At 41.5% G+C, this 57,671-nt stretch carries 56 protein-coding genes and 5 tRNA genes (1 of these 61 running past the window's edge); 47 read left to right on the top strand and 14 right to left on the bottom strand.

Annotated elements, in window-relative coordinates; all coding sequences use genetic code 11:
• From N475_RS14965 to N475_RS14935, 7 genes are all read left to right on the top strand, one after another.
• Positions 1-134, top strand: partial view of a DUF3450 domain-containing protein gene (locus tag N475_RS14965; RefSeq protein WP_063357095.1) — the 3' portion only. It extends 637 nt beyond the left edge of the window; 134 of the gene's 771 nt are visible here — the last part of the coding sequence; its start codon lies beyond the left edge, outside the window; the stop codon is at positions 132-134.
• Between the two features lie 6 nt (positions 135-140).
• Positions 141-1,505, top strand: a complete 1,365-nt coding sequence (locus N475_RS14960) for a MotA/TolQ/ExbB proton channel family protein (protein WP_063357094.1) — start codon at positions 141-143, stop codon at positions 1,503-1,505.
• Positions 1,505-2,029, top strand: a complete 525-nt coding sequence (locus N475_RS14955) for a MotA/TolQ/ExbB proton channel family protein (RefSeq protein WP_023402251.1) — start codon at positions 1,505-1,507, stop codon at positions 2,027-2,029. Before N475_RS14960 ends, N475_RS14955 begins: the two co-directional genes overlap by 1 nt.
• 14 nt (positions 2,030-2,043) lie before the next feature.
• Positions 2,044-2,448, top strand: a complete 405-nt coding sequence (locus N475_RS14950) for an ExbD/TolR family protein (protein ID WP_023402250.1) — start codon at positions 2,044-2,046, stop codon at positions 2,446-2,448.
• Positions 2,448-3,062 carry an energy transducer TonB gene (locus tag N475_RS14945; protein WP_063357093.1) on the top strand — a complete coding sequence of 205 codons (615 nt, stop codon included), beginning with the start codon at positions 2,448-2,450 and terminating at the stop codon, positions 3,060-3,062. The genes N475_RS14950 and N475_RS14945 overlap by 1 nt, the downstream gene beginning before the upstream one ends.
• Before the next feature lie 10 nt (positions 3,063-3,072).
• Positions 3,073-4,335: a tetratricopeptide repeat protein gene (locus N475_RS14940; RefSeq protein WP_063357092.1), complete on the top strand. Its 1,263-nt coding sequence runs from the start codon at positions 3,073-3,075 to the stop codon at positions 4,333-4,335.
• 175 nt (positions 4,336-4,510) lie between these two features.
• Positions 4,511-5,545, top strand: coding sequence for a hypothetical protein (locus tag N475_RS14935; protein ID WP_081215918.1), 1,035 nt, complete (start codon positions 4,511-4,513; stop codon positions 5,543-5,545).
• Here the strand turns inward: N475_RS14935 and N475_RS14930 are convergent.
• Both N475_RS14930 and N475_RS14925 read right to left on the bottom strand, forming a co-directional pair.
• Positions 5,523-5,885 carry a TraR/DksA family transcriptional regulator gene (locus tag N475_RS14930; protein ID WP_063357091.1) on the bottom strand — a complete coding sequence of 121 codons (363 nt, stop codon included), beginning with the start codon at positions 5,883-5,885 and terminating at the stop codon, positions 5,523-5,525. The genes N475_RS14935 and N475_RS14930 overlap by 23 nt on opposite strands.
• A 42-nt stretch (positions 5,886-5,927) precedes the next feature.
• Positions 5,928-6,908 (bottom strand): tRNA-dihydrouridine synthase, encoded by a 981-nt coding sequence (locus tag N475_RS14925; RefSeq protein WP_063365511.1) that lies wholly within the window; start codon positions 6,906-6,908, stop codon positions 5,928-5,930.
• A 196-nt stretch (positions 6,909-7,104) separates the two neighbouring features.
• Here N475_RS14925 and N475_RS14920 point away from each other — a divergent pair, with 196 nt between their 5' ends.
• The 13 genes from N475_RS14920 to N475_RS14865 all read left to right on the top strand — a co-directional run bounded on the left by N475_RS14920 (position 7,105) and on the right by N475_RS14865 (position 19,009).
• Positions 7,105-7,575: an HvfA family oxazolone/thioamide-modified RiPP metallophore gene (locus N475_RS14920; protein ID WP_063357089.1), complete on the top strand. Its 471-nt coding sequence runs from the start codon at positions 7,105-7,107 to the stop codon at positions 7,573-7,575.
• Between the two features lie 54 nt (positions 7,576-7,629).
• Positions 7,630-8,469 carry an HvfB family MNIO-type RiPP peptide maturase gene (locus N475_RS14915; RefSeq protein ID WP_063357088.1) on the top strand — a complete coding sequence of 280 codons (840 nt, stop codon included), beginning with the start codon at positions 7,630-7,632 and terminating at the stop codon, positions 8,467-8,469.
• Entirely contained in the window at positions 8,469-9,218 is a 750-nt protein-coding gene (locus tag N475_RS14910) for an HvfC family RiPP maturation protein (RefSeq protein ID WP_063365510.1), read from the top strand. Before N475_RS14915 ends, N475_RS14910 begins: the two co-directional genes overlap by 1 nt.
• Positions 9,219-9,620: 402 nt before the next feature.
• Positions 9,621-10,166, top strand: a complete 546-nt coding sequence (gene apt, locus N475_RS14905) for an adenine phosphoribosyltransferase (RefSeq protein ID WP_063357086.1) — start codon at positions 9,621-9,623, stop codon at positions 10,164-10,166.
• Positions 10,167-10,171: 5 nt separating this feature from the next.
• The gene (dnaX, locus tag N475_RS14900; protein ID WP_063365509.1) at positions 10,172-12,679 is read left to right on the top strand and encodes a DNA polymerase III subunit gamma/tau; all 2,508 of its coding nucleotides are present in this window, start codon (positions 10,172-10,174) and stop codon (positions 12,677-12,679) included.
• 58 nt (positions 12,680-12,737) lie between these two features.
• Complete coding sequence (locus tag N475_RS14895) at positions 12,738-13,064, top strand: YbaB/EbfC family nucleoid-associated protein (protein ID WP_039607771.1); 327 nt, start codon at positions 12,738-12,740, stop codon at positions 13,062-13,064.
• Between the two features lie 547 nt (positions 13,065-13,611).
• Positions 13,612-15,471 carry a M48 family metallopeptidase gene (locus N475_RS14890; protein ID WP_063365508.1) on the top strand — a complete coding sequence of 620 codons (1,860 nt, stop codon included), beginning with the start codon at positions 13,612-13,614 and terminating at the stop codon, positions 15,469-15,471.
• Positions 15,472-15,949: 478 nt separating this feature from the next.
• The gene (locus N475_RS14885; RefSeq protein ID WP_231102544.1) at positions 15,950-16,447 is read left to right on the top strand and encodes a rhomboid family intramembrane serine protease; all 498 of its coding nucleotides are present in this window, start codon (positions 15,950-15,952) and stop codon (positions 16,445-16,447) included.
• A gap of 139 nt (positions 16,448-16,586) precedes the next feature.
• Positions 16,587-17,186 (top strand): recombination mediator RecR, encoded by a 600-nt coding sequence (gene recR, locus N475_RS14880; RefSeq protein WP_063359236.1) that lies wholly within the window; start codon positions 16,587-16,589, stop codon positions 17,184-17,186.
• A gap of 312 nt (positions 17,187-17,498) precedes the next feature.
• Complete coding sequence (locus N475_RS14875) at positions 17,499-17,870, top strand: hypothetical protein (RefSeq protein WP_142049516.1); 372 nt, start codon at positions 17,499-17,501, stop codon at positions 17,868-17,870.
• A gap of 90 nt (positions 17,871-17,960) precedes the next feature.
• Positions 17,961-18,089, top strand: coding sequence for a hypothetical protein (locus N475_RS26210; RefSeq protein WP_264373378.1), 129 nt, complete (start codon positions 17,961-17,963; stop codon positions 18,087-18,089).
• A 22-nt stretch (positions 18,090-18,111) separates the two neighbouring features.
• Positions 18,112-18,663, top strand: a complete 552-nt coding sequence (locus N475_RS14870) for a hypothetical protein (protein WP_063359238.1) — start codon at positions 18,112-18,114, stop codon at positions 18,661-18,663.
• A gap of 1 nt (position 18,664) precedes the next feature.
• Positions 18,665-19,009, top strand: a complete 345-nt coding sequence (locus tag N475_RS14865; protein WP_063359239.1) for a hypothetical protein — start codon at positions 18,665-18,667, stop codon at positions 19,007-19,009.
• Between the two features lie 340 nt (positions 19,010-19,349).
• On the opposite strand, the gene N475_RS14860 is transcribed toward N475_RS14865, so the two are convergent.
• On the bottom strand, positions 19,350-19,802 hold the full coding sequence (locus N475_RS14860) for a helix-turn-helix domain-containing protein (protein WP_063359240.1): 453 nt from the start codon (positions 19,800-19,802) through the stop codon (positions 19,350-19,352).
• 187 nt (positions 19,803-19,989) lie between these two features.
• On the opposite strand from N475_RS14860, the gene N475_RS14855 reads away from it, so the two are divergent.
• Both N475_RS14855 and htpG read left to right on the top strand, forming a co-directional pair.
• A complete protein-coding gene (locus N475_RS14855) occupies positions 19,990-20,292 on the top strand; it encodes a helix-turn-helix transcriptional regulator (protein ID WP_081216105.1) in 303 nt (100 codons plus the stop codon).
• 232 nt (positions 20,293-20,524) lie between these two features.
• Positions 20,525-22,441 carry a molecular chaperone HtpG gene (gene htpG, locus N475_RS14850; protein ID WP_063365506.1) on the top strand — a complete coding sequence of 639 codons (1,917 nt, stop codon included), beginning with the start codon at positions 20,525-20,527 and terminating at the stop codon, positions 22,439-22,441.
• Positions 22,442-22,489: 48 nt separating this feature from the next.
• On the opposite strand, the gene tpx is transcribed toward htpG, so the two are convergent.
• Complete coding sequence (gene tpx / locus N475_RS14845; protein WP_063359242.1) at positions 22,490-23,077, bottom strand: thiol peroxidase; 588 nt, start codon at positions 23,075-23,077, stop codon at positions 22,490-22,492.
• A gap of 191 nt (positions 23,078-23,268) precedes the next feature.
• Between tpx and N475_RS14840 the strand changes: the two genes are divergently transcribed.
• A complete protein-coding gene (locus N475_RS14840; protein WP_063359243.1) occupies positions 23,269-24,273 on the top strand; it encodes a response regulator in 1,005 nt (334 codons plus the stop codon).
• Positions 24,274-24,277: 4 nt separating this feature from the next.
• Complete coding sequence (locus N475_RS14835) at positions 24,278-25,249, top strand: sensor domain-containing diguanylate cyclase (protein WP_063359244.1); 972 nt, start codon at positions 24,278-24,280, stop codon at positions 25,247-25,249.
• Between the two features lie 378 nt (positions 25,250-25,627).
• On the opposite strand, the gene N475_RS14830 is transcribed toward N475_RS14835, so the two are convergent.
• The 4 genes from N475_RS14830 to N475_RS14815 form a co-directional block, all read right to left on the bottom strand.
• Positions 25,628-27,136, bottom strand: a complete 1,509-nt coding sequence (locus N475_RS14830; protein ID WP_063359245.1) for a SpoVR family protein — start codon at positions 27,134-27,136, stop codon at positions 25,628-25,630.
• Positions 27,137-27,153: 17 nt separating this feature from the next.
• A complete protein-coding gene (locus tag N475_RS14825; RefSeq protein ID WP_063359246.1) occupies positions 27,154-28,440 on the bottom strand; it encodes a YeaH/YhbH family protein in 1,287 nt (428 codons plus the stop codon).
• A 23-nt stretch (positions 28,441-28,463) separates the two neighbouring features.
• Positions 28,464-30,386 (bottom strand): PrkA family serine protein kinase, encoded by a 1,923-nt coding sequence (locus N475_RS14820; protein ID WP_063359247.1) that lies wholly within the window; start codon positions 30,384-30,386, stop codon positions 28,464-28,466.
• Positions 30,387-30,578: 192 nt separating this feature from the next.
• Entirely contained in the window at positions 30,579-31,160 is a 582-nt protein-coding gene (locus N475_RS14815) for a Fe-Mn family superoxide dismutase (RefSeq protein WP_063359248.1), read from the bottom strand.
• Positions 31,161-31,396: 236 nt separating this feature from the next.
• On the opposite strand from N475_RS14815, the gene N475_RS14810 reads away from it, so the two are divergent.
• The 4 genes from N475_RS14810 (at position 31,397) to N475_RS14795 (ending at position 38,931) form a co-directional block, all read left to right on the top strand.
• A complete protein-coding gene (locus N475_RS14810; RefSeq protein WP_063359249.1) occupies positions 31,397-31,732 on the top strand; it encodes a Grx4 family monothiol glutaredoxin in 336 nt (111 codons plus the stop codon).
• 491 nt (positions 31,733-32,223) lie between these two features.
• Positions 32,224-36,684: a glutamate synthase large subunit gene (gene gltB / locus N475_RS14805; protein ID WP_063359250.1), complete on the top strand. Its 4,461-nt coding sequence runs from the start codon at positions 32,224-32,226 to the stop codon at positions 36,682-36,684.
• Positions 36,685-36,694: 10 nt separating this feature from the next.
• The gene (locus N475_RS14800) at positions 36,695-38,110 is read left to right on the top strand and encodes an FAD-dependent oxidoreductase (protein ID WP_063365505.1); all 1,416 of its coding nucleotides are present in this window, start codon (positions 36,695-36,697) and stop codon (positions 38,108-38,110) included.
• Between the two features lie 242 nt (positions 38,111-38,352).
• A complete protein-coding gene (locus N475_RS14795) occupies positions 38,353-38,931 on the top strand; it encodes a cytochrome b (protein ID WP_063359252.1) in 579 nt (192 codons plus the stop codon).
• 53 nt (positions 38,932-38,984) lie between these two features.
• Here N475_RS14795 and recN read toward each other — a convergent pair whose 3' ends face one another.
• The 3 genes from recN to nadK all read right to left on the bottom strand — a co-directional run bounded on the left by recN (position 38,985) and on the right by nadK (position 42,266).
• Entirely contained in the window at positions 38,985-40,664 is a 1,680-nt protein-coding gene (gene recN / locus N475_RS14790; protein WP_063359253.1) for a DNA repair protein RecN, read from the bottom strand.
• Positions 40,665-40,725: 61 nt separating this feature from the next.
• Entirely contained in the window at positions 40,726-41,319 is a 594-nt protein-coding gene (locus N475_RS14785; RefSeq protein WP_063359254.1) for a hypothetical protein, read from the bottom strand.
• Between the two features lie 62 nt (positions 41,320-41,381).
• Positions 41,382-42,266 carry an NAD(+) kinase gene (nadK, locus tag N475_RS14780; protein WP_063359255.1) on the bottom strand — a complete coding sequence of 295 codons (885 nt, stop codon included), beginning with the start codon at positions 42,264-42,266 and terminating at the stop codon, positions 41,382-41,384.
• A gap of 93 nt (positions 42,267-42,359) precedes the next feature.
• Here nadK and N475_RS14775 point away from each other — a divergent pair, with 93 nt between their 5' ends.
• The 3 genes from N475_RS14775 (at position 42,360) to N475_RS14765 (ending at position 44,899) form a co-directional block, all read left to right on the top strand.
• Entirely contained in the window at positions 42,360-43,304 is a 945-nt protein-coding gene (locus N475_RS14775; protein ID WP_063359256.1) for an HrcA family transcriptional regulator, read from the top strand.
• A 58-nt stretch (positions 43,305-43,362) separates the two neighbouring features.
• On the top strand, positions 43,363-43,971 hold the full coding sequence (gene grpE, locus N475_RS14770) for a nucleotide exchange factor GrpE (protein ID WP_063359257.1): 609 nt from the start codon (positions 43,363-43,365) through the stop codon (positions 43,969-43,971).
• A 133-nt stretch (positions 43,972-44,104) separates the two neighbouring features.
• Positions 44,105-44,899 (top strand): M48 family metallopeptidase, encoded by a 795-nt coding sequence (locus N475_RS14765; protein ID WP_063359258.1) that lies wholly within the window; start codon positions 44,105-44,107, stop codon positions 44,897-44,899.
• Between the two features lie 79 nt (positions 44,900-44,978).
• On the opposite strand, the gene N475_RS14760 is transcribed toward N475_RS14765, so the two are convergent.
• A complete protein-coding gene (locus N475_RS14760) occupies positions 44,979-45,485 on the bottom strand; it encodes a M48 metallopeptidase family protein (RefSeq protein ID WP_063359259.1) in 507 nt (168 codons plus the stop codon).
• A 69-nt stretch (positions 45,486-45,554) separates the two neighbouring features.
• On the opposite strand from N475_RS14760, the gene N475_RS14755 reads away from it, so the two are divergent.
• A complete protein-coding gene (locus tag N475_RS14755; RefSeq protein ID WP_063359260.1) occupies positions 45,555-45,989 on the top strand; it encodes a GFA family protein in 435 nt (144 codons plus the stop codon).
• A 38-nt stretch (positions 45,990-46,027) separates the two neighbouring features.
• On the opposite strand, the gene N475_RS14750 is transcribed toward N475_RS14755, so the two are convergent.
• Together N475_RS14750 and N475_RS14745 are read right to left on the bottom strand one after the other, a co-directional pair.
• Complete coding sequence (locus N475_RS14750; protein WP_063359261.1) at positions 46,028-46,234, bottom strand: hypothetical protein; 207 nt, start codon at positions 46,232-46,234, stop codon at positions 46,028-46,030.
• 68 nt (positions 46,235-46,302) lie between these two features.
• On the bottom strand, positions 46,303-47,151 hold the full coding sequence (locus tag N475_RS14745; RefSeq protein ID WP_063359273.1) for a DUF72 domain-containing protein: 849 nt from the start codon (positions 47,149-47,151) through the stop codon (positions 46,303-46,305).
• A 198-nt stretch (positions 47,152-47,349) separates the two neighbouring features.
• Here N475_RS14745 and aspS point away from each other — a divergent pair, with 198 nt between their 5' ends.
• The 15 genes from aspS (at position 47,350) to N475_RS14670 (ending at position 57,630) form a co-directional block, all read left to right on the top strand.
• Positions 47,350-49,125, top strand: a complete 1,776-nt coding sequence (gene aspS, locus N475_RS14740; protein ID WP_063359262.1) for an aspartate--tRNA ligase — start codon at positions 47,350-47,352, stop codon at positions 49,123-49,125.
• Positions 49,126-49,235: 110 nt separating this feature from the next.
• Entirely contained in the window at positions 49,236-49,757 is a 522-nt protein-coding gene (ruvC, locus tag N475_RS14735) for a crossover junction endodeoxyribonuclease RuvC (protein ID WP_063359263.1), read from the top strand.
• A gap of 2 nt (positions 49,758-49,759) precedes the next feature.
• Positions 49,760-50,377 (top strand): Holliday junction branch migration protein RuvA, encoded by a 618-nt coding sequence (ruvA, locus tag N475_RS14730; RefSeq protein WP_063359264.1) that lies wholly within the window; start codon positions 49,760-49,762, stop codon positions 50,375-50,377.
• A gap of 2 nt (positions 50,378-50,379) precedes the next feature.
• Positions 50,380-51,381, top strand: coding sequence for a Holliday junction branch migration DNA helicase RuvB (gene ruvB / locus N475_RS14725; protein WP_063359265.1), 1,002 nt, complete (start codon positions 50,380-50,382; stop codon positions 51,379-51,381).
• A gap of 843 nt (positions 51,382-52,224) precedes the next feature.
• Positions 52,225-52,929, top strand: a complete 705-nt coding sequence (gene tolQ / locus N475_RS14720; protein WP_063359266.1) for a protein TolQ — start codon at positions 52,225-52,227, stop codon at positions 52,927-52,929.
• The gene (gene tolR / locus N475_RS14715) at positions 52,916-53,344 is read left to right on the top strand and encodes a protein TolR (RefSeq protein ID WP_063359267.1); all 429 of its coding nucleotides are present in this window, start codon (positions 52,916-52,918) and stop codon (positions 53,342-53,344) included. The genes tolQ and tolR overlap by 14 nt, the downstream gene beginning before the upstream one ends.
• Positions 53,344-54,285, top strand: a complete 942-nt coding sequence (tolA, locus tag N475_RS14710) for a cell envelope integrity protein TolA (protein ID WP_063359268.1) — start codon at positions 53,344-53,346, stop codon at positions 54,283-54,285. The genes tolR and tolA overlap by 1 nt, the downstream gene beginning before the upstream one ends.
• A 9-nt stretch (positions 54,286-54,294) precedes the next feature.
• Complete coding sequence (tolB, locus tag N475_RS14705) at positions 54,295-55,653, top strand: Tol-Pal system beta propeller repeat protein TolB (RefSeq protein ID WP_063359269.1); 1,359 nt, start codon at positions 54,295-54,297, stop codon at positions 55,651-55,653.
• Positions 55,654-55,694: 41 nt separating this feature from the next.
• Complete coding sequence (gene pal / locus N475_RS14700; protein ID WP_063359270.1) at positions 55,695-56,231, top strand: peptidoglycan-associated lipoprotein Pal; 537 nt, start codon at positions 55,695-55,697, stop codon at positions 56,229-56,231.
• A 17-nt stretch (positions 56,232-56,248) separates the two neighbouring features.
• Entirely contained in the window at positions 56,249-57,004 is a 756-nt protein-coding gene (gene ybgF, locus N475_RS14695; RefSeq protein ID WP_063359271.1) for a tol-pal system protein YbgF, read from the top strand.
• A gap of 151 nt (positions 57,005-57,155) precedes the next feature.
• Positions 57,156-57,231 (top strand) — tRNA-Lys (locus N475_RS14690).
• A 24-nt stretch (positions 57,232-57,255) separates the two neighbouring features.
• Positions 57,256-57,331 (top strand) — tRNA-Lys (locus N475_RS14685).
• Positions 57,332-57,352: 21 nt separating this feature from the next.
• Positions 57,353-57,428, top strand: a tRNA-Lys gene (locus N475_RS14680).
• Between the two features lie 26 nt (positions 57,429-57,454).
• Positions 57,455-57,530, top strand: a tRNA-Lys gene (locus tag N475_RS14675).
• Positions 57,531-57,554: 24 nt separating this feature from the next.
• A tRNA-Lys gene (locus N475_RS14670) sits at positions 57,555-57,630 on the top strand.
• Positions 57,631-57,671: the final 41 nt, after the last annotated feature.

The following is a 57,671-nucleotide window of genomic DNA, read 5'->3' as shown; positions in this document are numbered from 1 at the left end:
TTTGGGACAACAATGCGAAGCAGTGGCAATCACTAGGTGAAGAATACCTTAAGCCTATCAAAGACATGATCCGTATAGCACGTGGTCAGGCTGCCCCAGAACTAGTTAAACTTCCTATTTTCGGCGCGGAGTAATAAAACATGAAGAAACTATTTAAAGGTTTTGCAGTTGCTGCAGCATTAACAGTTTCTGCTGGTGCCGCGTTGAATGCACATGCAAACACGGAAGCACTTGACAAGATCCTAGAGCAAGTTAAACAGAATCGTATTTCTGAAGGTAAAATTAACAAAGCTCGTGAGCAAGAGTTCTTGTCTGAGCGTGCTGACAAGCAAGCACTACTTAACAAAGCTAAACGTGACCTAGCTGCTGAAAAAGCACGTGGTGAGCGTCTTAACAAGCAATTCAAGCAAAACGAAATCACTCTTGCTGACAAAGAAACTGAGCTAGTAAATGCTCAAGGTACTCTTGGTGAGATGTTCGGTGTTGTACGTCGTTCATCAGCTGATGCTATCGGTTCAATCGAAGCATCGATCGTAAGTGCTGAAAAGCCAGGACGTGCTGAAGTTCTTCGTTCACTAGCTGCTGCTAAAGAGCTGCCAACTACTCGTGAACTTGAAGAGCTTTGGATTGCATTCCAAACTGAAATGACTGAATCTGCAAAGACTTCTACTTTCGAAGCTGAAGTAGCAGAGCTAAGCGGTGACATCAATGTTAAGCAAGTTACTCGTATTGGTAACTTCAACCTTGTTACTAAAGATGGTTACGTTGTATATGACGCAGAGAACAAGTCAATTGTTCCTCTAGGTAAGCAGCCTGCTTCAAACGTTGTTGCAACAGTTTCAGACCTTCTTAACACGTCTGCAAGCAGCTACGTTCCTTTCGTAGTGGATCCAACTCGTGGCGCTATCCTTCGTCTTAACACTCAAAAAGCAAGTGTTGAAGAGCGTTGGCACCAAGGTGACACTGTTGGTTACATCATCACTGCATTGTTAGCGCTAGGTGCACTAATCGCATTAGTACGTTTCCTAGACCTAATGGTAGTTGGTGCTAAGATCAAGTCACAAATCAAGAACGCTAACAACCCAAGTGATAACAACCCACTTGGCCGTATCTTGAAAGTGTACCATGACAACAAGAACCAAGACGTTGAGAACCTTGAGCTTAAACTTGACGAAGCAATTCTACGTGAAACGCCTCGCATTGAAGCTGGTATCAACATCATCAAGATCCTTGCAGCTATCGCTCCGTTACTAGGTCTACTAGGTACGGTTGTTGGTATGATCTTGACGTTCGAATCAATCACTCTATTCGGTACTGGTGATCCGAAGATCATGGCAGGTAACATCTCTCTAGCACTTGTTACAACAGCTCTTGGTCTAATTGCTGCGCTACCACTAATCCTACTTCACGCTATTGTTGCTGGTCGTAGTAAATCAATCCTACACATTCTTGACGAGCAAAGCGCGGGTATCGTTGCTGCGCACGCGGAGAAGGAGAAAGCATAATGCTAGTCCTGGTGGAGACGTGGGAATCTATCAGGGATTTTGTTGCTACAGGCGGCGACGTACTATTCGTTGTCGCAATGGCACTCTTTCTTATGTGGGTATTAATGATTGAGCGCTATTGGTTCCTATTAGTGGAGTTCCCTAGAATGCATAAGGGGATTGTAGCTAAATGGGATGCCCGCCAAGATACTACATCTTGGTACGCACACAGAATCCGTGAAGCATGGGTTTCTGAAGCGTCTGAAAAATTAGATGAGCGTATGTTGATTATCAAAACATTGGTTGCAATGTGTCCATTAATCGGTCTACTAGGTACAGTGACAGGTATGATTTCGGTATTCGAAACTATGGCTACTCAAGGTACTGGTAACCCGCGTTTGATGGCGTCAGGCATTTCAATGGCGACGATACCAACAATGGCTGGAATGGTTGCGGCACTATCAGGTGTATTCTTTAGCACTCGTCTTGAGGCGAGAGCAAAAATGGCTAAAGAAAAGCTAATCGATAGCTTGCCACATCACTAGAGAGAGATATAAATATGGCACGTAAACAGCGTTTTCGTGAAGAAGAAGAAGCAGCAGTAGATATGACACCGATGCTTGACATCGTATTCATCATGTTGATCTTCTTCATCGTAACTACCTCTTTTGTTAAAGAGGCAGGCATTGAAGTTAAAAAGCCAAAAGCTGCACAGGCTCAAACTAAGAAAAATGCGAACATCTTTATCGCTATCCGTGAAAACGGTGAGATTTGGATGGATAAGCGTCAGGTAGATGTTGAGCGTGTAAGCGCTAACCTTGAAAACCTATTGGCTGAACAACAAACTGAGACAGTAATTATCCAAGCGGATAAAGGTGCTAAGCACGGTGTTGTTGTGAAGGTAATGGACCAAATCAAGGCAACTGATGACGGTCTGAAGATTTCAATAGCTGGAGCTAAGTAATGATTCGATTTCTGTTTTCACTTCTTGCAGGTGGGGCAGTAACTTTCGGCTTGTTCTTCTTTATGTCTTACCTAATCTCCGGTGGAGCTGATAGGGCAGACAACCAAAAGGAAGAGATCATAGTCGAGATTATGTCGAATCCACCTGAATCAGACGTGCAGGAGAGGAAGCGTGTACCGCCTCCACCTCCTCCACCGCCAAAGCAGCCGCCTAAGCCGCAGCCGCCACAGCCAGAGACGTCAAATCCTGCTGCTGGAGCTATCGGCTTCAACATGCCTAGCATCAATATTGGTGGTACGGCAGGTGGTCTGAGTGGCCCGGGTGATTTCGGTCGTGATGGTGAAGCAACACCTATCGTTCGTATTGAACCTAAATACCCGCCGCAAGCTGCGCGTGATGGTAAAGAAGGCTGGGTACAGCTTGAATTTACAATCAACGAGCTTGGTGGTGTAGAAGATATTAAAGTAATCGCAGCTGAACCTAAGCGTATTTTCAACCGTGAAGCGCAAAGAGCACTTCGTAAGTGGAAATACAGACCAAAGATTGTTGACGGCAAGCCGCAAAAGCAATTTGGTATTCAAGTTCAACTTGATTTCAAACTTAACCAAGACTAAGGAGTAAGATATGAAGCAAATGTCAAAAGCAACAGCTCTTGCTCTGATGATGTCTCTAGCTGGCGGTGCTTTGAGCACCGCAGCAGTTGCTGCTCCAGATCCTGCAAAGATTGAAGAGCGCAAAAAAGCTAAGACTAAAGTCATGGGTGAGCGAGTTGGTAAAAAGGTTATCAAAGCATTTGACCTTTACAACGAAGATAAAGTAGATGAAGCAATCGCTTTGCTGCTTGAAATCGACGCTTCAGATGAGTTTGATCAGGCAACGGTTAACCGTTACTTAGGTAACCTATATGCTCAGAAAGAAGAGTATAAGACGGCTATCAAGTACATTCGTCAAGCGATTGCTCCAGACGTACTTAACTTCAAAGATCAAGCTGATCTAATGAAGTTGCTAGGTGACCTATTAGTAGGTACCGAGCAGTACGAAGGCGCAAAAAAGGCTTATTATGACTGGATGGACTTTACGGGTGAAGAAGACTCGAAAGTTTACGGTCGTATTGCACAAGCAAACTACGAACTTAAAAAGTTTGCTGATGTAATTAAGCCGGCTGACCAAGCTATTGCTTTAAATAAAGAAGAGCCTAACAAATCATTCTATATGCTTAAGATTGGTTCATATTTTGAACTTAAGCAATTCCAGAATGCTGTTAGCGTTGCTGAGGAACTTGTTAAAATCTTCCCTGAAGACAAGCAAGTTTGGACTCAACTTGGTTCTTTCTACATGCAAACAGAGCAGTACCGTAAAGGTCAAACTGTGATGGAGATTGCATACAAGAAAGGCTATTTTGAGAAAGAGAACCACTACAAGATTCTTGGTAGTTACTACTCTTTGAATGAAATTCCTTACAAAGCGGCTATTACGTTTGAAAAGGCAATCAAAGATAAAAACATTGAGCGCAATAAGCAAAATGTTACTGCTACAGCAAGTTACTTCCACCAAGCGAAGAACATTGCTAAAGCAGCTCAGTACTATGAAGAAGCAGCTAAATTTGAAGATGATGCTGAGTTGTATAGAAAGGCTGGTAGCTTGTTGCTACAAGACCTTCAATATGCAGCGGCAGTTGTTCGTTTAAATAAAGCACTTGAACTTGGTTCTAAGAAAAAGGGTACAATTTACTCTGACTTAGCAGAAGCTTATCTTTATCAAGAAAAGTACAAGCAAGCATATCGCGCGATTGTTAAGGCTCAAGAAGATCCTAAAACACGCAAATTTGCTCGCAGTTGGGCCTCTTTTATCAAAGAGAAAGCACAGCGTAAAGGTATCAGCCTTTAATTGAAAAAGCCCCGTAAGGGGCTTTTTTGTTTCCTCATAAAAGCTTGATTTAGCGCACGACTTTTTGCCGTATTTTGCTTAAACTACCTAGTGATTTTATTCGTTACCCAGTGTCCATTGGCCTGCTTTACAGACTAAATTTCGATTGATTCGATAGTTTCGTGATGGGGATATCATGCTCAAAAGCTTTGTCGTACTTTTTGCTTCGTTCATTCTTCTTTTACTCAATGCATGCTCCGAACAAAAGCAGCAGCTCTCATTTGAGGAGTTTACAGAATCTTCAAAAGCACTTAACTGGTTAACGCAAAACCAGCAAGAGAGACAGCGCCAAGCAAGCAGTGTAATGCCATTTGATGACGCCTATCTAAAAACACGACATGAACTTCTTTACTCCATCGACACTGCAAATTTAACCAGTGAGCAGGAAGATGCATTGGATTATTTGAAAATCCAAGAGCGCTACCCTGAAAGGTTTTTGGTTTGGCCTGCCTATTTTAATGTACTTGAACGTGCGCAAGGTATTGTCACTGATAAGGCATTAGACGAGTGGTTACAGCTGGTGATTGAACGCCTCAATAAGGGCAGAGAGAGTAATATTGTACTAAATCGCTTGGAGCGCAATCAGTTACTAGATTTTCTCGAAACATCACATTATGGCAGTGAGCAAAAAAATGTACTCACACGCTTTTTAAGGGCTTATAAAGTACGTTCTAATATCGGTTTACACCAATTACCTAATGGTAAGGAGTGGTATCAAAGCAAGATGAACTTTTATTTGGGACAGGCTGTTGACCCCAATGAGTTACTGACTGCCTTGAGTAAACAAGCCGAAAGAGTTCCGGGGAAGATTGAAGTAGCGCTTACTTCACATATTAATATATCTAAGCCTGTCGTATTGGAAATGGTTGAACGCTACTGTGATGCTAAAGAAGGGTATAATTGGCGTGATGGATACATTGATATTAAACAGACATTGCTACTGTGTAAGCAGGATATTCCTGAGTCGGTTTATCAATGGATGGTAACAGTTGTTCAAGTTGACGTTGGTATACACTTGTATGCTTGGTCACAACAGCAAGCAATGCATAGGCTTCAATCCCGGTTAGCCCTGAATGACGTTCAAGCCTATGCAATTCTTAAAAATATTGTATTTCATCCTGCCACAAGTATGGCCATCTTACCTAATATTAAAGCTTTTGAAGCGCTTTAGATTGGCAGCTCTTACATCTTTGTGTTGTGGGGTCCTGATTTAACAGCTCCACCTCGATTTCTTTTTCACAATCACAGCAAAACCCAAATTGACCAATATCAATTTGGCACATCGCAGCTTCAATTTGAACTAGTCTTGTGTAGTTTGGAAACTGACTAGGGCAAATTTTGTCATCAATGCTGTCAATCCAATCTGCAGGAGATGTTTGTTCAAGCATTTCAGCAAGCTGCGAGGTCACAGGGTTGCTATTTGTTTTTAAATCTTCAATGAAGCTTACTCTAATATGGGCAAGTTCATCGGCTAACTTTAACTGACATTGGTTTAGTAGATTTTCATTCATGGGCCGGTTCTCCTCTGAATGCCCATTATCTATTGCGGTCAGTTAGATGTTATGATTTGAATCAAGAGACGGAGACTTTGCGTATTTCTCTAATACCGCAACCACATCTGATTTGGACTTTAATCGTTTTATTTCCTCGAAGAGACTGTGCGCTTCCGCGTATTGTAGCTTTAGGTATCCAAGCCACTGCTTGGTTCTAGATGAAAAATATTTTTCGCTAACGTTCTCATCTTGGTGCATAGAGGAGTGTACTATATGATATACCACTTCTTGCCAAGTTAATGGTGTATATTCAACACCCTGCATGTGAGCTTTGATTTTGGTAGCGAGATCGGGGGTAGCTAATGCGCCTCTACCAAGCATTAAATCCTGACATTGGCTCTGTTGTTGACAACGGACGGCATCTTCGACTTGCCAGATCTCTCCATTTGCCACTACTGGAATTGACAGCCGGGCGAGTAACGGCGGAATTTTTTCCCAGTAAGCCGGCGGCCTATAACCGTCACGCTTTGTTCTCGCATGAATTGCTAAGCTCGACGCACCAGCACTTTGCACTGCATCTACGATTTCAGTACTGTTAGTATCATCGTCGAACCCCAATCTAATTTTAGCGCTCACAATGTGTTCCTCAGGAACCGCTTCCCTAACTGCTTTGATGATTTGATATATTTGCTCAGGCTCTTTAAGTAATACCGCGCCACCTTTGCTCTTATTTACCGTTTTTGCGGGACATCCAAAGTTGAGATCAACGCCGTGAGAACCCAGTTTCACAGCTTTTCGCGCATTGGCTGCCAATACATGCGGCACTTGCCCGAGCAGTTGAATTCTTACAGGGGTTCCTGCACGTGTATACCCGCCATTTAACAGCTCAGGGCAATACCGCATGAATACACGTCTCGGCAGGGTTAAATCTACTACTCGAATAAACTCTGTGACACAGAGGTCAAAGCCGCCCAAGTCAGACAGCAATTCTCGCATTTTAAAATCGACTACGCCCTCCATAGGGGCCAATATAAGCTTCATGAGCACTGCACCAAATCAAAATTCGCGCTATTCTATATGAGAAGGAGATAATTATTAATATAAATCTTGCTTGTACTTCTAAAGAAATAGCCCAAGTAGGCACACTCGAAACTCAAAAATTAAAAAACTTTGAAATAAGTTTTAAGGAAATAGGGTCTATTAAACGAACCCGAATTAAAGATTGAGAGATAACACTATGAACACAGTAAAGAAAAACTCACTAGCTTTGACCTTAAGCGCAGCGGTAGTAAGCACGGCGGCACTGGCATCAACAGAAGCTTCTGCAAACCCATTTTCTTATGAAGTGATGACTGCTGGTTACCAACTTGATGCGAGTGAAGGTAAGTGTGGTGAAGGCAAATGCGGTGGAGATGCTAAAAATAAAGAAGGTAAGTGCGGCGAAGGTAAATGTGGCGGCGCAAAAAGCAAGTCTGAAGGAAAGTGCGGTGAAGGCAAGTGTGGCGGCGATGCCAAAGGTAAAGAAGGCAAGTGCGGCGAAGGTAAATGCGGCGGCGCAAAAAGCAAGTCTGAAGGTAAATGTGGTGAAGGCAAATGTGGCGGTGCTAAAAGCAAATCAGAAGGCAAGTGCGGTGAAGGCAAATGCGGCGGTGCAAAAAGCAAGTCTGAAGGCAAGTGCGGTGAAGGCAAATGTGGTGGTAGCCACTAATTAGCTATTTAGCTTTACCGTTTTTAGTTAGGTGTTTTAGCTGTGGGAGTATTGATGAACAAAGCTATTGGTAGTGTTGGTTTAGGCTTACGAAGAGAAATGTTGAGTGAAGTGTTATCTTCACCATCTGGGCAAGTTGATTTCTATGAAGTTGCACCAGAAAACTGGATAAATCTAGGGGGTAAGTTTGGCAATCAATTCTCTAGACTAACAGAGCAACACAACTTTGTATGCCATGGCCTATCACTATCACTTGGCGCGACATCACCTCTTGATATTGAATTTCTCAATGCGCTCAAAGGTTTCTTTGAGCGCCATCAAATTCAATGCTATAGCGAGCACCTGAGCTATTGTTCTGGTAGTGGTCATATGTATGACCTAATGCCAATTCCTTTTACCGAAGAGGCGGTTAAACATACGGCAAAACGTATTCGTGAAGTACAAGAGCGGTTGGAAAGAAGAATTGCCGTCGAAAATGTGTCTTATTATGCGGCGCCTGGTCAGGAAATGTCTGAGTTAGAATTCACACTCGCTGTATTACAAGAAGCAGATTGTGACCTATTACTTGATGTTAATAATATCTATGTCAATTCAATCAATCATGGATATGACGCAGAAACTTTTTTGAAAGCAATGCCGACATCACGAATAGCATATGGGCACGTTGCTGGACACTATGTGGAAGAGCAAGATCTACTTATTGATACACATGGATCTGATGTCTGTGACCCTGTATGGGAGTTGCTCGCAAAAGCCTATGATTATCACGGTATCTTTCCCACTTTATTGGAACGTGACTTTAACCTTCCTCCAATGGACGTTTTACTTGAAGAGGTTACCCAAATACATACTATTCAAAACGCACATAGCAATATGCAAGTGGGGATTGCATAATGTCGTTCGCGCAAGTTCAAGCCGATTTTGTGGCGCATATTAAAGACCCTGAAAACAAGCCTAGTCCAAAAGGTATTGAAGACAGGAGAATGAAAATCTATAGGGAGCTGTTTTTTAATAATATTGAAAGCTTTATCGCTTCTGCATTTCCTGTTTTAAAAAGTTTGTATTCGTCAGAAGACTGGCAAGTACTTGTTCGTCAGTTTTTTATTGAGCACGACTGTAAAAGCCCGTATTTTCTAGAGATCAGTCAAGAGTTTCTTCATTATTTGGAGCATAGTTACACCGCTAAACCATGCGATCCTAGTTTTATGTTCGATCTTGCTCATTATGAATGGGTTGAGTTAGACGTATCTATTTGTGAACGAGATGACAGTGAGGATATTAGGTTGTCAGCGTTAGCGCTGGACACTGCTCTTTTTCTGTCGTCAACAACTCGAAGTGTGCATTATGACTATCCAGTTCATCAAATAAAGCCTGATTTTCAACCTGATACGCCAGAGGGAGGGCCATTTTGCTTTATCGTATATAGAGATTTTGATGAAGAAACGCAGTTTATTTCAATCAATCCACTGACAACGATGCTGCTTGATGCGATTTCTCAAACTCCGGGTATATCTATTACCGAGTTGAGTCACAGTATTTCTGAGCAAATTCCACAATTTACATCAGAGCAATTGGCTATCGGTGCTCAGCAAACACTTGAGCAATTTGTTGAGCTGGGAATAATTGTCGATAAAAAGCTCTAGAATGCTTTATCTACATTTTAAGTTCCACTAAAATTGTGCGCACGTGTCGTGCTACAGCCTTTGTTTTCTCATGGAAACAAGGTTTAAATTTTAGGGGACTAACATGTCTGATAGTGATTACAAAGATCCATTCAACGCAAAATACTTTTTTGCATTCTTAGCCTGTTTTGTGGTGATTGGCTGTTTAAATGCAATTTTAGGTTGGCTTACTCTGGGCGTATAGAGCCTTTTTGGTTTGTTCAACACAAACTTGAGCTTAGATGGGTCACAAACTAATCAAGCATGGCCCATTAATTAACTTAGACTTGGTTTTTTCCTCGAAATTCGCTCAATCTCGTTTCAACTCGATCCTTTCTTGTTATAATCAATTTCTTTCGACTTAAAATCTAAAAACGAACCATTATGACACAAGAAAATACTTCTTTGATCAAAGAGAGCATTGCAACAGTTCCTAATTACCCAAAAGAAGGGATCATGTTTAGGGATGTTACTACATTACTTGCAAACCCTGCCGCTTTCAAAGCAACTTTAGATGCTTTTGTTTCAGTGTACAAAGACCAAGGCTTTGATAAAATTATTGGCACGGAATCTCGTGGTTTTATTTTCGGTGCTCCACTAGCATTGGAATTAGGTATTCCGTTTATTCCTGTACGTAAACCTGGCAAGCTTCCGCGTGAAGTAGTAAGTCAGTCTTATCAGCTAGAGTATGGTGAAGACACACTAGAACTGCACAAAGATGCAATTGAGCAAGATGACAAAGTGTTACTAGTGGACGACCTACTTGCAACAGGTGGTACAATTGAAGCGACAGCTAAGCTCGTCGAACGCTTAGGTGGCAAAGCAACAGATGCTGCTTTTGTTATCTCATTACCTGAGTTAGGTGGTGAACAAAGAGTGGAATCACTTGGTATAAATATCCTAAAATTAGTAGAGTTTGACGGCGAGTAGTATCAATGAGCTATCAGGTCTTAGCAAGAAAGTGGCGTCCTCAATCATTTCACGAAATGATGGGGCAAGAGCATGTAAAGCAAGCATTAATCAATGCACTCAATGAACAGCGTTTACACCATGCATATTTGTTTACTGGTACTCGCGGAGTAGGCAAGACCACCATTGCTAGGATCTTTGCAAAAAGCTTAAACTGCGAGCAGGGGATATCTTCTACCCCTTGTGGACAGTGTGGCACATGTGAAGAGATAGAGTCAGGTAAATTTATAGACTTGATTGAAATCGATGCTGCTTCACGTACAAAGGTCGAAGACACCAGAGAAATTCTGGACAACGTTCAGTACGCACCCACACGAGGCCGCTACAAGGTTTATTTGATTGATGAAGTGCATATGCTATCCAAGCATAGCTTTAATGCCTTGTTAAAAACGCTGGAAGAACCACCTGAGCATGTGAAATTCCTTCTAGCAACGACAGATCCCCAAAAGCTGCCAATTACTATATTGTCTCGTTGCTTGCAGTTTAACCTCAACGCTATGGCGAAAAGCCAGATAGTTGAGCAATTAGCAAAAATATTGCCAAGCGAAAACTTTCAGTTTGAAGATGATGCTCTAGATATTATCGCTAAAGCAGCAGATGGCAGTATGCGAGATGCGCTAAGCTTAACTGATCAAGCAATAGCACAGACTAACGGACAACTAACTGTTCAGGCTGTGCAACAAATGCTGGGGCTAATGGACAGTGCTCATGCAATGTTACTCATGAGTGCAATCTTATGCCAAGATGGTACAGCTCTGATGAGTGAAATCGAAAATATTGCGCTCAAGAATGGCAACTTTACCAGCGTAATTGATGATTTAATTTCTCTTGTTCACATTATTCAACTGACTCAACTTGTGCCTCAAGCTGCGCACATGGGTCAGTTTGACAAGCAGCAAGTGAAGACATTAGCGGAGCAAATTTCACCTCAAACGGCGCAATTATTTTATCAGCTTTTGCTGACAGGCAAGAAAGACTTAAGTTGGGCCCCAGATGCCAAACTGGGCTTTGAAATGGTCATGCTTCGTTTGCTCGCTTTTGAAAATACCGACTTTTCTCAGCAAGCTCCTGTGTCGTCGAGCTCCCAAAACACGCAAAGTTCGAGTAAATCTCGCGCTGGAGCATTGCGTGATATATTAAACTCTAATCAGAATAAAGCACAGACACAGACACAGACACAGACACAGACACAGACACAGACACAGACACAGACACAGACATCACCAGCGCAAGGCTCTACGAGTTCACCGCAGGGCATTATGGCACAGCAACAAGCAGTGAGTGAACCCGCGGCGTCAATGCCTGTTGAGCACAGTCAGCAATCACATGCTGCTGCGCCAATACAGCGCGAATCTGTTTCTGAGCAACCTGCTCAACAAGGCTCTTTACAACAAGTTCAGCGACCAGAACAACTGTCAAACCAGCAACCAGCAATGCCTGCTATGAACCCTCAAGAACAGCTTCCCCCCATAGAGCAGCAGTTCAATGATGTGATGGCTCAAGCGACTGCACAAGGCTTTGATGATCAAAGCCAGTATGAGCAGAATTATGATGTACCCGCAGCACCAAATATTACGACGCAGCAGAGTACTGGGCAACCGCAAGATGTGGGGGCTAATACGCAAACTTTGTATTCACAAAAGCAAGGTGAAGCGCAGTCTGCAATTGCTAAAATATTGCAAAATAGGCAGATCTCTGGAGCTGGAAAACTGCTTGGGGGCAATGAACCGCCAAAAAAGCCTGAGCAGGCAGATGTTAACCGATCATCTTCCGGTGGTGTTGAACCACATAAAACTCTGCCTCGCTCTGAGTTAACCGCAAAGCCAGTTGGTAAGGTATCTGAAACAAGTACTGCAGTTAGCAGTAATCCAGCCGGAGGTGAACGTGTTGAAGGCGCGCCATTGCAGCCAACACTTAAGCCTAAGCCAAAAAAGCAAGATTTCTCAGAACGCTTTAAAAAAGACGAGAGTAAGCTGGCTCCTGAGCTAATTGAGCAGCTTGCTCCTGTGCAATCTCAAAATGATGACGAAGAACATAAGATTGAGATCCCAATTCCGGAAAATTTTGTAAGCCCGATCAGTGAAGTTAAATTTGCGCATCAAAAAGATGATTGGGCAAAGTTGATAGAAGAAATGGAGCTAAGCGGGCGTGTAAGACAGTTTGCATTGCATGCCATGTATCAAAAGCAAGCGAATACTTGCTTATTGACCACTGAATTGAGTCAGCAACATCTTGACTCGCCCATGCTCAGAGAGAAGTTGCAAGAGTCCTTTTCTCACGTACTTAAAGAACCTGTTGAATTACAGTTAGAGTTTGTAGAGCAAGTGCAGTCAACGCCGTTTTTAATTCAGCAGGACATTGATCAGCAACGTTATTTGGAAGCTGTTGACGCTGTAAATTCAGATCCCGTAATTCAAACAATGGTGGCTGAATTTGACGCAACGGTAAATGAAAAATCGGTAAAGGCATTGTAATTAGTTACAATAGACCTTATCTTTTAGCCAATTAATTTTTGAAGTAAGAGAGCACACTATGTTTAAAGGTGGAATGGGCAATATCATGAAGCAAGCTCAGCAAATGCAAGAGCGCATGGAAAAAGCCCAAGAAGAAATTAAAAGCTTAGAGGTTACTGGCGAAGCGGGTGCTGGCTTGGTTAAAGTCACTATGCTTGGTAGCCATAACGTTCGTCGAGTTGAAATCGATGAGAGCTTGATGGAAGACGATAAAGACATGATCGAAGACCTATTAGCAGCTGCTGTAAATGATGCAGTTCGTCGTGTTGGTGAAGAGACGCAAAAGCGCATGTCAGATGTAACAGGCGGTATGCAGATGCCTCCAGGCTTCAAAATGCCGTTCTAATTTAGAATCCCATAAAAATAGCGCCTTTAGGCGCTATTTTTTTGCCTGAAACTTCTGAATACACAATCGATGTATGAAATGATGAAGTTAATCGCTCAAATCTTTGTTGATAACTTAAATCTCGGTTGATTGTGCTAAGCCAATAAACAATTACGTGACAAAGGGGGGTGGCGCTTTAACTGCCCAACTAGAATGCTTTGTACTGATATTTGCGACTTTTTTGTTGGAGTGTGAGCAATATATCTGAGGTGAAGAGATTGGTTATCATTGAATTATGTCCCTGCAAACTAAAAAAATGACAAGCTTTGAAATGGGTGCGAAAAAATTACTCCTAATTTAATTTTTACTCTAAAAGATTCTGCAAAGGCCGCTGATAACTCATATTAGGTCTTAAATAAATTTATGATATTCTCTCATTAAAATGAACAGTTTAATGGCAATTCAGTCGCAAGGTAATTGACTGGAATTGATTGAGTTCATTGTTGTAATTTTTTAATTTAGCCTAAGCTCCAGGCTTTAGTTTACTCCTTATGGGACGTTATATTCTATGGATAGAAAGCAAGAAGAAATTCAAAACCTACTAGCACAAGCCGAACAAGATCTATCTCAGGATCCAAAATTATATGAACGGAAGCTATTCCGTTATTCGTTACTTGGCTATACGATTATTTTAGCAATCACCTTTGTTCTATTTGGGCTTGTAGCGGGAAGCGTTTGGCTCGCTTTTTCAAGTTCCATGTTCTTATTACTATTGTTTAAGAAGAAGTTGTTTATTCCACTGTTCATTATGACATGGGTTTTATTCAAATCTGTATTTATAAGGTGGCCCAAACCAGAAGGCGTGATTATTACTAGAGATCACTCTCCAGAGTTGTTCAATATGATCGATGAACTTCAATGTAACTTGCAAGCACCACATATCCATCAAGTAATTGTTACTCCTGAGTTTAATGCTGCAGTTGCCCAAACCCCAAGGTTCTTAGCATTTGGGTTTATGCACAATACTCTAATACTTGGTTTTGAGTTGTTATTGTCATTAACTGTTGAAGAGGTGAAATCAGTTATTGCTCACGAACTTGCTCATTTGTCTGGGAATCACAGCAAGTTTCGCGGCTGGATATATCGAGCTAGAGAATCTTGGCAGAATATGATGTTCAACCTTGATCAACATAATGGATGGACGACAGCTCCAATTAGAAAGTTTTTCAATTGGTATAGCCCAAGGTTTTCGGCATATTCGTTTGCCTTAGCGAGGCTGAATGAATACGAAGCTGATAATGTTGCTGGTGAACAGTCATCTAACGAAATTGCAGCATCAGCCTTATTGAAGTTACATGCGTATTCAAACTTCATTCAAGATAAGTACTGGACGCCGTTTAGCCAGTCTATATTAGAGTTACCTGAACCACATACATTGCCCTTTGCAGGTCTAGTTAAATTCATGGAGCAGACAGAAGTCTCAGCAGCAGAGGCAAATTCAGCAATCACTTTCGCAAAGAAAGTGACAACAACCAATCAAGATACGCACCCTTGTTTATCTGAAAGGTTGGCCGCGTTAAAAGGTGAAAATGTTGAGTTTTCCCCTACGGAAGGCTCTGCTGCAAAACAGCTGTTTGCTGAACAGATCGACGATGTTACTGCGATGCTAGATGCACAATGGAGTATGTTTAGTTTAGATAGTTGGAAGCAAGAGCATGAGTTTATTCAGGAAGAGAAAAAAGAACATGAAGGGCTTAAAGACAAAGACATTAATGAGTTAAGCAAAAATGAACTTTGGAAGTTGTCATATCTTCAGGAAAGATTTGAGAGTGGCAATGACGTAATAAAGTTATATCAGGCTTTCAATGAACTGTATCCCAATGATGCTCATGGTCAATTTGCATTGGGCAGAACCATGTTGGAGCAACAGGATGACCAGGGATTACAATTCCTAGAAAATGCATCTGAAAAAGATGAGCTGTTAGAACCGTCGTCAAAAGTTGCATATGCGTATTTAATTGATAATGACCGTATTGAGGAAGCAAATATCTGGCTTGAAAAAATGCACAACTTGGAAGGTATATATCGGGAAGCGAGTATGGAGCGTCACTCCATAAGCAGCAAGGACACGATTGAAGCAACAAACCTACCAGAAGAGGAATTAGCTGCGATTGTCCATCAAATAAAGGCAAGCAAAAAAGTAAAGTCGGCTTGGGTCGCGCAGAAAAAAGTAAATAACTTTTCCGACAGCCATGTATTGATATTTGCAGTAAAGGCGAAAAGAGGATTTTATTTATCTGCTAACTTACCAGAAGAAATAATTAGCTCTTTAGAAATAGAGTCTGATAAGACAGTGTTTGTACTCACCAAAGTTAATGATCGACAATTATTTAAAACCGTGATTGCTACAGGTAAACAAGTCATTTAAGTAGGCATTGTTTTACGAGTTTGGGTATGGCTCCGGTCTATTTTTCCTTTTTTTGTACTCATGAAGCGGATGAAAGTGCACTCTGCAATAGCAATAAAGAGAGTTGTTCCCTTTGCTGTATTTTAATTGGGAGCAAGAGTAGTTTGCCCCAGTTGTTTACTATACCCATTAAGAGCCGTATATCGAAAGGTTCCGGCCAAAAACGCAGTATTCACAGGGAGACTCGCTATAGGCAAGCTCCAATAGAAATAGTGACAAATGTGAGTAATCGGTGAGAGAGCCTCGGTTTATTGAGCATACACTCACTTGTAAATTTTGATAACCTTTTACTTTTCATGGCGTAATGCGATACATACCGCTTAACGTTAAGCACTCTATGTGCGATTTTAGATGATTTAAAGACAAACTTCAGTTAAATATGAAAACGTATACTCTTTTCCCTCGCAACTTTTGGCTTATTTTATACTCATCAGCCATCATGATATTGCTTGTTTTATTAGATTTAGTAGGGGTACCTGTAAAATCTTTTGGCATAGTTCCACAAAGTGAATCACATTTAGTGGGTATTGTGACTGCCCCGTTTATTCATGATGGGTGGTCACATCTCAGTGGCAACCTAATAGGTTTGGCTATCAGTGGGTATTTGATGAGCCAACAAAGTTATTTTAAGCGTGCTTCTATTGCAATTATATTCCTCGAAGGCACCTTTGTATGGCTGTTTGCTGGCGATGGAAACCACATTGGCGCATCTGGAGTGGTCATGGGCTACTATGGGTTCTTACTCGGTACCGCCATTTTTAAGCGAAATTTGGTTGGTGTTGTAAGCTTGGCTGCTTTAGTAATTTTGACTCATTACGCCAACATCAGCTTTTTTGCGACCTTATTAGACTTCTCAGAGCAAACAAGCAGTGAAGGTCATATATTTGGCTTTTTAAGTGGGTTGGGGGTTTCGTATGCTTTGAAAAGGGCTGCGTAAAGCCGTTTATTTTGACAAGCTTAAATTTGAATCAAATAGAGCTCAGGTACGCTTGAATTCTTTCATTCAAAGGATGAATCACTTATTATCGCAGTCTAGCAAGTTAAATTTGGTGCCAAGGCACCGACGTTGAGGATATATGCAGTTATCACCTAAATTAGCGGCTTTAGTAGAAGCATTGCGATGTTTACCAGGTATTGGGCCTAAGTCTGCTCAGCGTATCGCTTTTCATTTACTCGAGCGAGATCGGGATGGTGGAGCGCAGTTAGGGAATTGTTTATCGCAAGCTATGCAAAGCATTGGACATTGTGAGTCATGTCGCACTTTTTCAGAGACACCAATTTGTGATATTTGTGAAAGCGTAAAGCGCCAAGATAGTGGTCTACTTTGTGTTGTTGAATCACCTACAGATGTACTGGCTATTGAGCAAACGGGTCAATACACCGGTTTATATTTTGTATTAATGGGTCACTTATCACCGCTTGACGGAATTGGTCCGCAAGAAATTGGATTAGATGTGTTGCAAACAAAGCTTCAGCAAGGAAACATTAATGAAGTAATTCTTGCAACAAATCCAACGGTAGAAGGAGAAGCGACTGCCCATTACATCGCAGAGCTATGTAATAATCTTGGTGTCAAAGCATCGAGAATTGCGCATGGTATGCCGGTAGGAGGAGAGCTGGATTTAGTAGATGGAATGACTCTGATGCATGCATTTTCAGGAAGAAAAGCGCTTTAAGGATAAAAGTTGGGAAGTTTTTAATTTTCAAATTTCTTCTTATTTAACCTTTACCCCCTGCCAAAAGTCTTATAGTCACCTCTAATTTGCAAGTATTTTTGTTTACAAATTGTAAAGTTAGAGGTTGCAATTCTAATAAGGGGAACATATTATTTTACAGTCGGCTTATTTACGGATAGTTACTTTTGATATCTGTAAGAAGGCGGATTGCTGCCTTGGTTAGACTTAAGTCTGTTGCGGTTGCTTAACTCTCGGTATGACAATAATCACTTGTAATATATTACTTTATTAGACACAAACAAGGTAAATTCTGTGACAATGCTTATCGCTGCTATATTGCTTTATATTCTGGCGGTTGCTATTTGCTTAACGGTAATAGTAAAAGGCCATGATTTAAATAGTATAGAGAAAAAGATAAAAAAATTGATAGCAAGGGACTCTGCTGATAGCGAGCAAGTGATCACTAAAAAAGATTACTATCAAGCGTATGAAATAGTAGATGATTTGGGAACTGTGCTAGAATGCAACAACGACATGGTCAAATACGATGGCGTTAAGAGTGTGTTTAGACGCGTTGAAGAGTTTAGAAGCCAAAAACAACCTTTGAGTAAAAGAGATACTGATGAGGTTGAGCAAGAGTGCCAAGCTGATAAAAAGAAGAAAGGGCTTTGGGTGGTAAAGTAGTTTACAAGTTTCATAGCCTTTATGTTGAAATCACATCAGAAACTACACTCTCGCATTTGTTAGAGGGGAAGTTAGGTTTAAGGAATAGAAATGAAGAAGAAAAACAGTTTTACTAAAAGCTTAAGAACCATAACGAAAAATGAACTGTGCAAAATTAATGGCGGTGCAGATATTGGTAAAAACCCTCCTATGAGTACTTGCCAGCTTAAAAATGCCTAATTAGGTTTAGTTGTATTTCTTTATGAATGAATTTTTAGACTTAGTCAGCTGGGTGTTGAGAGCACTCATGTTGATTATTGTCGTTTATATACTTCACTGTTTTAAACAGTATAGATTTAGCTTACTTTTTGGTGGTAGCGATAATCTTAAAACGCGTGCGGATCATGAGCTTCACTCTTGTTTCTTAACTGCGTTAGTAACGACAGTTTTCTTTATGCTGTTTCAACAACTTCTCGATTATATAGAGACGCTACCTATTGAAAGAATGGCATTGCGGCAAATTTATTATTTTATAGCTGCTTGTGCTTCTGCTTCTATCATTATCACCCTCACATTATTACATGCAGTTAGGGGGTGCACTTTCTCGCCAGTGGCAAGGTATGTTTGTTATTTACAATTTATAGCTATGGTGCTAAAAACAGTACAGTTAATTATCTATGGCTATTGGAATATAACGTCCTTCAGGACAGGATATTCTTTGTCAATTTTGACGATCACAATTGTGCAGTTTGTTTTGGTGGCTAAGTATCCATTTAAGATCTTCATGATAAATAAGTTTGCCAAGGAGAGCTAATATGCCATTACTAATAGTTTTGCTGTTGATTTATTGCTTAGTTATTTGCTTTCTACTGGCTATTGTTATTAATGGGCACTCTTTAACTGGTTTCGAGAAGAAAGTTCGTTCGTTTTTAGTCAAATCTAAAGAGGAAGCTGAGGTACCAGACGAGTTGTATAACAAAGCGTACGAGATTGTTATGGACCTTGGTGAAGCTCTAGAAAACGAAAACGATATGGCTAAGCATGATGGGGTACAAATGGCTTTTAAACGCGTTGAAGACTTTAGAGATGATTCTAAAGAGTTTAACTATCAATCCCAAAAGTCCACAGAGACTAAGCCTAACCTTAAAGTGGTAAAGTAATTATCATCTTTGATTGCTCTTAGCATATAGTATTTTAAGCTAATCGCTATATCCTGACCATTACATATACATCTATTAGTCCGCCAGTGTACACATCGTATCAAATTATAATATTGGGTGACTGCAAGCTCTGGTTAAAGCACATATCTTTATATCGTTGCCAGAATAGTTACCGTAAAAAAGTGCAGTTGAAATCCGAGTGATCAACCTGAAGGGTAATTGATATTCACAAAATCATATGATTTTGTCATGTTACCTAGATTTCTACTTAACTAGATTTCTACTTAATTGGACTAAGTTAGGCAAAGTAAGCTTGTATTTTATGTTTAAGAAAGTGACGTTAGCCGACTTTGTTTGTTGAGTTGATCCCACGTTTGTCTAAAAACGGTTGTAAGTCCCTTAACAATATTTTACCGCAGTTTTCGAAGTTTACTTCTTTGCCACGCTTAAACCATCCTAAATGGCAAATAAAAAGTAGGCTCTCTTTTGCAGCTTTGAGAAATTGAGATTCAAAATCTTTATCGTACGATTGGGTCATATTTTGCGACTGGTTGGATTGGGTTGAAGTGGTCGCATTGGGTCTTTCTTGTCCAGTGATCAACCAGCAAGCATGTTTTTCAGTCAACGGGTGTGAAAAAAACTTTTCGATTACTGATAGAGTCGGCTCTCTCTCACCCTTTTCATATTTGCGATAAGAGGCGGTAGGTATATCTAATATTTCAGAAAAACTGATTTGTGACTCTTCTAAGGAAACCCTAAGTTGTTTCAATCTTGTTGCAAAAGATGTTGACATATAACCCAATCCGATCAATTATTTACTCAGTTGACCCAGATAGACTACATTAAATGAATTGAGTTGTCTAATTGGGTTGGGGTTAATTTAATCATTTTTTCTTACATAAAGTTATTTTAACTAGTGTTGGCAGTTAAGTTCTTTACTTTAGTGTTAGTAGAATGATGAAAATAGATATGGATATGTTATGAGTGTAATCTCTAGAAATGAACGTTCGCGCAAAGCGCAAACACAAGATGCTAAACGTTATATTCAAATGACAATACGCAGATTGCGTCAAGACATGAATTTAACACAAGCTCAGCTAGGAAAAAGTCTAGTTACGCCAGTTGATCAGGCCACCATTTCAAATTGGGAATCTGGTAAAACGGAATTATCAGCGTCTCAACTACTAGACGTTATGATGTTGTTCGGCAAGCCTAACTTCCTTATGCTTTTAGAGCAAAGCGATGCTTCCGACATGGCGTTTACAGAGCGAAAATCAGCATAATAACCCTGACTCTGTTTAACATGCCACCGTACTGCACTGGGTTTTGCCGGGTACAGTACGGAGAGTAGTTACCTTGTATGGCACGTTGTGCCGAATATCAGCAAATGTTTCGCAAAAAAATTTAGTTTCCCTCTTGAAAATCCTTTTCACAACACAATATACCTAACCATAACGTTACGAACATAATGACAGTGCCATTATTTAGCACACTATAACGATTAGGGTATATCGAATGTCTGACATTAAAAATAAAGAAAACCATCAGTTTGGAACAGATGTAGGTAAACTTCTTAACCTCATGATCCACTCATTGTGTTCGAACAAAGAGATTTTCCTTCGTGAGCTAGTGTCGAATGCATCAGATGCTGCTGACAAATTACGCTACTTAGCTCTACAAAATGGCGACTTATATGGTGGTGATGCAGAGCTGAAGGTACGTGTTAGTGCTGACAAAGAAGCAAAAACAGTTACTATTTCAGACAATGGTATCGGTATGTCTCGAGAGGAAGTAATTAACTCTTTAGGTACTATCGCTAAGTCTGGAACAGCTGAGTTTTTTCAAAATTTAACGGGTGATCAAGCTAAGGACTCTCAGTTAATCGGCCAATTTGGTGTTGGCTTCTATTCAGCGTTTATCGTTGCTGATGAGGTGACTGTTCGCACTCGCAAAGCTGGCGAGGACGCGGCAGTTGAATGGCAGTCGAAAGGCGAGGGTGAATACTCGCTAGCGGATATCCAAAAAGCAGAACGCGGCACGGAAATAGTGCTTCACCTGCGTGACGATGAAGAAGAGTTCTTAGATGAATTCCGTCTTCGCTCTATCATTACTAAATACTCAGACCACATTTCGATCCCGGTAGAGATGTTTAAAGCACCTGTACCAGAGTCAGAAGGTCCAGACGGTGAGAAAATTGAAGCACAACCTGGTGAGTGGGAAGCAATTAACCGTGCGACGGCTCTATGGACACGTGACAAATCAGAAATTTCTGAGGATGAATACAAAGAATTTTATAAGCATGTAGGGCACGACTGGGAAGAGCCTCTAACGTGGGCACACAATAAGGTTGAAGGTAAAACGGAATACACCAGCTTACTTTACATTCCTAAAAAAGCACCTTTCGACTTGTGGAATCGTGATCGTCAAACTGGCTTAAAGCTATATGTTCAACGTGTCTTTATTATGGATGATGCTGAACAGTTCATGCCGAGCTACCTACGTTTTGTTAAAGGCCTATTGGACTCGAATGATTTACCACTAAATGTATCTCGTGAGATTCTACAAGATAACAAGATCACACAAGCTATTCGCAAGGGCTGTACCTCACGTATTTTGAAGATGCTAGATCGAATGGGTAAGAATAAGCCTGAAGAGTATCAAGTATTCTGGAATGAATTTGGTCAAGTGATCAAAGAAGGCCCAGCTGAAGATGCTGCGAATAAAGAGGCGATAGCTAAATTACTTCGCTTCAGTTCAACAAATACAGATGAGAGCACACAGAATGTATCTCTAGAGCAATACGTTGAACGTATGAAGGAAGGTCAAGATAAGATCTACTATGTTGTAGCTGACAGCTTTGCAACAGCTAAGAGCTCTCCACATTTAGAGATCTTCCGTAAGAAAGGCATAGAAGTGTTACTAATGTCTGATCGTGTTGACGAATGGATGATGGGTCATTTAACAGAGTTTGATGGTAAACAGTTACAGTCAATCACGCGTGGCGATTTAGATCTAGGTGACTTGGAAGACGAAGAGTCGAAAAAAGCACAAGAAGAGAGTGAGAAAGAAGTTGCTGGCTTAGTAGAGCGCATTACAGAGTCGCTAGGAGATAAAGTAAAAGAAGTTCGCTTCACACATAGACTTACAGATTCTCCAGCTTGTGTTGTCGTAGATGACCATGACATGAGTTCACAAATGCAAAAATTGATGGAATCAATTGGTCAGTCTGCACCTGAAAGCAAGCCAATCTTTGAACTTAACCCAGAACATCAGCTAGTGAAACACCTAAATGATGAGCAGGATGAAGACAAGTTTTCACAATGGTCTGAAGTCTTATTAGATCAAGCTTTACTTGCAGAGCGCGGAAGCTTGAAAGACCCAGTAGGGTTTGTGACGCGCTTAAACAAGTTGATGCTTGATTTGAGCAAATAACTGATTAAGTACTAAAAAGCCAGCTAACGCTGGCTTTTTTATATCCAATTAAAGCGCCTTTAAAGATTCAATGGCTGCCTTATAATTTGGCTCAGATGCTAAGTTACCAACCAGTTGCTTGTATTGAATGCGATGCGCTTTGTCCAGTACAAAAACAGCGCGACTTAGTAAGCCCATATCCTTGATTAGTAAGCCATACTGCTCACCAAAATCACGCCACACAGAGTCTGACAAAGTTTTCACCTTGTCTACACCTTCCTGCTTACAGAATCGTTTTTGTGCGAATGGTAAGTCGGTGCTAATGGTTAGCATGACGACATCAGGATAGTCGCTTGCAACTTTTTCGTTGAAATACTTAGTTTGCAGACTGCAAATGCCAGTATCTAAGCTTGGAACAACACTAATCAATACAGCTTTACCCTCATACTGTGATAATGAGACAGGAGTGAAATCTGCATTTACCACTTTAAAGTTAGGAGCTTGATCTCCCACTTTGACTCCCGAGCCTAATAATGTGACTGGCTTGCCTCCGGCAGTTACTTTACCTTGGTCCAGCTGGTTTTCAGGCTGATCGGCATTCACCGAAAAACAACTCGTGGCAAATAACATCGTCGCCAAAAAAGAGACTCTACGCATAACGTATTCCTTTTTAAATTTTTCGCAATTCACGACAGTGTATTATACTGATTTTATATAACCAAGCTTTGGCAGTAATTTGGATTGTAAATTAGTCATGCATTGATTAACATATTTATTCATAACGCTGCTGTGTAATAACTATAATTAGAATTCTTGGGCAAAATTCACCCAAGTAATAGAGAGCTTTTATGTCAACACCCATCCTAATATGCGATGACTCTAAACTTGCACGTAGGCAACTAGCCCGCTCTTTGCCTGATGACTGGGATATAAAAGTTGAGTTTGCAGAGCATGGATTGGATTGTATAGAAAAAATTAAGGAAATTTCCCCTGAAATTTTGTTTCTAGATCTCAACATGCCGCACTTGGATGGATATGGCGTATTGCAAGCTATCCAAGAGCAAGGTTTGAACGTGTTAACCGTAGTCGTGTCCGGAGATATCCAACCGAGTGCTCATCAACGTGTGATGGAGCTGGGCGCGATTGATTTCATACGAAAACCCTGCGACGCGCAAAAGCTTGAAGAAATCATTACCCACCATGGTATTAAAGATAAAGCGATACGTGCTAATTTGGTTCATAAGCTTGGAGAGCAATTAGAACCAGAGATAAGAGATATTTATCAAGAAATCGCTAACGTTGCGATGGGTCAAGCTGGTGATTTACTGGCTAGATTATTAAACGTATTCGTTGAGCTACCCATTCCTAATGTGAATGTCCTTGAAGTCAATGAACTGCATATGGCATTGCAAGCAATTGATGCAAACGCGACGACCTCAGGGGTGTGCCAAGGGTTTATTGGTGGTGGCGTGTCGGGTGAGGCGTTATTGCTACTAAATGATTCAAGCTTCAAAGAAATTGCGTCTTTAATGAAGTACCAAGGGGAGCTGAACCAGAAAGTTGAATTAGAGCTCCTAATGGATGTGAGTAACATTCTGATAGGTGCTATTCTCACTGGATTGTCACGTCAATTAGATATGCCATTTAGTCAGGGGCACCCTGTGGTGTTGGGCCAGCATTGTGAAGTGTCAGAGCTCGTGAAAGCAAACAAATCCAGATGGCAAAGAACACTTGCGATCGAAATAAGCTATGGAATTGAACACCATAATATTAACTGCGACTTAATGCTGTTGTTTACAGAGGATTCTTTGAAAACGCTGAAATACAAAGTTGCTTACCTATTAGACGACTAGAATTATGCCTGCTTCTGATTTTGATATGAATGAAATCCATTGGCTAATGGATATGTTTAACACCGTAGATGTTGGTCTGGTTGTACTAGATAGAGACTATCGGGTGTGTATTTGGAATGGCTTTATGGAAAACCACTCTGGTCTGTTGCCTAGTGCAGTGAAGGATAAAGACGTCTTTGATCTATTTCCTGGCATTGACGAATCGTGGTTTAGAGGAAAAGCAGAGCCAGTCTTTGTGCTAAAGAATCGCTCTTTTACCATTTGGGAACAGCAGCCATATATATTCCGATTCAAAAACTATCGGCCCATTACTGGTAAAGCGGAATATATGTATCAAAACGCAACCTTCATTCCATTGACAACCGTAACTGGAGAAGTGGGTCATATCTGTGTGATTCTGTACGATGTTACTGATGAGGCAATGAACAAGCTTGAGCTTGAAAAAGCAAACAAGACTTTAGAAGAAATGAGCCGAACAGATGCACTTACAAAATTGTCGAATAGAGGGTTTTGGGAAGAGTCTTTAAGAAAAGAGTTTAAACGACTAAAGCGTAATCACGGCTGTAGCACTTTACTCATGTTTGATATTGATTTTTTTAAGCGAATCAACGATGAATATGGGCATAGCGGTGGTGATGAAGCGATTAGACATTTATCAGACTTGTTGAAAAAGACATTACGAGAAACTGATATTGCGGGTCGTTATGGCGGTGAAGAATTTGCTGTCACTTTGGTCGACACCGACGCAGAGGGCGCCATGATATTCGCGGAAAGGTTACGCTGTATGATTGAAAACTCTGTGATTTATTACGACAAAAAAGAAATTAAATTAACGGTAAGTCTTGGTATCGCCAGTTATGATGAGTCATTTAATAAACATGAACAATGGATAGAAGCTGCGGATGCTGCCCTTTATCACTCGAAAGAAAATGGCAGAAATAAAGTGACTATTTACGAGCCTTCTATGTCTCAATAGATAGTTTGCAAATTGAAAGAACCAATACAAAGGGCTTGGAGTTAATTTTTCAAGCCCTTTTGCTTTTGTCAGCAATATTGCATTGTTATTGTTAATGATGTAGAAGCTCGAGATGCCACTGCAAAGTTAGTTTTAGTATATCCTGATATCTTAGACTCACACTCTGGCGTCTATTTTTTAAACTGAGTAACTACATATCTTGACTAAGGCAAATAAAGGTAGAATTAAGCTATGCAAATGAGAGTGGGCAGGGGCGGCTGAACGTGGAAGTTGTATGGGGTCTATCAAAGTGGGAAATGAAGTAAGTAGTATTACCTTAGGATTTTATATTGGGGCAATTTAAAGCCACCTTTGATCCAAGGTGGCTAATTGATTTTACTAGTCGCTTTCAGGTGATTCTAAGGGACACTGGCCTAATAGTGTTATGCTGCCGTCGTCTTCGAGTTGCTCTAAGCGTACTTCAAAGCCCCAGAGTCGATACAAATGCTTCAAAACTTCAATTTTGGACTCTGCCAAAGGAATTTTGTCCTGAGGAACATACCTTAGTGTAAGTGAGCGGTCACCTCTAACGTCGACGTTATATACCTGAATGTTTGGTTCATTATTACTTAGATTATAATGTGCTGAAAGGCTATTTCTGACTTTTAAATAACCAGTTTCATCGTGTATTGCACTTACTTCCAAATGAGGAGAAGATTCCTTGTCCATAATCGTAAACAGCTTAAAATCTCTGATGATTTTAGGAGACAAGAACTGACTAACAAAGCTCTCATCTTTGAAATTTTCCATCGCAAAGTGCAGAGTATCTAACCAATCTTTGCCAGCAAACTCAGGAAACCAATATTTGTCCTCATCTGTAGGGCTTTCACATATCCGGCGTATATCTACCATCATATTAAACCCTAGTGCATAGGGATTGATCCCCGAGTAGAATTTGCTGTTGTATGGAGGCTGATAAACTACATTGGTGTGGCTTTGCAGAAACTCAAGCATAAATGCATCACTGAGCTTACCTTCATCATAGAGGTGATTAAGTATCGTATAGTGCCAAAACGTTGCCCATCCCTCATTCATAACTTGCGTTTGTCGCTGAGGGTAAAAGTACTGAGAGATTTTTCTTACAATACGGATTATCTCCCTTTGCCATGACTCGAGCAACGGGGCATTCTTTTCAATAAAATACAGAATATTTTCCTGAGGTTCTGAGGGAAACTTAGGCAGATTTTCAGTATCTTCTTGTTTATTTGTGGGAATTGTTTTCCAGAGTTCGTTGACTTGGGATTGTAGGTAATCCTCTCTTTCCTTTTGCCTTTTCTGCTCCTCAAACAAAGAAATTTGCTGTGGCCGTTTATAACGATCTACGCCGTAATTCATTAACGCATGGCAGGAGTCTAATAAGTTCTCAACTTCTTCGATACCGTACTTTTCTTCACACTGAGCAACGTAATTTTTTGCAAACACCAGATAGTCAATAATTGACGATGCATCTGTCCAAGTTTTAAATAGATAGTTGCCTTTGAAAAATGAGTTGTGGCCATAACATGCGTGAGCCATGACTAGTGCTTGCATAGGAAGTGTATTCTCTTCCATTAGGTATGCGATACATGGATCAGAGTTAATAACAATTTCGTATGCTAGTCCCATTTGGCCGCGTTTATAGTTTTGCTCAGTTTGAATGAACTTTTTTCCATATGACCAATGAGCATAGCCTATCGGCATACCCACACTAGAGTATGCATCCATCATTTGCTCAGCAGTGATCACTTCGATTTGATTAGGATATGTATCAAGTCGATAGTGCTCTGCGACACGTGCAATTTCGGCCTGATACATTTCAAGCCTTTCAAATGTCCAGTCTGGACCGTCATTTAAAGGGTTATAGGTCATTTGCGCTTCCCCTCTGATTATGCTGCACCTTGCTGTTTTTGGCGGTTTTTCTTGAACAGTTCGCGGAAGATTGGATAAATATCCTCAACCGAACGTATGTGCTGCATAGCAAAATTATTATAAGCTGCAGATAAGCCTTGATACTCTCGCCATAAACTTTGATGCGCCCGAGTCGTGATTTCGATATAGGCGTAATATCTGACCACTTTCAATAGTTTGTTAGCCAAAATATCAGTACAGTGTGGCGAGTCATCAGCCCAGTTATCGCCATCTGAAGCTTGCGCTGCATATATATTCCAGTCACCCTGGGAATAACGTTCTGCGACTATTTCGTCCATTAGCTTGAGAGCGCTGGAAACAATCGTGCCGCCAGTTTCTTGCGAGTAAAAAAACTCTTGCTCATCAACCTCTTTTGCCTGTGTATGATGACGAATATAAACCACTTCTATGTCTTTATATGTACGGGTTAAAAACTGATACAACAAAATATAAAAGCGTTTCGCCATATCTTTTGTTGCTTGATCCATTGACCCAGATACATCCATCAGGCAAAACATAACCGCTTTGCTGGTGGGATGCGGCCTTTTTTCATAGTTTCTGAACCGCAAATCATAATTGTCTATAAACGGCACAGCTGCAATACGCTTTCTCAGAGTTTCAATCTCTTCTTCAAGCTGTTGTATTTTTTGCTGAGGCGGAACAGGCTCAGCTAATAACTCCGCTAATTCCTGTTCAAGCTCTTTGAGTCGAGACCGCTTACCAGCAGTCATTGCTATTCGACGAGCAATGGAGCCTTTTAAAGACCTTACAATATCAAGGTTACTGGGCATCCCATCATTGCAAAACCCTGCTCGATGGGTTTTCATTTGCACTAGTTTATCTAGTTGGCTTTTCTGTAAATTGGGTAATTCAAGATCTTCGAAAAGCAGGTCAAGATATTCATCTTTTGATATAGAAAAAACAAAGTCATCTTGTCCTTCGCCTTGATCACTGGCGTTACCTTCTCCTGCTCCTCCACCCTGTCCAGATGGAGGGCGTTGAATTTTATCACCCGTCGTAAACTGATCATTACCCGGGTGTATATGTTCTCTATTTCCACCTTTACCTTGGTGGAACACGGGCTCACTGATATCCCTCTGTGGAATAGAAATACTCTCGCCACTACTGATATCAGTTACGCTTCTTTTGTTAATGGCGTCAGAAACCGCTTCCTTTATTTGTTTTTTGTAGCGCCGAATAAACCTTTGCCTATTCGGCGTACTTTTGTTCTTCCCATTCAATCTTCGATCGATGAAATGTGCCATAGACCACCCTCCAATCGCTAAGATTACTGTGACTTTCTAACTCTCAAATACCATTCAGAAAGTAACCGAACCTGCTTCTGGGTATATCCTTTTTCCATCATTCGATTGACAAAGTCCTCATGCTTTTTCTGATCTTCGGCTGAAGTTTTGGCATTAAATGAGATGACTGGTAGTAAATCTTCAGTGTTTGAGAACATTTTTTTCTCGATAACCGTTCTTAACTTTTCGTAGCTTGTCCAAACCGGATTTTCACCGTTATGGTGTGCGCGCGCACGTAATACGAAGTTAACGATCTCATTTCTGAAGTCTTTAGGGTTCGAGATTCCAGCAGGCTTCTCTATTTTTTCAAGCTCCGCATTCAGTGCCGATCTATCAAATAGCTGGCCTGTGTCAGGGTCTCTATATTCTTGATCTTGAATCCAAAAATCAGCATAGGTTACATAGCGGTCAAAAATATTCTGGCCATATTCCGAGTAAGACTCTAAGTACGCCGTTTGCAGTTCTTTACCGATAAACTCAACATATTGCGGGATCAAATATCCTTTCAAGTGACTCAAATAACGCTCTTGTATTTCAGCGCTAAATTGTTCACGTTCAATTTGTTGCTCCAGTACATAGAATAAATGTACGGGGTTTGCTGCGACTTCAGTATGATCAAAGTTGAAGACACGCGACAGAATTTTGAAAGCAAAACGTGTAGACAAACCGTTCATGCCTTCATCTACACCAGCATAATCTCTATATTCTTGATAGGACTTAGCTTTGGGGTCTGTATCTTTCAGGCTCTCGCCATCATAGACGCGCATTTTTGAGTAGATGCTAGAATTTTCTGGTTCTTTGATTCTCGATAGCGATGAGAACTTAGCTAGTGTTTCTAGTGTACCCGGAGCACACTGTGCATTTTTAAGTTCGCTATTTTCGAGCAGTTTCTTATAAATCTTCACTTCTTCAGAAACGCGCAGACAATAAGGCACTTTTACAATAAAGACACGGTCCAAGAATGCTTCATTGTTTTTGTTATTCTTGAATGTTTGCCATTCAGACTCATTGGAGTGAGCAAGTATGATACCACTGAAAGGCAGTGCAGAAATGCCTTCGGTACCATTATAGTTTCCTTCTTGTGTCGCCGTAAGTAATGGGTGTAGCACCTTTATGGGTGCTTTAAACATTTCAACAAATTCCATCAGACCTTGGTTTGCTAAACACAATGCACCTGAATAGGCATAGGCATCTGGATCATTTTGTGCGAAATGCTCTAGCTTTCTGATATCTACTTTACCCACAAGAGCGGAAATGTCTTGGTTGTTCTCATCACCTGGCTCTGTTTTCGCTATAGCCACCTGATCGAGAATCGACGGATAACGCTTAACAACTTTAAATTTGCTAATGTCGCCATTGTATTCATGTAAGCGTTTAGTCGCCCATGGAGACATCACAGTTTTAAGGTAGCGCTTTGAAATTCCATACTCTTTTTCAAGCAGTTCGCCATCTTCTTGTGCATTAAATAAACTCAATGGGTGATCATTCACTGGAGAATCTTTGATTGCATAGATTGGGACCTGTTGCATCAAATACTTAAGTTTTTCCGCGATAGAAGATTTACCACCACCTACAGGCCCTAGTAAGTAAAGTACTTGTTTACATTCTTCTAAGCCTTGAGCGGCATGTTTTAGGTACGATACAATTTGCTCAATGGCATCTTCCATACCATAAAACTCTTGAAAGGCAGGGTAGCGTGCGATGACCCGATTCGAAAAGAGCCGGCTTAATCTAGCATCGGTAGAAGTGTCAATCATCTCTGGCTCGCCGATGGCCATGAGCAATCTTTCAGGCGCACTGGCATAAGCTGCCTTATCCTCTTTACAAATTTCGAGAAACTCAGCGATTGTGAATTCTTCTTCTTTAGCTGCTTCGTATCGGGATTGGTAATGCTCAAATATAGTCATATCAAACTCCAATAACCTGTTTTAAAAAAAGCTGGGGTTAAAATGCAAGGCTTAATTAAAGCTTAGTCGTGTTATTGGATATTTGCTTAAAAAATATGAGAATTTAATGTGATAGCGAATTTTTCTAGGCGTAAAAAAAGGCGCTTTTGCGCCTTTTTTATTGCTTAAATTGGTACAGTTATACCTTTGTATTTAAGCTAGATTTCCGTTTGCGAAATCCCAGTTAACTAAAGACCAGAAGCCTTTTAGGTACTCTGGACGAACATTGCGGTAATCGATATAGTACGCATGTTCCCAAAGGTCAACTGTTAAAATTGGTGTTACACCTTCTTCAGTCAATGGTGTCGCTGCATTTGATGTATTCACGATATCTAAAGAACCATCAGCAAGCTGTACTAACCAAGTCCAGCTAGAACCGAAGTTATTTACAGCTTTGTCGTTGAACGCTTCTTGGAACGCTGCAAATGAACCCCATTTTGCATTGATTAGCTCAGCAACTTTGCCTTGTGCTTCGCCACCACCGTTTGGTGAAAGGCTGTGCCAGTAGAAAGTGTGGTTCCAAATTTGCGCAGCATTATTAAAAATGCCGCCTTCAGAGCTAAGAACAACTTCATCTAGCGTTTTGTTTGCAAAGTCAGTACCTTCCACTAGGCCATTAAGCTTAACCACATAAGTGTTGTGGTGTTTACCATGGTGGAATTCTAAAGTTTCTTTAGAAATATGCGGCTCTAGTGCATCAATAGCATAAGGAAGTGACGGTAGTTCGAAAGCCATTTTAATCTCCATTTTTTTGTTGAATTCCCAAAACTGTTAAAAAGTTGCCTTGCTACGGGCACATTTCAGTACGTTTTGGTTCTGTATAGTGATACTATAATTCCTGAGTATTTTACTCAAGTTTTAGCAAACAGCAATGGGCGTAGCTAAGACTTGTAGTGTGAATGATTCATATGCACTATTTTTAACCAGTCTAAAGTGCTTATGAACTGATAATATCGTCATTTGAGGTATATATGGAAACCATTGAAAAGATTAAACAGCAAATTGCAGAAAACCCGATTCTTCTATATATGAAGGGCTCTCCAAAGTTACCAAACTGTGGTTTTTCTTCTCAAGCTTCACAAGCCCTAATGGCGTGCGGTGAGCAGTTTGCTTATGTTGATATTTTACTTAACCCTGATATCCGAGCTGAGCTACCTCATTACGCTAACTGGCCAACATTTCCACAACTTTGGGTTGAAGGTGAGCTGATCGGTGGTTGTGATATCATTATCGAAATGTTTCAAAAAGGCGAACTACAACCTTTAATCACAGAGACAGCTGCTAAATATAAAGAAGCAGCAGAATAACAAAGGTCTTCTTTACTTTGCATTGACCCGGGCAATTGCCCGGGTTTTTCTTTTCCATCTATTACTGCACTCGTACTCGTCTTTTTCCCTTTCTTCTTTAGTTTGTACCCTAACGTCATGAGGCTGACACCAAATCTAAAGGCTGCGGCATTTCTGAACATGATTAGAAAAAATATCAAACATCATCTTTGTGAATAGTTATTCATTTGTTTGCATGTTTACGTTTACGTAAACTGTATCTCAATTTGTTTTTGTTATGAGTTATTTAACATTTGATACCGGTGTCATTTTATTTTAAATGTCAAATTATGGTGAAATATTGCAACTTATTAAATTTTGGTTACAAAAAAGGGTCGTTGAAAAATATTCATGAGTGTGAATATTTATTCTTATTTATGTTGACTCAGTTTTAATTCAGCGCTAATTTTGAATATCTGCCAGTAAATCGTCGAAGTCATTCTAGCTGGCAGTAGTAGCAAGGGGAGGAGTCTATGTTATACGACTCGGCATTAGAAAAAGATAACTGTGGGTTTGGCTTAATTGCACATGCGCAAGGCCAGGCAAGTCACAAACTAATTCGTACAGCGATCACCGGTCTTGATCGTATGCAACACAGAGGCGGAATTGCCGCTGATGGAAAAACAGGTGATGGTTGCGGTCTATTGTTGCAAAAGCCAGATAGCTTTTTTCGTGCAATTGCCGCAGAGAATGGTTGGCACTTAGGTAAAAACTATGCGGTTGGTATGGTTTTTTTGAACTCAGATCCAACGCTCGCAAATATTGCAAAGACAATTATCAATGAAGAACTAGAAAAAGAAACACTGTCAATTGTAGGATGGCGAGTAGTGCCTACTCAGCCGTCGATGCTGGGCCCTATTGCGATAGCTCAGCTCCCGCAATTTGAACAGATTTTTGTGAGTGCACCAGAAGGGTGGCGACCTAAAGATCTTGAGCGTCGTTTATATATCGCTCGGCGCAGAATCGAAAAGCGTATTATAAATGATGAGCAGTTTTATATATCGAGCTTATCAGGTCTGGTTACTGTATATAAAGGCCTAATGATGCCTGCTGATCTGCCTAATTTCTATGAAGATTTGGCTGATTTAAGAATGACTAGCGCGATATGTGTGTTTCACCAACGCTTTTCTACAAATACTCAGCCCAAATGGCCACTTGCACAACCATTTAGGTACTTAGCACACAATGGTGAAATAAACACTATTATGGGTAACAGGCAGTGGGCACGTGCGAGAGCTTATAAGTTTTCATCGCCGTTGCTACCCGACCTACAAGTAGCTGCACCATTTGTAAACGAATCTGGTTCAGATTCATCAAGCCTTGATAACATTCTAGAGCTATTTTTGGCTGGTGGGATGGATATTTTTAGAGCGATGCGAATGCTAGTGCCACCCGCTTGGCAAAAAAATCGCGCAATGGATGATGATCTTCGCGCATTTTATGACTTTAACTCAATGCATATGGAGCCATGGGATGGTCCAGCTGGAATTGTAATGTCGGACGGTCGTTTTGCCGCGTGCAACTTAGACAGAAATGGATTGAGGCCTGCTCGATATGTTGTCACGCAAGATGGATTTATTACGATAGCATCTGAAGTGGGAATTTGGGACTATGAGGCTGATGAGGTTATCGAAAAAGGCAGAGTTGGCCCTGGCGAATTGTTAGTTGTTGATACGTTACACGGTAAAATTTGGCAATCATCTGAAATTGACCAAGATCTTAAAGCTAGACATCCTTATCGCGCATGGCTTGAGCAAAATGTTCAACAGTTGACGCCCTTCGAAAAGCTTGATGAAAAAGATGCCGGTCAGCGTGACTTTAATGATGAAGTACTACTAACTTATCAAAAACAATTTGGTTACAGTAACGAAGAAGTGGAACAAGTGATCAGTGTGATGGGTGCCAACGGTCAAGAGGCAACCGGATCGATGGGCGATGATACGCCGTTTGCTGTGCTTTCTCATGGAGCTCGTTCGCTTTATGACTACTTCAGACAAAAGTTTGCTCAGGTAACCAACCCACCTATAGATCCGTTGAGAGAAAATCACGTAATGTCACTCGCCACGTGTATTGGTAGAGAGCAAAATGTATTCAATGAAACAACAGGTCATGCTAAACGGCTGCAGTTTAATTCTCCAATTTTAACATACTCGGATGTTCAGCAGTTAAAGTCAGCAGACGATGCGCATTACAAAGTGGGCACGGTGAACTTAAACTATGATCCAGCAAAAGAGGGATTAGAGCAGGCGATTAAACGCGTTTGTGATGAAGCACAAGAAAAAGCAGCCCTAGGTTGTGTCATGGTGCTTTTGAGTGACAGAAACATCATCAAAGGTTCAGTTCCTGTTCCAGCTGCAATGGCCGTTGGCGCAGTACAGCAAAGGTTGGTAAACAATAACTTACGTTGTGACTCAAATATTATTGTAGAAACGGGTAGCGCACGTGATCCTCACCAGTTTGCCGTATTATTAGGTTTTGGCGCCACAGCGGTATACCCTTATTTAGCCTACGAGACCTTAGTTTCGTTGGTCGACAAGGGGGTGATAAAGAAATCATATCGTGATGTTACTCTGGCCTATCGTAATGCTATCAACAAAGGTCTATACAAAATTATGTCGAAAATGGGCATCAGTACGATAGCATCGTACCGCTGTTCTATGCTTTTCGAAGCAGTAGGCCTAGCTGATGAGGTGGTTGAGCTCTGTTTCAAAGGGGTTGTGAGCCGAATTAAAGGCGCAGACTTTGATAACTTTGAAGCGGAATCTAAGCTTTTGAACAAACTAGCTTACAGTAAGCGCAAGTTGTTAAGCCATGGTGGTTTACTTAAGTATGTCCACGGTGGAGAATATCACGCGTATAACCCCGATGTTGTGCAATCACTGCAGGTTGCTGTGAAATCAGGTAAATATGATGATTACCTCAAATATGCTGAGATTGTGAATAATCGCCCTGTAACCAACTTAAGAGATTTAATGCAGTTGAAGCTGCCCGAGTCTGGAATTTCAATAGACGACGTCGAACCTGCAACAGAGCTGTATAAACGTTTTGATTCTGCAGCAATGAGTATTGGCGCATTGTCGCCAGAAGCGCATGAAGCTCTAGCAATCGCAATGAATAGGCTAGGCGGTTTTTCAAACTCTGGCGAAGGTGGAGAAGACAAAGCTCGATTTGGTAATGAACGCAACTCACGAATTAAACAGGTTGCTTCAGGTCGATTTGGTGTAACACCCCATTATTTACAAAGTGCAGATGTCATTCAAATCAAAGTAGCACAAGGTGCAAAACCTGGCGAGGGCGGTCAATTACCAGGGGAAAAGGTAACCCCTTATATTGCTAAGCTAAGGTATTCAGTGCCTGGTGTAACTTTAATTTCCCCGCCTCCACATCATGATATTTATTCGATAGAAGACCTTGCTCAATTGATATTTGACCTCAAGCAAGTGAACCCTTCTGCAATGATCTCGGTAAAGTTGGTGTCGGAGCCGGGTGTTGGCACGATTGCCACTGGTGTTGCGAAAGCCTACGCAGATCTCATTACGATTGCAGGCTATGACGGTGGTACTGGTGCGAGTCCTTTGACCTCTGTTAAATATGCCGGTTGTCCTTGGGAGCTTGGTTTAGCTGAAACTCAACAGGCATTAGTTGAAAATGGTCTAAGGCATAGAATTCGATTACAAACCGATGGTGGTTTAAAAACCGGTTTGGATATTATTAAAGCTGCGATTTTAGGAGCTGAAAGTTTTGGTTTTGGCACTGGCCCCATGGTCGCATTAGGCTGTAAATACCTCAGAATTTGCCATTTGAATAACTGTGCGACAGGTGTTGCTACACAAGACGATACATTGAGACAAAGGCACTTTCACGGCTTGCCTGAAATGGCGATGAATTACTTTAAGTTTATTGCTCAAGAAGCTCGAGAAATTATGGCTTCATTGGGTGTTACTAAGCTGACGGATTTAATTGGCCGCACAGAACTACTTGAAGCCCTTGAAGGTAATAGTGATAAGCAACGCAAACTGGACTTGAGGCCTATTTTGGCAAAACCCAACAATGCAAATAATGAAACGTTGTACTGTAGCGCCGAAAATACCTCTCATTACAAAGGTGAGCTAAATGAATCTTTACTTGCTAAAGCGAAGCAAGCCATTGATGAAAAATCAGGGACTTCACTCGTTAGCAGGATTAAAAATACGGATCGCTCGGTAGGGGCAATGCTATCGGGTTACATTGCTGGAAAATATGGGAATCAAGGCATGGCTGCTGATCCTGTATCAATCGAGCTACACGGTACCGCGGGACAATCATTTGGTGTATGGAATGCTGGTGGATTAGAACTTACCCTCGTTGGTGATGCTAACGACTATGTCGGAAAAGGGATGGCTGGAGGAAAGCTAGTGATAAGGCCTCCTTTAGGGTCAAGCTTTAAGTCGCACCAAGGGGCTATCGCTGGTAATACGTGTTTATACGGTGCCACAGGCGGGAAGTTATTCGCTGCAGGTAGAGTGGGAGAACGTTTTGGAGTGCGTAACTCTGGTGTTCAAGCGGTTGTTGAAGGTCTCGGAGACAATGGTTGTGAGTATATGACTGGGGGAGTTGTATGTGTACTAGGGCATATTGGTGTTAACTTTGGCGCAGGTATGACAGGTGGATTTGCGTACTTGTTAGACGAAGATAATGATATCGATAAACGTTACAACCCAGAGCTCGTAGAAGTTATGACATTGGAGCAGCTACCTTCTCACCAAGAGCATTTAAGAGGGCTGATTGCAGAACATCTAGAATTGACAGGTTCTGATCGTGCTGAGCAAATTTTAGCTAATTTTGACTTATACATTCCGATGTTTAGATTGGTCAAACCGAAGTCTAGTGATGTAAAGAGCTTACTTGGACATCGAGCTAGAAGTAGCGCTGAACTTAGAGTGCAGGCGCAGTAGAGGAGGAATCATGAGCGAAAATGTTTATCAATTTATCGATGTTCAGCGTGTAGACCCGCGGAAAAAGCCAATTTCAACCCGTAAGAACTCGTTTGTAGAAATTTACGAGCCTTTTTCCGGGCAACAGGTAGGCTCTCAATCAGACCGTTGCCTAGACTGCGGAAACCCTTACTGCGAATGGAAATGTCCAGTCCACAATTATATTCCTCAGTGGCTCAAATTGATCCGCACTGGGCGAATAATAGAAGCTGCGGAGCTGTCACACAGGACCAACAGCTTGCCAGAGGTGTGCGGTAGAGTTTGCCCGCAAGATAGATTGTGTGAGGGGGCGTGTACACTAAATGATGAATTTGGTGCTGTCACAATTGGCAATATAGAAAAGTACATTACCGATACAGCATTTGCACAGGGCTGGAAGCCAGATATGTCCTATGTTACTTGGACAGACAAAAAGGTAGCCATCATTGGTGCAGGGCCGGCTGGACTTGGCTGTGCTGATATTCTAGTAAGAAATGGTGTCAAAGCTGTAGTATATGACCGTAATCCAGAAATTGGCGGCCTTTTAACATTCGGTATTCCATCATTTAAACTCGAAAAGTCTGTAATGGAAAAGCGCAGAGAAGTGTTTAGCGAGATGGGCGTAGAGTTCAAGCTGAATACAGAAGTCGGTAAAGATATCAGTATGGACGAACTACTAGCACAATACGATGCCGTGTTTGTTGGTGTAGGTACGTACCAATATATGCGTGGTGGGTTGGAGAACGAAGACGCAAAGCAAGTCTATGATGCATTGCCATTCTTGATTGGTAATACTAACCGTGTCATGGGGTATGATGAATCCCAGCAGCCCTACATCAGCATGACAGATAAACGTGTTGTAGTGTTAGGTGGTGGAGATACGGCTATGGACTGTGTCAGAACTTCAGTACGACAAAGTGCCAGCTCTGTTATTTGCGCTTATCGCCGAGATGAAGAGAACATGCCCGGTTCCAAACGAGAAGTTAAGAACGCAAAGGAAGAGGGAGTTATCTTCAAATTCAATGTACAGCCAAAAGGGATTGTGTTGAATGAGCAGGGTAATGTATGTGGTGTCAAGATGGTTGAAACCGAACTCGGGGAGCCAGATACTAATGGTCGCCGCAGAGCACAGGAAGTTGAGGGTTCAGAGCATGTTATTGATGCTGATGCTGTCGTCTTAGCTTTTGGCTTTAAACCACATAACTTAGAATGGCTTGCAAATTATGATGTCGAAATAAATCATTGGGGTGGCATTGTAGCACCTGAGCAAGGCTCATTCACGCACCAAACAAGTAACCCTAAGATATTTGCAGGCGGTGATGCTGTTAGGGGCTCAGACTTAGTTGTTACAGCAATATTTGAAGGCAGAAATGCCGCAGAAGGGATCCTAGATTATATAGATGTTTAGGTGTTTAGAGTAAATCATCACATGATGTGAGAATCTATATTACGTTGCAAACCCCGGTACATTTAATGTATTGGGGTTTTTTCGTTGTGACTTGACCGAGCAATTGAGCGCGATATTGCAAACCTGTCAGTATATTCTATTTATTAGAATGAATTATCCAGTAAATAGCGAAATACTTAGTAGGTGCTGGGTTATAGAATGGCATGCAACAAACACCCTAAAGCAGTGAAAGCGAGGTGAGTATGACGATTAAAAATACAAAGTTGGATTATGGTTGTATCGCAAAATGGCTACATTGGACAACGGCCTTCTTGTTTTTGGCAGCTTACATTGTTGTGTATTATCGCCAATGGTTTACCGAAGCAAAAACACCAGAAAACTGGACTGCGTTACAACTTCATCTATCATTTGGAATCTCGATTATGGTGATTGTAGCTTTACGTATCATTTGGAGAGCTTTGAACAATCAACCACAGCCTGAGCCGGGCACTAAACTTGAACACCTTGCCGCCCACTGCGGTCACTTTTTGTTGTATGCGATAATGATTATTGCGCCAATTACTGGCTACATTGGTACCGGCGTAAGCACTGAGTTTTTCTTTATGTTTGACATACCAAAGTTCGAAAGTACTGCCATGTATCAATATTTAGTTGTTGATGGTCTTGGGTTGACGTTTAGCGAGTTTGAAAGGCCAATAGATTTTATACACAAAGACATTTTAGGCGCTTGGTTGATATGGATCTTAATTGCAGGGCATGCTGGAGCCGCACTGTTTCATCATTATGTGAAAAAAGACAGAACACTGTTAAAAATGACATAGACTAAAATCAACACAAAGCCTTGTTACCCTCATAGTAACAAGGCTTTGGTTATCTAGGCGCAGCCTTGGACTGCAAGCAACTCTTTTGCACTAGCGCGTGTGGTTTCACTGACACTATCTCCACCTAATAATCTGGCTATCTCGTCAATGCGGAGGTGTTCGCTTAAAGGTTGCATCGAAGTATATGTTTGTTCATTATCGACTTCCTTTTTGACGAAAAACTGCTGGTGGCCACTACAAGCAACTTGCGGCAGGTGAGTTACACATATAACCTGTGTGGACTTACCCAGTAATCTGAGTTGTTTGCCGACTTGTGACGCAGTTGGTCCAGAGATACCTACATCCACTTCATCGAATATTAATGTTGGTGTTGTGACTTTATTTGCAATGATCACTTGAATCGCCAAGCTGATCCGTGAAAGCTCCCCCCCAGATGCAACCTTGGCCAGCGCTTGCATTGGTTGCCCTGGGTTTGTAGAGACTAGAAAATCAATGCTGTCCATGCCGCACTCATTCGGGCGTCTGTCACTCTCTTTGACCAACTCAATTGCGAAGCGGCCATTTTCCATAGAGAGTTCATGCATACTCTGGGTAATAAGTTCATTCAATTTTTCTGCATAAATTGCTCTGCTTTCGCTGAGCTGATTCGCTGAAATATGGTACGCATGTAGTGCCTCAGCAATTTCATGCTCTAAATCATCAATGCGGGCATTATCGGAACAAATATTTTCTAGTTCTTGTTTCAGGGATTGGTGATGGGCTGCTAATTGGTCTGGCGGAATCTGATGCTTTCTAGATAGCGCCATAGCTTGTGTGATACGCTCCTCAATTTCTTGAAGTCTTATTGGGTCTTGCTCTACACTCTCACCATAACTACGTATCTCTCGGCAGGCTTCTTCGAGTTGCACAGCAGCCTCACTAAGCATTGAGCTGATACTCTCAAGCGACTTATCTAGACTACTCAATTCAGTAAAGGTTTGTACGCTATGTTGCAATTGTCCGAGTACTGTTTGGTCATCTTGCTCATAAAGGCACATCAATTCTCTTTGACAATTTTCGACCAAAGTCTGTGAATGACTTAAACGATTATGTTCGGCTTCTATTTGCTCGTACTCACCTTCTTGAAGCGCAAACTCATCAAGTTCTTCGACTTGATATTCAAGTAATTGTTTCTTGGCTGCTTGTGCCTGTTGCTGCTTTAGTAGATGCGAGTGTTCTTTTTGCAGCTTTTGATAATGAGTGTACTGTGCTTTTACTGCGTTTAGCAGGTTGTTGTGACCGGCATAAGCATCAAGTAATCCCAATTGATGTTCTGGTTTTAAAAGGAGTTGATGAGCATGCTGGCCGTGAATTGCAATCAACATCTGACCCAGCTCTTTAAGCTGTGCAGCTGTAACAGATGAGCCATTGATAAAGCTCTTGCTACGTCCATTGCGGGTAATGACACGTCGCAGTATGCAGTTTTGTTCCTCGTCATCGAGTAGTAATTCTGAGAGAAACTTCTGTGCTTGTGGTAGGTTACGGATATCAAACTGTGCAGAGATTTCTGCTTTATTGCTCTGTGGCCGAATTGCGTTAGCATCTGCTCGTTCACCAAGACACAAAGATAAGGCATCGATGGCAATGGATTTACCAGCGCCAGTTTCACCCGTTATTGCTGTCATTCCCGATCGCCAATCAATGTTCAGTTCACTGACAATCGCAAAATTCTTAATTTGCAGACTCGTAAGCATGCTGTATATCCAAACAGTAATTTACTGTTAATTTATACAGCATTCTTTCAAAAAGCAACTTTTAATTGGCGACGTCTGCAGTATGACGCTGTAAAGGCGGATCATTCTGTGTTAACTGTTGCTCTTCTTTTTCTATCTCATCACCTTCTTGTGTATCAGGGTTCTGACTAGAATCATTAGATTCAAAAGAGTCAGGTGTTTGAATACGCGAGATCAGAGCGGGTAAAACCTCTGTATAAAATGTTTTGTTGTATGCAATACCTGCTGAAGGTAGCTCGGCTGCAAATAGGAATAACTGTTCAGATAGAAGATCGAGGCTGTCATTGTTTCTACATTTGTTTAACTCCGACCCGATTTGCATCAGCAATAGTTCACTGACTTTCTCTAATCTGTCTAAGTTTTCGTCATTATGTGGTTGAACAACAAAAAAGTTGCCTACGATTGCATTAAATTTAGGTGCATGTTTTGGTCTAATTAGCTTACAGTCGACGTATTCAGAGATTTTTCTCTTATAAAGACTGGTAATATCCTTAACGCGCTCATTAAAAATGCGTTTCTCGGCATCTCGAGCTTTTTGTCGATTGTTTTCGATAACCATGTAGACGCCAAGGATAGTGATGAGCAACACTATCGACACAATCACTATGTAAGTCATGTTGTATTACTTTTCCCTAATATAGAAAATAAATCAGCCCTATTCTGCTTAACAAATTCGCTTTAGTAAAGCCTACTGCCCCAATTTAGTTTTTCTCTAAGAACATGGTAGTAGGAATAACTCGTCGGATGAATAAGTCGGAGCTTTTGTGATGCTTTTTTAATCACCACTTCATCACCCGGGAGGAGTGCTAAGACGACATGGCTGTCACAACTCACTTGTAAGCTCGCTGTATTTTCTGGGCTTAATTTTAGTTTGACTTGCTTGTTGGCATCTACAACCAACGGACGGCTGGACAGAGTATGAGGGAACATTGGTACTAGAGCAACGGCGTTTAACTCAGGAGTAAGAATAGGTCCGCCGCCAGAAAGAGAGTAGGCCGTTGAGCCGGTTGGTGTCGTTACAATTAAACCATCAGAGCGCTGCGAAAAAACGAATTGATCATCAATGAATGCTTCAAATTCGATCATGTGTGCGACTTTATCTGCGTGCAAGACAGCTTCATTCACTGCCAAATTGGCACTTTTTAATTGTGCATGGCGGTAGACTTCAACTTCCAATAAGAAACGGTGTTCTTCAACAAACTTACCACTTAAAACTTGCTCCAATTCAGGTTCAAAATCGTGGGGGTTAAGGTCGGTTAAAAACCCAAGGTTCCCTCGATTTACACCAATAACTGCGACATCAAAGCGTGCTAAGACTCGGGCCGCTCCAAGCATATTGCCATCGCCGCCAACAACAACCGCTAAATCACACTTCTCTCCCAGTTCAACTAAGTCTAAAAGTTGGCCTTCAGCCATTCCTGTAAGTTGTTTGCCCGCGCGACGTTCGACAAAAACTTCATACCCGAGTGCTTGCAAAAATGTATAAAGGCGATGTAAGGTCTGAGCGGCGCCGTCATGGTTTGGTTTTCCAATAAGGCCGATGGTGTTAAATGGAGTGCTCATTTTTAACGCATATCCTTGGTATATAAACTTTCCCAAGATTATCTTAAATTTGAGACGCTTGAAACTTTGAAATTAACCCCAACATAAATAAGTATGAAATTAAGTGCCCGCGATAAACAAGTTTTTTCAGCTGTGATGAGCCTTTACTGTAATGGTGAAGGGGTGCCCGTTGCGTCTAGTAAAATAGCAAAAATGAAAGGGATGGCTATTTGCTCGGCAACCGTGCGCAATGCGATGGCCCGTTTAGAAAATCATGGGTTATTGTTTTCGCCACATACATCTGCTGGTCGTGTTCCTTCAGACCTTGGAATTAAATACTGGCTACAGGAATATTTTGAGTTAGCAACCATTGCGAAATTTTGGCAACCAGATCAGGAACAACTTGTCACTCTAGCGCACTCCTTGAGTCAACATTATCAAGTGTGTTGCGTGGTTGGACTACCACAGGTGAGCAGCCAAAAGGTATTTCGAGTCGAAGTATTAGACTTTGACCGCAAGCACTGGCTCGTACTATTAATTGATAAAGCGGGTCAGTCGCAAAATATTTGCATTAACAAACCTGCAGATAACTCGGATGAGTTGCGTTACCAGTTTGCGCTATGGATGAATACTGTATTTAGCCAACAAACTCTCAAAGAGGGACTACATCGTATGCGGGCTATGGCCCACAGTGCGATGCCAAATTGCCGCGATTTGTTGACTCAATGGACGCGTGAATTGAGTTTACAGCTGGGTACTGACAACAGCATCGTTGTTGGCGAGCGGCACATATACAATAGATTAGAACAGTCAAACGACCTTAGCCTTGGAGTGCCGTTCTTACATCAAGTTGAAGATAAGCTAGCATTTCGCGACGGGGTGTCTGTTTTGCTTGGCACGGAGGTGGACCAAGCTAATTTATCGCGCTATATCATTTTAAGCGTGCCTTATTTTATGGATCAGGAGTACCAAAGTCGTTTTTGTGTCGTATGTCCGGCGGAGGCGCCAATTGAATCAATAATTGAGGAATTTACTCGAATCGAGCAAAAAGGCCCTTGAAACTAAAAAATCCATCCCCATAATTACGGCAGTTGTAAAGAATCGGAGATATACTTTCATGTCTGAGCAGACAAAAGCACCAGAGCAGGAATTAGAAACTGCACAAGAAGAAGTAGTAGAACAAGCTGCCGAAGCGCAAGCACAAGAAGAAGCGCCACAGGCTGAACAGGCTGAGTTAAGCCCTGAAGAGGAAATTGCTGGTTTATACGCTGAGCTTGAAGCTGCAAAGCAAACAATTGAAGGTCAAAAAGACGGTGTTGTTCGCGCTGCTGCTGAAGTAGAGAACATGCGTCGCCGTGCAGCGCAAGATGTTGAAAAAGCACATAAGCTAGCGCTTAAGAAGTTTGCTAACGACTTATTACCTGTGATTGATAACTTAGAGCGCGCTGTTGAGTTTGCAGACAAAGAAAACGAAGCGACTAAGTCAGTCCTTGAAGGCGTAGAAATGACACTGAAGAGCTTCTCTGACGTACTAGGTAAGTACGGTGTAGAAGCAGTTAATCCACAGGGTGAAGCATTCTCTCCTGAATTCCATCAAGCAATGTCTATTCAGCCAAGTAACGACGTAGCACCAAATACAGTGTTAGCTGTTATGCAAAAAGGTTATACACTCAATGGTCATTTACTAAGACCTGCTATGGTTATGGTTTCTAAAGCCGCCGAGTAAATTGCTCATTATGTGAAAAAGCCCGCTTTAAAGCGGGCTTTTTTGTGAACGCTGTTCAAGCTGTGTATTTGTAGTTTATTATTTACCTATAATCTGCAATCAATTTGCAAACAAACGATACGTAGGAAGTATTATGAAAAAAGTTTTAGCGTGTATGTTAGTTGCTTTGACTCTCAGTGGGTGTAAAACGTCTCCAACAGGTAGGACGCAAATAATGCTCTACCCAGAACATCAGATGAATGAGATGGGGCTAGCAAGTTTTGACCAAATAAAATCGAAGCAAGCTGTTGATACCAATCAAGCAAATAACACCTATGTGAAATGCATCGCGGACGCGCTAATCGCGCAATTACCGAATAAATACGCTTCTCAAAAGTGGGAAGTCGTGGTGTTTAAAGATGATAGTGCCAACGCGTTTGCTTTACCTGGCGGTAAAATTGGTGTGCACACAGGGCTATTAAAAGTAGCTAAGAACCAGCATCAATTAGCAGCTGTAATGGGCCATGAAGTTGGGCATGTTATCGCACAACATGCCAATGAGCGGGTTTCTCAAAGCAGCTTACTACAAGCGGGCCTGCAAGTGAGCAATGCAGTGATGGAAATGAACAATATTGAACATCGTAATGCAATTATGCAGGGCCTTGGAGTGGGTGCTCAAGTTGGCATTGCGCTACCATTTAGCCGCGGTCATGAAACTGAGGCTGATATCATTGGACTAGAACTGATGGCTAAAGCAGGGTTTAAACCTATTGGTGCAGTAGAGCTTTGGCGAAATATGGAAAAACAAGGTGGTGAAAGGCCAATGGAATTTTTGTCTACGCATCCATCACCGGACAATCGCATCCAACGATTGAGTGACAACATGTCATCGGCAAACAATCTTTATCGCAACGCCCAGCAAAAAGGCTTAAACCCAACTTGTAAGTAATATCTAAGTAGCAGTGAGGTAGCGCTCTTCATTGGCGTGTAAAGTGTTGCCTCAATGTTCGCTATTCAATCAGCCAAGCTTACTTATAGAAATTCAACCCTTGCTCATCGAGTACAATAAATAGTCGCAAATCTAGTTCTAGTTGATGGTAATCCGGCTCTATATGACAGCAGAGTTTATAAAATGCTTTATTGTGTTCAGCGTGTTTAAAATGCGCGAGTTCATGCACAATCAAAGCTCGTAAAATAGCTTCGGGTGCATATTTTAACTGATTATTAAGAGCGATATCGTAGCGAGCTTTTAACTTTTTACCGTGTATCTTTTGTTGCTGAGTATGAGTGCCTAAAGTGCCTTTCACCATATCTGTGTGTTTGTTAAAACTGACAGAATTGAGTCGCGGAGTATTCTTCAAAAAATGTTGTTTTATTTCAGTGCTATATTGATAAAGTAGCTGTTGATTTTGTAACTGATGCCCCGTAGGGTATTTATGTTTAAAATATGACTGTAGTTGATTTGTACTGATTAATTGGCGAATTTGAGCCTGTAAATTTTCAGGATAGTGCTGAAAGTATTTTAATTCTTGCATTACGGTCTTTAATTGGTGTGTTTTCTCACGTACTCTCTAAGCCAGATTATAACGCAAGGAAAAAAGTAAATGTACAAGGCGAGCTGTTTGTGCAAAGAGGTCGAGCTAGAAATACATGGCCCAATTGAAAGCATTATTCACTGCCACTGTTCTTTATGCAGAAAGTCCAGCGGTACAGCATATGCGACAAATGGATTTATCTCCACCGACTCAATGAAAATCATTAAAGGAAAGAAACTGATAAGGTCATATGCCTTCAAACCAGGCAGGCTGCGTCATTTTTGCAGTATTTGCGCCTCACCATTATTTAGTTCCAATGCAGATCTACCGGATAAATTGAGGTTGCGGTTAGGAATATTAGATTCCGATATAGAAGAGCGGCCGATGTCCCATAATTTCGTAACTTCGAAAGCGAATTGGGAAAACTTGGATGCTGATTTACCTAGGTATGATACTTTTGAGCCAAGTCGATTGAAAAGTCGCTTGAAAAGTCGCTTGAAGTAATCATGGAGTGTGAGTGAAGCCACTCACACTTTAGAGCCTTATTTAGTTTCTTCCAACGCGCAGCAATCAGATGCTCTAGAATTACCACCAAAAGTCATTATGTGTGGCAGGTTACAACAGTCTGATGCGCGAGAATTACCGCCACTGCCGCCAGCACCTACGATGTCATTTGTCTGGGTTTTTGGCAAACGCGCTTTATCCAATGAAAGAGTCTTAACTTGTTTTTTTTGTAGTTTTAGCAACATTTTTTAATCCTTTATTTATTATTGATTTCACTTGTACATTGCATCACATCAATATCTGTGTCAACTACTTACAGCAAGCTACCCTGCTTTGGTTGTTGCTCAGCAGGGAATGGAAGTAAAACCTTGTGCTCTATACCAAGGTCTTGTACAAACTGCCGGGCAAGCAGTGGAGAATCATAATTATCAGCAGTGTGGAAAAACACCATTGGCTCTTTACCTTGCTCTAACCAAGCGCGAATTTTTTTGAGCCAAGGGGCGTAAAAACTTCTATTATTGTCGAGATTAGAGCACCCAACAAACCTAAGCATAGGCCGATGCCCTGTTGCAATCACATTGACTGGCACACGAGGTTTTTTACGCTGAGCATCTATAATGGCGGGTGTGCTTGCTGGCTCACTAAATAGCGGGCGAGTATCCATGATGATGCGATTGATGTTGTGTTGAATCAAGTATTGATTGAACTGTTTTTCGTTTTCATCTTTGCTGAAAAAGCCAAGGTTTCTTACTTCAATACCAATACACATGTCACTGGGTAAAGAGGTCATAAATTGTTTGATCCGATGTAAGTGCTCAGGGCCGCAATTTGCTGGTAACTGAACCATTATCATCGCCATTTTTTCAAACAAAGGTGAGAATAAATTACACCAAGCAAGCGTCTCTTTCTGGCAATTTTGTAAGGCCAATTCATGAGTGATGTGTTTAGAAATCTTAAAAGTAAACCTAAAGTCGTTGGGAACGGCGTCTCTCCATTGCAAAATGGTGTCAGGCTTTGGGTTTGCGTAAAAGCTGGTGTTGCCTTCAACACTATTAAAGATACTCGCGTATTCCCTCAACATGTTACTACTTTGACAGTGTTGACTAAAAAATCGACCTTTCCAGTGTGCTGAGCTCCATTGTGGACAACCTAAATACAGCATAATGTCTTTCATTGATGTTTTTTCTAAGTCTAACAAACTGTGAGTACCTAAAAAAACCAACTTTACGCATATTCATCATGATTGGAGGATGACAAAGCGGTCTATTTTTATATAATTGGCGATTAATTTTGTTAATTACGATAGCCCGTAGGCGAAACTGCACTTTGAAATGTAAAAGCCTTGGCAAATAGGAACGATATGCGCTCTATATACTGCGGAAAATTAAATAAGGACCACGTAGGTCAGGAAGTCGAACTATGTGGTTGGATCAACAAACGCCGTGACTTAGGTGGGTTAATTTTCGTCGACTTAAGAGATCGCGAAGGCCTAGTACAAGTTGTATTTGATCCTGAAGTTGAAGGGTTAATGGACGTTGCAAACACATTACGCCAAGAGTTTTGTGTAAAGGTAACAGGTAGCGTGCGCGCAAGACCAGAAAGCCAAGTCAACAAAGACATGGCAACAGGTGAAGTAGAAATCTTAGGTACTGGCCTTGAAATTATCAACCGTTCAGAGCCTTTACCACTGGACTTTAACCAACAAAACTCTGAAGAGCGTCGTCTTAAGTATCGTTACTTAGACCTAAGACGTTTAGAAATGAGCGACCGCATTAAGCTGCGTGCTAAAGCTTCTAGTTTTGTTCGTCGTTTCCTAGATACTAACGACTTCTTAGACATCGAAACGCCAGTATTAACGAAAGCGACACCTGAAGGAGCACGTGATTACTTAGTTCCAAGCCGTGTACATAAAGGTAGTTTTTATGCATTGCCTCAGTCTCCACAGTTGTTCAAACAGTTGTTAATGATGTCTGGCTTTGACCGTTACTATCAAATCGTTAAGTGTTTTCGTGATGAAGACTTAAGAGCTGATAGACAGCCTGAATTTACGCAGATCGATATTGAAACGTCTTTCATGACTTCTGACCAAGTTCGTCAAGTGACTGAGCGTTTGATCCGCGAAATGTGGCAGGAGCTTCTTAACGTCGACTTAGGTGAGTTCCCAGCAATGCCATATTCGGAAGCGATGCGTCGTTTTGGCTCAGACAAGCCAGACTTACGTAACCCTCTTGAACTTGTAGACGTTGCGGATATCGTAAAAGATGTTGAATTTAAAGTGCTAGCAGGTCCTGCTAACGACGAAAAAGGCCGTGTTGCGGTACTAACCGTCCCAGGTGGTGCTGAGTTATCTCGTAAACAAATTGATGAGTATACTAAGTTTGTAGGGATTTATGGCGCAAAAGGTCTTGCTTGGATGAAAGTTAATGACCGTGAAGCTGGTATGGAAGGTGTTCAATCACCTATCGCTAAATTCTTAAATGAAGATGTTATTTCAGCACTACTTGAGCGCACTAACGCGCAGACGGGTGACATTATTCTATTTGGTGCCGACAAGCGTAACGTTGTAAATGAAGCAATGGGCGCACTTCGTCTTAAAGTCGGTTTAGACAGAGAAATCACTGATTTAAATAAATGGGCTCCGCTTTGGGTTGTTGATTTCCCAATGTTTGAAGAAGACGATGAAGGTAACCTTCATGCGGTACACCACCCATTCACTGCACCAAAAGATATCAATGCTCAAGAGCTTGAAGCAAACCCTGGTGAAGCAATCTCTGATGCATATGACATGGTACTTAATGGATACGAAGTGGGCGGTGGTTCTGTGCGTATTCATAACAATGAAATGCAACAAGCTGCTTTCAGGATCTTGGGTATTGAAGAACAAGAGCAACAAGATAAGTTTGGCTTCTTGTTAGATGCACTGAAGTACGGTACTCCGCCACATGCGGGTTTGGCATTTGGTCTTGACCGTCTGGTAATGCTGTTATGTGGTACTGACAATATTCGTGATGTTATTGCATTCCCGAAAACAACACAGGCTTCTTGTCTAATGACGGATGCACCAAGTGTTGCTAACCCAGATGCACTGACTGAACTCGCCATTGCTGTACAGCAGGCACAAAGCGAAGAGCAGTAATTACGAAACATGCTTGAAAAGGCGGCCCGAATGGCCGCCTTTTTTGTTTTGATACTGGTAATCTATACAGTATTTTGGCATGATGTGGAAAAAATTAAGAGAGTAATGCCTTGGCAGTTTTATTGGGGATAGACCCAGGTTCCAGATTTACCGGTTATGGTGTTATCCAACATCAAGGTGCAAAATTTCAGTATCTTGGCAGTGGCTGTATCAAGCTTGCTGATCATGACTTTCCCATGAGATTGAAAATGATTTATCAAGGGGTTAGTCAACTAATAGAGCAGTTTTCGCCAGATAGCTTTGCGATTGAGCAAGTTTTTATGGCACATAACCCGGACTCTGCGTTAAAGCTCGGGCAAGCTCGTGGTGCAGCGATTGTTGCCGCAACAATGCAAGAAGTGCCGGTACATGAATACTCGGCTAGGCAAATAAAGCAGGCGGTAGTTGGAACTGGTGGCGCAAACAAATCTCAAGTACAGGAAATGGTAAAACGAATTTTAAAGCTACCAGGTACCCCGCAGGCCGATGCCGCTGATGCGCTGGCTATTGCAATTTGTCACGCACACTCTGAACAAAATTTAATTCGATTGGCAGGCAATGCTAAAAAAACAGTTCGTGGAAGGTTAAGGTAATTATGATAGGCAAATTAAGTGGAACTTTATTAGAGAAACAGCCGCCAGAGATCTTAATTGATGTCAACGGAGTCGGCTATGAAGTGCAAATGCCGATGACATGCTTTTATGAGCTGCCAAGTGTTGGGCAAGCTGCTGCGATTTTTACACACTTCGTAGTGCGCGAAGATGCGCAATTACTATTTGGTTTTAATCACAAGACCGAAAGAGCATTGTTTAGAGAGTTAATTAAAGCAAATGGTGTAGGTCCCAAATTGGCCTTAGCTATTTTGTCTGGCATGTCGGCAGAGCAATTTGTTCAATGCGTTAATAATGGAGATGCGTCAACGCTCGTTAAAATCCCAGGAGTGGGCAAAAAGACAGCAGAGCGACTAGTCTTAGAAATGAAAGACAAGCTTAAAGATTTTGGTCATGACTTGTTTACGCCATACAGTGATAACGCTGTGCTGCCGCCACAAGAAGATCCTACTGTGGGTGCATTACCCGCTGACGACGCAATTGCAGCTTTAATGGCATTAGGCTATAAAGCGGCACAAGCTCAAAAAGCAGTGAAAGGTGTTAAGGGTGAAGGCTTAGATGCTGAAACCTTGATTAAAGAAGCTCTCAAATCCATGATGTAATTATGATAGAAGCAGATAGACTTATTGAGCCCGAGGTGCAGGGCAATGAAGAGCAAATAGACCGTGCTATTCGCCCGAAGCTTTTAAATGACTACACGGGACAGCCCCATGTTAAGCAGCAAATGGAAATTTTTATTGAGGCTGCGCGGTCACGTGGTGAGGCATTGGATCACTTGCTAATATTTGGGCCACCAGGGCTGGGCAAAACGACTCTAGCAAATATCGTGGCCAATGAACTTGGTGTTAACATTAAAACCACTTCAGGGCCTGTACTTGAAAAAGCTGGAGATCTGGCTGCAATGCTCACCAATTTAGAGGAAGGTGATGTATTGTTTATCGATGAGATACACCGCCTCAGCCCGCAAGTTGAAGAAATTTTGTATCCAGCCATGGAGGACTATCAATTAGACATTATGATAGGAGAGGGGCCAGCTGCTCGCTCTATAAAATTAGACTTACCACCATTTACACTAGTGGGTGCCACCACAAGGGCTGGTTCTTTGACATCACCGCTTCGCGATAGGTTTGGTATTGTTCAACGTCTTGAATTTTACTCTGTGGAAGATCTGGCAACGATAGTCAGCCGCTCAGCACACTTTTTGAATCTTGAGACATCTGAAGAAGGGGCAAGGGAAGTCGCAAAACGAGCAAGAGGGACTCCTCGTATTGCAAATCGTTTGCTACGACGAGTACGTGACTTTGCAGATGTAAAAGGTGACGGCAGTGTAGACGCACAGATAGCGAGCCAAGCGTTGGACATGGTGGACGTAGATAAATGCGGCTTCGATTATATGGACAGAAAGTATTTGCTTGCCATTATAGAAAAATTTACTGGTGGCCCTGTTGGTCTAGATAACTTAGCAGCAGCGATCGGTGAAGAAAAAGAAACCATCGAAGATGTCATCGAACCTTTCTTGATTCAACAAGGGTTTATTCAGCGTACTCCAAGGGGACGCATAGTCTCTGATCGAGCATATATGCATTTTGACTTAAGCAAAGAATAAGCCTGCTTCAAAGCCACCGTATGCATTTACTGTGGCTTATGTTCCTTCCTTTATAACTTCAATTACTTCGACTTTTCTTATTGGCTTCCCAATCGTAGTTTACTAAATCGCAGGCAAAAAAAAGCCCGCACATGTGTGCGGGCGAAAACAACAAGTTGAAGGAAGTAATCCAGGGAACTGATGAGTCTGTTAAGGTTTTATCCAAAAGTTTCTCATCAAAGTAATAGAACAATCAGACATCTATTACTTAGGTAACTGGCTTTGCATTGCGTTAAGCAGTGCGCTCAGTACAGGGTGTATATTAAAGACTTCAGTGGTGTTTATCAAACTAGAAAAATTATATCTTTCAGATAAAAAAAACTAATGTGAAAATTCGGTGGCTATTTTCTTATGGTTAATTAACGACTCTATTTGTATTTTTATCTTGTTGTTTTTATTGGCTTTGTATTAATTATGCGCAGATTGTGAATATTAGATAAATTGTTGTTAATTGGTATTACCAATCGGTTTTTGAGCATTTATTCGTTCAAAGTGAATAAATTAGGGCTTTTATGCATGTTGAGTAAATATTTAGGCTGCGTTCAGCTCGCTGGAATAAAAATGTTAATTGCATTGGAGTCACTAGAAATAAAAGGACTTAATTATTGATATATCCTTACAGCTCAATAAATAGGGACCAAGGGGCAGATTGTGTCATTTATCGACATTTACGCTAATTTTATAGCTTTGACATTGTAAGGCACTATTTGTGTGGTTAAACTAGCTGAACCTTTTGTCGTGCTTGAAGTCTATCAGTTGAAAGGCGCCATGCCGGGTACACAATATTATTAGGAGTGTTAAAACGTGGAATCGGGTCTAAATTTCATTGATCTAATCTTAGAAGCCAGTGTGCTTGTTCAACTTGTAATGTTGACTTTAGTGGGTATGTCGATTGCGTCTTGGGCGATCATATTCCAACGCCGCGCAGTGATTGCTGAAGCCCAAAGCGACGCGAGAAAGTTTGAGCAGCAATTTTGGTCAGGAATGGATTTAGGAAAGTTATATAACGAAATCACAGCTCGTTCGGGAAGCTCAAAAGGTTTGGAAGCTTTATTTGTGGCTGGCTTTAAAGAATTTGCCAGACATAAAAAGAACAATACTGGTTCGGCAAATATGATTTTAGATGGCACACACCGTTCAATGCGTGTTGCATTATCTCGTGAAGTAGAAAAATTAGAATCAAGCCTTTCATTTTTGGCAACGGTTGGTTCAATAAGTCCTTACATAGGGCTATTTGGTACGGTGTGGGGGATCATGACCGCGTTTATTGCGCTTGGCAATGTAAAGCAAGCTACATTGCAAATGGTGGCACCGGGTATTGCCGAAGCATTGATTGCAACTGCAATGGGCCTATTTGCCGCCATTCCTGCTGTAATGGCTTACAACCGCTTTGCTAAGCATGTTGAAAAACTAGAAGTGAACTACGCCAATTTTATGGAAGAGTTTGCCAATATTTTACATCGTCAAGCTGCCACGTTAGTAGAGGCGAAAAGCAATGTATCAGCCTAAAAAGAGACGCCCTGTTGCAGAGATAAATGTGGTGCCATACATCGACGTGATGTTGGTATTGCTGATTATCTTTATGGCAACAGCTCCCCTGATTACGCATGGTGTAAAAGTTGATCTACCTCAGATGCAAGAATCTGATTTGGTAGAGACGAAAGATGCGCCGCCTATTATCGCAAGTATTGATGCAGAGGGACGTTACTTTGTGTCAGTAGGCACTGATCCTGAAGCACCAATGGACGCAGTGGAAGTTGCTGCAATTATCAAACTTAAATTGCAGCAGAATCCAGATACTCCGGTGTTGATCAAGGGGTCTGGTCGAGTGTCTTACCAAGAAGTATTGTTGTTGATGGACTTTTTAAAAAACGCAGGCGTACCTTCGGTAGGATTAATGACTAAATCGTTTGAGGACAACTAATGGATGCGTTAACAAGCGGAATTATCAAGTCGTTTCTGCTTCATTTTGCGCTAGCGGGGATGTTGTTTGCTTCAGCTAATTTGCAAATGTCAAAGCCTACCGTGATGCAAGTGCAGCTCAATCCAGTCAGTGAATCCGTTGAAGAAGAAAAAGTAGTCTCTGCTATTTCCGTTGATCAACAAGCGGTTGAACGTAAAGTGGCTGAATTAAAAAGACAAGAAGATGCGAAAAAGCGTGCTGAAGAAAAGCGTATCCGCGATTTGGAACGCAGAGCGCTTCAAGCCCGTAAAGACCGAGAAGCGGAAGCAAGACGGATTAAAAAGTTAGAACAGCAGCGACAAGCAAAGCTGGCAGAAAAGCGTAAAGCAGAAGCACAGGCTAAAAAAGCCCGTGAGGTCGAGAAAAAGCAACGAGCGGATGCTGAAAAAGCACGCAAAGAAAAGCTACAAGCTGAGCGTGCTGCAAAAGCGGCAGCAGAAAAACGCAAGTCTGAAGAAGAGCGCTTGAAAGAAGCTGAAGCTAAACGTAAGCGCCAAGAAGAAGAAGCCAAGCGCAAAGCCGAAGCTGCCGAGCAGGCACGTCAAAAGGCCTTGCAAGAACAGCTATTACAAGAGCAGTTAGCTCAAGAACAAGCTGCACGCGCCAAAGTTCGTCAACAACAAGTTTTAGGTGAAGTAGACAAATACAAAGCGCTTATTATGCAGCGTATTCAGTCTAATCTATTGATCGATGAAAAGATGAAAGGTAAGCAATGCCGTTTGAATATTCGTCTGGGATTCAATGGGCTAGTAACACAAGCTAAATCTCTAGGTGGTGATAAATTGGTCTGTGAAGCTGCTCTAAGAGCTGTGCGTATGGCGGATACTTTACCAGTTTCTAAAGACAAAGATGTCTTTGAGCAGCTTAAAAATATTAATTTAACGATTAAACCAAACCTTTAAAGGAAAACCATGTTAAAGCATTTTAAGAACATATTGTTGGTTTTTGCTTTCGGTATGACGACCCTTGCCAATGCGGCACTCGAAATTGTCATTACCGAAGGGGTCGACAGTGCAAGACCGATTGGGGTTGTGCCATTTAAATACATAGGTAATGGGGAAGCACCTTCAGAAATTAGCTCGGTGATTGCTGCCGACTTAATGAGAAGTGGTAAATTTAAGCCTGTTTCTGAAGAGCAAATGCCTCAGTTACCCACGACAGATGAAGAAGTTGATTACGACGCTTGGGTGAGCCTTGGTGTTGAGGCGATTGTAATTGGTACTGTGACACAGCAGCCTGCCAATCGCTATTTGGTAAAGTATGAGCTTATTGACGTGTTACGCGCACAAATTACAGGTGGTGAAACGCGTATGATGAGCAATGGCAAGTTAATGAAGAGCCAAGATCACGTTATGGAAAGCCGCCAAAGTGTGATTGATAGTGATTCATTCCGTTATTATTCTCATCAAATCAGTGATGTTGTATATGAAGCGTTGACCGGTGAGCGAGGTGCGTTTAGAACCAAGATCGCTTATGTGATAGTACGTGAAGAGCAGGATAAGCCATATCAGCTTGTAGTGGCAGATTACGACGGCTTTAATGAGCAGGTGCTACTTCGCTCCAAAGAGCCTTTAATGTCACCAGCTTGGTCTCCTGATGGTAATAAACTGGCATATGTTACTTTTGAAAACCGCCAGTCACAGATCTATGTTCAAGATATTTATACAGGTAAGCGAGAAAAGATCACCAGCTACAAAGGCATTAATGGTGCACCGCAGTTTTCGCCTGATGGCACGCAAATGTTAGTGGTCTTATCAAAAGACAAAGGCGGAGCGACAGAAGTGTACGTTATTGACTTGGAAACCCGCAGCGAAAAGCGCTTAACTAAGCACAGAAGTATAGATACTGAGCCAAGTTGGCATCCAAATGGCAGAGAAATTGTTTATACGTCTGAAAGGGGTGGTAATGCCCAGATATATAAGTTAAATTTAGATACTGGTAGATCTAGACGTGTAACCTTTGATGGCGATATGAACTTAGCTGGTTCTATTACGCCAGATGGTAAACAATTAGTAATGGTAAATCGCACGTTAGGTCAGTACCATATTGCAAAGAAAGAATTTGATTCAGGGCTGTTTCAGGTGCTAACTCGTACGAGACTCGACGAATCCCCGAGTATTGCGCCGAACGGCTCTATGATTATTTACAGTACCCTGCATAATAATAAGCAGGTTTTGGCCCTGGTGTCGATGGACGGTCGCTTTAAAGCGAGATTGCCAGTACTTGACGGGCAAGTGAAGGCACCGGCCTGGTCGCCGTTTTTACAGTAAAATTTACTGGTTAGACTTATAAAGATATAGGAATATACTCGATGCAACTTAACAAAACTTTAAAGGCTTTATTGGTAGCTTTGCCTGTAATGACTTTAGCTGCATGTAGCTCATCATCTGGTGATTTTGACGGTGGTGAAGGTCAGCAAACCAATGCTTCTTCTAACAGCAACAACGACAATGTTGATGTAGGTACAATGAAGCCTCAAATGACTGCTGAAGAGAAGCTACAGAAGAAATATGCTGATTTGCGTCAAAAGCAAATCGTATACTTCGATTTTGACCGCTCTACTGTTCGCAGCGAGTACGTTGAGTTACTACAAGCACATGCTGACTTCCTAGTTAAAAACCCAAGCGTTAAAGTACTAATCGAAGGTCACGCAGATGAGCGTGGTACACCTGAGTACAACATTGCACTAGGTGAGAGCCGTGGTAAATCAGTTGCTAAGTACCTTGAGAGCCTAGGTGTTTCAGATAGCCAAATCTCTGTAGTGAGCTACGGTGAAGAAAAGCCAATGGTTAAATCGCGCACTGAAGAAGCTTTTGCTAAGAACCGTCGCGCGGTATTGGTATACTAATTTAGACAAGAGATGTTATGAAGCCGAAAACTATTTTGGCAGCCATCATCTTTCTTAGCGGGAGCTCCCAGATTTGGGCAGCTCCCGCTACTGTTTATGATGCTGCAAACTCACAGAAATCGCTTGAAGAGCGTGTTGCTGAACTTGAAAAGATGATGAGTAATCGAAATCGTGTTCAAGCAGACTTACAATTACAATTGCAGCAATTGCAAGACGAAGTCAGCCAAGTTCGTGGTTTTACCGATGAGCAAAGCTACAAGCTTGAAAAGGTTTTACAGCGCCAGCGCGAGTTATATCAAGAAATTGAAAACCGCGTCACACAAGTTTATGAGCAAACTAAGTCAGACATTGCAGCAACAACTATCCCAAGTGTGGGAGAACAAGCTGTGAGTAGTAATTTGTCTGAAAATGAGGCTTATGATCGAGCTGTCGCTCTTATCATGAAAGATAAGCGCTATGATGCGGCGATCCCTGAGTTTCAAAACTTTTTGCAACAATTCCCTGAGTCTGTGTATATTCCAAATGCACATTATTGGTTAGGCCAGCTACAATCTATTAAAAGTCAGCCAGCAGAAGCAATAAAGCACTTCACAGTAGTTGTTGATCAATTCCCTGATTCTAACAAGCGTCCAGACGCTATGCTTAAGTTGGGTACCTTGGCTGCAAATGCTGGTGATAAAGAAAAAGCAAAGCAACTGTTTAACGACTTGATCAAAGAGTATCCTAGTACGACTGCTGCAAAATTAGCAACAGAGCGCTTATCTAAGCTTTAGTAAGCTGCTTTGTGTACACTGTGGTCTAAAAATAGGCGCTTAGACATAAAATTTAAAAAAAACAGCGTAATTCAGTTGCACTAGAATTTTAAATAAGTATTATAAGCGCCCGCAGCAGGCGATACGGTATCGACTTATTGCTGCATTGAGTGGGTCATTAGCTCAGTTGGTAGAGCAGTGGACTTTTAATCCATTGGTCGATGGTTCGAGTCCATCATGACCCACCACTTTTGCTTAATTTTGATATGAGCGGGTCATTAGCTCAGTTGGTAGAGCAGTGGACTTTTAATCCATTGGTCGATGGTTCGAGTCCATCATGACCCACCATTAAGCGTAAAATTCCCGAGCGGGTCATTAGCTCAGTTGGTAGAGCAGTGGACTTTTAATCCATTGGTCGATGGTTCGAGTCCATCATGACCCACCATTTTAAGTTGTTTCATATCCTCGAGCGGGTCATTAGCTCAGTTGGTAGAGCAGTGGACTTTTAATCCATTGGTCGATGGTTCGAGTCCATCATGACCCACCATTTAAGCATTTCAATATCCAGAGCGGGTCATTAGCTCAGTTGGTAGAGCAGTGGACTTTTAATCCATTGGTCGATGGTTCGAGTCCATCATGACCCACCATTAGCTTAAACCTGGATATTAGAGCGGGTCATTAGCTCAGT

This window comes from Pseudoalteromonas luteoviolacea DSM 6061, from assembly GCF_001625655.1.
Taxonomy (GTDB): Bacteria; Pseudomonadota; Gammaproteobacteria; order Enterobacterales; family Alteromonadaceae; genus Pseudoalteromonas; species Pseudoalteromonas luteoviolacea.
Note: the sequence above shows the minus strand (reverse complement) of the source record. Positions and strands in the feature narration are given on the sequence as shown.

What these genes read in the sequence shown, in the direction of transcription:
- N475_RS14795 (WP_063359252.1), top strand. Translation starts at nt 38,353, where the DNA reads ATGACGATTAAAAATACAAAGTTGGATTATGGTTGTATCGCAAAATGG.
- ruvB (WP_063359265.1), top strand. Translation starts at nt 50,380, where the DNA reads ATGATAGAAGCAGATAGACTTATTGAGCCCGAGGTGCAGGGCAATGAA.
- N475_RS14760 (WP_063359259.1), bottom strand. Translation starts at nt 45,485, where the DNA reads ATGCAAGAATTAAAATACTTTCAGCACTATCCTGAAAATTTACAGGCT.
- N475_RS14865 (WP_063359239.1), top strand. Translation starts at nt 18,665, where the DNA reads ATGCCATTACTAATAGTTTTGCTGTTGATTTATTGCTTAGTTATTTGC.
- N475_RS14755 (WP_063359260.1), top strand. Translation starts at nt 45,555, where the DNA reads ATGTACAAGGCGAGCTGTTTGTGCAAAGAGGTCGAGCTAGAAATACAT.
- N475_RS14920 (WP_063357089.1), top strand. Translation starts at nt 7,105, where the DNA reads ATGAACACAGTAAAGAAAAACTCACTAGCTTTGACCTTAAGCGCAGCG.
- nadK (WP_063359255.1), bottom strand. Translation starts at nt 42,266, where the DNA reads ATGAGCACTCCATTTAACACCATCGGCCTTATTGGAAAACCAAACCAT.
- N475_RS14815 (WP_063359248.1), bottom strand. Translation starts at nt 31,160, where the DNA reads ATGGCTTTCGAACTACCGTCACTTCCTTATGCTATTGATGCACTAGAG.
- grpE (WP_063359257.1), top strand. Translation starts at nt 43,363, where the DNA reads ATGTCTGAGCAGACAAAAGCACCAGAGCAGGAATTAGAAACTGCACAA.
- N475_RS14940 (WP_063357092.1), top strand. Translation starts at nt 3,073, where the DNA reads ATGAAGCAAATGTCAAAAGCAACAGCTCTTGCTCTGATGATGTCTCTA.
- N475_RS14775 (WP_063359256.1), top strand. Translation starts at nt 42,360, where the DNA reads ATGAAATTAAGTGCCCGCGATAAACAAGTTTTTTCAGCTGTGATGAGC.
- dnaX (WP_063365509.1), top strand. Translation starts at nt 10,172, where the DNA reads ATGAGCTATCAGGTCTTAGCAAGAAAGTGGCGTCCTCAATCATTTCAC.
- N475_RS26210 (WP_264373378.1), top strand. Translation starts at nt 17,961, where the DNA reads ATGAAGAAGAAAAACAGTTTTACTAAAAGCTTAAGAACCATAACGAAA.
- N475_RS14890 (WP_063365508.1), top strand. Translation starts at nt 13,612, where the DNA reads ATGGATAGAAAGCAAGAAGAAATTCAAAACCTACTAGCACAAGCCGAA.
- N475_RS14910 (WP_063365510.1), top strand. Translation starts at nt 8,469, where the DNA reads ATGTCGTTCGCGCAAGTTCAAGCCGATTTTGTGGCGCATATTAAAGAC.
- N475_RS14820 (WP_063359247.1), bottom strand. Translation starts at nt 30,386, where the DNA reads ATGACTATATTTGAGCATTACCAATCCCGATACGAAGCAGCTAAAGAA.
- tolB (WP_063359269.1), top strand. Translation starts at nt 54,295, where the DNA reads ATGTTAAAGCATTTTAAGAACATATTGTTGGTTTTTGCTTTCGGTATG.
- N475_RS14745 (WP_063359273.1), bottom strand. Translation starts at nt 47,151, where the DNA reads ATGCTGTATTTAGGTTGTCCACAATGGAGCTCAGCACACTGGAAAGGT.
- ruvA (WP_063359264.1), top strand. Translation starts at nt 49,760, where the DNA reads ATGATAGGCAAATTAAGTGGAACTTTATTAGAGAAACAGCCGCCAGAG.
- N475_RS14870 (WP_063359238.1), top strand. Translation starts at nt 18,112, where the DNA reads ATGAATGAATTTTTAGACTTAGTCAGCTGGGTGTTGAGAGCACTCATG.
- N475_RS14915 (WP_063357088.1), top strand. Translation starts at nt 7,630, where the DNA reads ATGAACAAAGCTATTGGTAGTGTTGGTTTAGGCTTACGAAGAGAAATG.
- N475_RS14840 (WP_063359243.1), top strand. Translation starts at nt 23,269, where the DNA reads ATGTCAACACCCATCCTAATATGCGATGACTCTAAACTTGCACGTAGG.
- N475_RS14800 (WP_063365505.1), top strand. Translation starts at nt 36,695, where the DNA reads ATGAGCGAAAATGTTTATCAATTTATCGATGTTCAGCGTGTAGACCCG.
- tolR (WP_063359267.1), top strand. Translation starts at nt 52,916, where the DNA reads ATGTATCAGCCTAAAAAGAGACGCCCTGTTGCAGAGATAAATGTGGTG.
- gltB (WP_063359250.1), top strand. Translation starts at nt 32,224, where the DNA reads ATGTTATACGACTCGGCATTAGAAAAAGATAACTGTGGGTTTGGCTTA.
- N475_RS14950 (WP_023402250.1), top strand. Translation starts at nt 2,044, where the DNA reads ATGGCACGTAAACAGCGTTTTCGTGAAGAAGAAGAAGCAGCAGTAGAT.
- N475_RS14935 (WP_081215918.1), top strand. Translation starts at nt 4,511, where the DNA reads ATGCTCAAAAGCTTTGTCGTACTTTTTGCTTCGTTCATTCTTCTTTTA.
- N475_RS14835 (WP_063359244.1), top strand. Translation starts at nt 24,278, where the DNA reads ATGCCTGCTTCTGATTTTGATATGAATGAAATCCATTGGCTAATGGAT.
- N475_RS14765 (WP_063359258.1), top strand. Translation starts at nt 44,105, where the DNA reads ATGAAAAAAGTTTTAGCGTGTATGTTAGTTGCTTTGACTCTCAGTGGG.
- N475_RS14860 (WP_063359240.1), bottom strand. Translation starts at nt 19,802, where the DNA reads ATGTCAACATCTTTTGCAACAAGATTGAAACAACTTAGGGTTTCCTTA.
- aspS (WP_063359262.1), top strand. Translation starts at nt 47,350, where the DNA reads ATGCGCTCTATATACTGCGGAAAATTAAATAAGGACCACGTAGGTCAG.
- N475_RS14750 (WP_063359261.1), bottom strand. Translation starts at nt 46,234, where the DNA reads ATGTTGCTAAAACTACAAAAAAAACAAGTTAAGACTCTTTCATTGGAT.
- tolA (WP_063359268.1), top strand. Translation starts at nt 53,344, where the DNA reads ATGGATGCGTTAACAAGCGGAATTATCAAGTCGTTTCTGCTTCATTTT.
- N475_RS14945 (WP_063357093.1), top strand. Translation starts at nt 2,448, where the DNA reads ATGATTCGATTTCTGTTTTCACTTCTTGCAGGTGGGGCAGTAACTTTC.
- N475_RS14960 (WP_063357094.1), top strand. Translation starts at nt 141, where the DNA reads ATGAAGAAACTATTTAAAGGTTTTGCAGTTGCTGCAGCATTAACAGTT.
- N475_RS14855 (WP_081216105.1), top strand. Translation starts at nt 19,990, where the DNA reads ATGAGTGTAATCTCTAGAAATGAACGTTCGCGCAAAGCGCAAACACAA.
- pal (WP_063359270.1), top strand. Translation starts at nt 55,695, where the DNA reads ATGCAACTTAACAAAACTTTAAAGGCTTTATTGGTAGCTTTGCCTGTA.
- apt (WP_063357086.1), top strand. Translation starts at nt 9,621, where the DNA reads ATGACACAAGAAAATACTTCTTTGATCAAAGAGAGCATTGCAACAGTT.
- N475_RS14955 (WP_023402251.1), top strand. Translation starts at nt 1,505, where the DNA reads ATGCTAGTCCTGGTGGAGACGTGGGAATCTATCAGGGATTTTGTTGCT.
- ybgF (WP_063359271.1), top strand. Translation starts at nt 56,249, where the DNA reads ATGAAGCCGAAAACTATTTTGGCAGCCATCATCTTTCTTAGCGGGAGC.
- N475_RS14785 (WP_063359254.1), bottom strand. Translation starts at nt 41,319, where the DNA reads ATGACTTACATAGTGATTGTGTCGATAGTGTTGCTCATCACTATCCTT.
- tpx (WP_063359242.1), bottom strand. Translation starts at nt 23,077, where the DNA reads ATGCGTAGAGTCTCTTTTTTGGCGACGATGTTATTTGCCACGAGTTGT.
- N475_RS14825 (WP_063359246.1), bottom strand. Translation starts at nt 28,440, where the DNA reads ATGGCACATTTCATCGATCGAAGATTGAATGGGAAGAACAAAAGTACG.
- N475_RS14885 (WP_231102544.1), top strand. Translation starts at nt 15,950, where the DNA reads ATGATATTGCTTGTTTTATTAGATTTAGTAGGGGTACCTGTAAAATCT.
- N475_RS14925 (WP_063365511.1), bottom strand. Translation starts at nt 6,908, where the DNA reads ATGAAGCTTATATTGGCCCCTATGGAGGGCGTAGTCGATTTTAAAATG.
- recR (WP_063359236.1), top strand. Translation starts at nt 16,587, where the DNA reads ATGCAGTTATCACCTAAATTAGCGGCTTTAGTAGAAGCATTGCGATGT.
- N475_RS14895 (WP_039607771.1), top strand. Translation starts at nt 12,738, where the DNA reads ATGTTTAAAGGTGGAATGGGCAATATCATGAAGCAAGCTCAGCAAATG.
- htpG (WP_063365506.1), top strand. Translation starts at nt 20,525, where the DNA reads ATGTCTGACATTAAAAATAAAGAAAACCATCAGTTTGGAACAGATGTA.
- N475_RS14810 (WP_063359249.1), top strand. Translation starts at nt 31,397, where the DNA reads ATGGAAACCATTGAAAAGATTAAACAGCAAATTGCAGAAAACCCGATT.
- recN (WP_063359253.1), bottom strand. Translation starts at nt 40,664, where the DNA reads ATGCTTACGAGTCTGCAAATTAAGAATTTTGCGATTGTCAGTGAACTG.
- N475_RS14930 (WP_063357091.1), bottom strand. Translation starts at nt 5,885, where the DNA reads ATGAATGAAAATCTACTAAACCAATGTCAGTTAAAGTTAGCCGATGAA.
- N475_RS14830 (WP_063359245.1), bottom strand. Translation starts at nt 27,136, where the DNA reads ATGACCTATAACCCTTTAAATGACGGTCCAGACTGGACATTTGAAAGG.